52 protein-coding genes and 9 pseudogenes (1 of these 61 running past the window's edge) are annotated in these 57,671 nt (G+C 34.8%); 49 read left to right on the forward strand and 12 right to left on the reverse strand.

What is annotated here, in order from left to right:
* The 3 genes and pseudogenes from ACQKNR_RS18660 to ACQKNR_RS18670 all read right to left on the reverse strand — a co-directional run.
* Positions 1–194 (reverse strand): annotated as a pseudogene (locus ACQKNR_RS18660) (transposase); the annotation flags it as partial.
* Positions 195–202: 8 nt separating this feature from the next.
* The gene (locus tag ACQKNR_RS18665) at positions 203–499 is read right to left on the reverse strand and encodes a transposase (RefSeq protein WP_427319505.1); all 297 of its coding nucleotides are present in this window, start codon (positions 497–499) and stop codon (positions 203–205) included.
* Between the two features lie 95 nt (positions 500–594).
* Positions 595–1,500, reverse strand: a complete 906-nt coding sequence (locus tag ACQKNR_RS18670) for a DMT family transporter (protein WP_427319507.1) — start codon at positions 1,498–1,500, stop codon at positions 595–597.
* Between the two features lie 97 nt (positions 1,501–1,597).
* Here ACQKNR_RS18670 and ACQKNR_RS18675 point away from each other — a divergent pair, with 97 nt between their 5' ends.
* The 6 genes from ACQKNR_RS18675 to ACQKNR_RS18700 all read left to right on the forward strand — a co-directional run bounded on the left by ACQKNR_RS18675 (position 1,598) and on the right by ACQKNR_RS18700 (position 5,982).
* Positions 1,598–2,467 (forward strand): LysR family transcriptional regulator, encoded by an 870-nt coding sequence (locus ACQKNR_RS18675; protein WP_427319509.1) that lies wholly within the window; start codon positions 1,598–1,600, stop codon positions 2,465–2,467.
* Positions 2,468–2,588: 121 nt separating this feature from the next.
* Complete coding sequence (locus ACQKNR_RS18680; RefSeq protein ID WP_427319511.1) at positions 2,589–3,020, forward strand: Rrf2 family transcriptional regulator; 432 nt, start codon at positions 2,589–2,591, stop codon at positions 3,018–3,020.
* A gap of 71 nt (positions 3,021–3,091) precedes the next feature.
* A complete protein-coding gene (locus ACQKNR_RS18685) occupies positions 3,092–3,742 on the forward strand; it encodes a DsbA family oxidoreductase (RefSeq protein WP_427319513.1) in 651 nt (216 codons plus the stop codon).
* Between the two features lie 68 nt (positions 3,743–3,810).
* A complete protein-coding gene (locus ACQKNR_RS18690; protein WP_427319515.1) occupies positions 3,811–4,413 on the forward strand; it encodes a nitroreductase family protein in 603 nt (200 codons plus the stop codon).
* 122 nt (positions 4,414–4,535) lie between these two features.
* On the forward strand, positions 4,536–4,667 hold the full coding sequence (locus ACQKNR_RS18695; RefSeq protein ID WP_000997341.1) for a hypothetical protein: 132 nt from the start codon (positions 4,536–4,538) through the stop codon (positions 4,665–4,667).
* Between the two features lie 301 nt (positions 4,668–4,968).
* Positions 4,969–5,982 carry an AI-2E family transporter gene (locus ACQKNR_RS18700; RefSeq protein ID WP_427319517.1) on the forward strand — a complete coding sequence of 338 codons (1,014 nt, stop codon included), beginning with the start codon at positions 4,969–4,971 and terminating at the stop codon, positions 5,980–5,982.
* A 161-nt stretch (positions 5,983–6,143) separates the two neighbouring features.
* Here the strand turns inward: ACQKNR_RS18700 and ACQKNR_RS18705 are convergent, their stop codons facing one another.
* Positions 6,144–7,088, reverse strand: a complete 945-nt coding sequence (locus ACQKNR_RS18705) for an L-lactate dehydrogenase (RefSeq protein ID WP_427319519.1) — start codon at positions 7,086–7,088, stop codon at positions 6,144–6,146.
* A 200-nt stretch (positions 7,089–7,288) separates the two neighbouring features.
* Between ACQKNR_RS18705 and ACQKNR_RS18710 the strand changes: the two genes are divergently transcribed.
* The 7 genes from ACQKNR_RS18710 (at position 7,289) to ACQKNR_RS18740 (ending at position 14,696) form a co-directional block, all read left to right on the forward strand.
* Complete coding sequence (locus ACQKNR_RS18710; RefSeq protein ID WP_427319521.1) at positions 7,289–8,725, forward strand: flavin monoamine oxidase family protein; 1,437 nt, start codon at positions 7,289–7,291, stop codon at positions 8,723–8,725.
* Positions 8,726–8,835: 110 nt separating this feature from the next.
* Complete coding sequence (locus tag ACQKNR_RS18715) at positions 8,836–9,753, forward strand: CobW family GTP-binding protein (protein ID WP_427319901.1); 918 nt, start codon at positions 8,836–8,838, stop codon at positions 9,751–9,753.
* Between the two features lie 299 nt (positions 9,754–10,052).
* A complete protein-coding gene (locus ACQKNR_RS18720) occupies positions 10,053–11,270 on the forward strand; it encodes a substrate-binding domain-containing protein (protein WP_427319523.1) in 1,218 nt (405 codons plus the stop codon).
* Between the two features lie 88 nt (positions 11,271–11,358).
* Entirely contained in the window at positions 11,359–12,132 is a 774-nt protein-coding gene (locus tag ACQKNR_RS18725; RefSeq protein WP_427319525.1) for an ABC transporter ATP-binding protein, read from the forward strand.
* A complete protein-coding gene (locus ACQKNR_RS18730; protein WP_427319527.1) occupies positions 12,110–12,811 on the forward strand; it encodes an ABC transporter ATP-binding protein in 702 nt (233 codons plus the stop codon). The genes ACQKNR_RS18725 and ACQKNR_RS18730 overlap by 23 nt, the downstream gene beginning before the upstream one ends.
* A gap of 21 nt (positions 12,812–12,832) precedes the next feature.
* Positions 12,833–13,693: a branched-chain amino acid ABC transporter permease gene (locus ACQKNR_RS18735; protein WP_427319528.1), complete on the forward strand. Its 861-nt coding sequence runs from the start codon at positions 12,833–12,835 to the stop codon at positions 13,691–13,693.
* Positions 13,694–13,742: 49 nt separating this feature from the next.
* The gene (locus ACQKNR_RS18740) at positions 13,743–14,696 is read left to right on the forward strand and encodes a branched-chain amino acid ABC transporter permease (protein WP_427319903.1); all 954 of its coding nucleotides are present in this window, start codon (positions 13,743–13,745) and stop codon (positions 14,694–14,696) included.
* 123 nt (positions 14,697–14,819) lie between these two features.
* On the opposite strand, the gene ACQKNR_RS18745 is transcribed toward ACQKNR_RS18740, so the two are convergent.
* Positions 14,820–15,608, reverse strand: coding sequence for a LysR family transcriptional regulator (locus tag ACQKNR_RS18745; protein WP_427319530.1), 789 nt, complete (start codon positions 15,606–15,608; stop codon positions 14,820–14,822).
* A 120-nt stretch (positions 15,609–15,728) separates the two neighbouring features.
* Here ACQKNR_RS18745 and ACQKNR_RS18750 point away from each other — a divergent pair, with 120 nt between their 5' ends.
* The 14 genes and pseudogenes from ACQKNR_RS18750 (at position 15,729) to ACQKNR_RS18815 (ending at position 28,595) form a co-directional block, all read left to right on the forward strand.
* Entirely contained in the window at positions 15,729–16,277 is a 549-nt protein-coding gene (locus tag ACQKNR_RS18750; protein WP_427319532.1) for a DUF4865 family protein, read from the forward strand.
* A 43-nt stretch (positions 16,278–16,320) separates the two neighbouring features.
* Positions 16,321–16,740: a tautomerase family protein gene (locus ACQKNR_RS18755; RefSeq protein ID WP_427319534.1), complete on the forward strand. Its 420-nt coding sequence runs from the start codon at positions 16,321–16,323 to the stop codon at positions 16,738–16,740.
* The gene (locus ACQKNR_RS18760) at positions 16,730–17,053 is read left to right on the forward strand and encodes a carboxymuconolactone decarboxylase family protein (protein ID WP_427319536.1); all 324 of its coding nucleotides are present in this window, start codon (positions 16,730–16,732) and stop codon (positions 17,051–17,053) included. The genes ACQKNR_RS18755 and ACQKNR_RS18760 overlap by 11 nt, the downstream gene beginning before the upstream one ends.
* A 106-nt stretch (positions 17,054–17,159) precedes the next feature.
* Complete coding sequence (locus tag ACQKNR_RS18765; RefSeq protein ID WP_193411076.1) at positions 17,160–17,603, forward strand: MarR family transcriptional regulator; 444 nt, start codon at positions 17,160–17,162, stop codon at positions 17,601–17,603.
* Positions 17,604–17,655: 52 nt separating this feature from the next.
* Positions 17,656–18,597 (forward strand): ring-cleaving dioxygenase, encoded by a 942-nt coding sequence (locus ACQKNR_RS18770; protein WP_427319538.1) that lies wholly within the window; start codon positions 17,656–17,658, stop codon positions 18,595–18,597.
* Between the two features lie 14 nt (positions 18,598–18,611).
* Positions 18,612–19,667: an LLM class flavin-dependent oxidoreductase gene (locus ACQKNR_RS18775; RefSeq protein WP_427319540.1), complete on the forward strand. Its 1,056-nt coding sequence runs from the start codon at positions 18,612–18,614 to the stop codon at positions 19,665–19,667.
* Between the two features lie 606 nt (positions 19,668–20,273).
* Positions 20,274–21,677, forward strand: coding sequence for a cytochrome ubiquinol oxidase subunit I (gene cydA / locus ACQKNR_RS18780; protein WP_427319542.1), 1,404 nt, complete (start codon positions 20,274–20,276; stop codon positions 21,675–21,677).
* Positions 21,664–22,680, forward strand: a complete 1,017-nt coding sequence (cydB, locus tag ACQKNR_RS18785; protein WP_427319544.1) for a cytochrome d ubiquinol oxidase subunit II — start codon at positions 21,664–21,666, stop codon at positions 22,678–22,680. Before cydA ends, cydB begins: the two co-directional genes overlap by 14 nt.
* On the forward strand, positions 22,680–24,401 hold the full coding sequence (cydD, locus tag ACQKNR_RS18790) for a thiol reductant ABC exporter subunit CydD (RefSeq protein ID WP_427319546.1): 1,722 nt from the start codon (positions 22,680–22,682) through the stop codon (positions 24,399–24,401). Before cydB ends, cydD begins: the two co-directional genes overlap by 1 nt.
* Positions 24,398–26,122, forward strand: coding sequence for a thiol reductant ABC exporter subunit CydC (gene cydC / locus ACQKNR_RS18795; RefSeq protein ID WP_427319548.1), 1,725 nt, complete (start codon positions 24,398–24,400; stop codon positions 26,120–26,122). Before cydD ends, cydC begins: the two co-directional genes overlap by 4 nt.
* 308 nt (positions 26,123–26,430) lie before the next feature.
* Positions 26,431–27,227 (forward strand): annotated as a pseudogene (locus ACQKNR_RS18800) (class I SAM-dependent methyltransferase); the annotation flags it as partial.
* Between the two features lie 137 nt (positions 27,228–27,364).
* A pseudogene (locus tag ACQKNR_RS18805) lies at positions 27,365–27,581 on the forward strand (glycosyl transferase); the annotation flags it as partial.
* Between the two features lie 256 nt (positions 27,582–27,837).
* On the forward strand, positions 27,838–28,059 hold the full coding sequence (locus ACQKNR_RS18810; RefSeq protein ID WP_427319550.1) for a hypothetical protein: 222 nt from the start codon (positions 27,838–27,840) through the stop codon (positions 28,057–28,059).
* Positions 28,060–28,148: 89 nt separating this feature from the next.
* The gene (locus ACQKNR_RS18815) at positions 28,149–28,595 is read left to right on the forward strand and encodes a DUF6376 family protein (protein WP_427319552.1); all 447 of its coding nucleotides are present in this window, start codon (positions 28,149–28,151) and stop codon (positions 28,593–28,595) included.
* 88 nt (positions 28,596–28,683) lie between these two features.
* Here the strand turns inward: ACQKNR_RS18815 and ACQKNR_RS18820 are convergent, their stop codons facing one another.
* Positions 28,684–29,685: a S66 family peptidase gene (locus tag ACQKNR_RS18820; protein ID WP_427319554.1), complete on the reverse strand. Its 1,002-nt coding sequence runs from the start codon at positions 29,683–29,685 to the stop codon at positions 28,684–28,686.
* Positions 29,686–29,902: 217 nt separating this feature from the next.
* Here ACQKNR_RS18820 and ACQKNR_RS18825 point away from each other — a divergent pair, with 217 nt between their 5' ends.
* The gene (locus tag ACQKNR_RS18825; protein WP_427319556.1) at positions 29,903–30,856 is read left to right on the forward strand and encodes a D-alanyl-D-alanine carboxypeptidase family protein; all 954 of its coding nucleotides are present in this window, start codon (positions 29,903–29,905) and stop codon (positions 30,854–30,856) included.
* 145 nt (positions 30,857–31,001) lie between these two features.
* Here ACQKNR_RS18825 and ACQKNR_RS18830 read toward each other — a convergent pair whose 3' ends face one another.
* Positions 31,002–31,217, reverse strand: coding sequence for a hypothetical protein (locus tag ACQKNR_RS18830; RefSeq protein WP_427319905.1), 216 nt, complete (start codon positions 31,215–31,217; stop codon positions 31,002–31,004).
* 657 nt (positions 31,218–31,874) lie between these two features.
* On the opposite strand from ACQKNR_RS18830, the gene entFM reads away from it, so the two are divergent.
* Complete coding sequence (gene entFM, locus ACQKNR_RS18835) at positions 31,875–33,173, forward strand: enterotoxin EntFM (RefSeq protein WP_427319558.1); 1,299 nt, start codon at positions 31,875–31,877, stop codon at positions 33,171–33,173.
* Between the two features lie 104 nt (positions 33,174–33,277).
* On the opposite strand, the gene ACQKNR_RS18840 is transcribed toward entFM, so the two are convergent.
* Positions 33,278–34,042, reverse strand: a complete 765-nt coding sequence (locus ACQKNR_RS18840; RefSeq protein WP_427319560.1) for an alpha/beta fold hydrolase — start codon at positions 34,040–34,042, stop codon at positions 33,278–33,280.
* Between the two features lie 273 nt (positions 34,043–34,315).
* Between ACQKNR_RS18840 and ACQKNR_RS18845 the strand changes: the two genes are divergently transcribed.
* The 8 genes and pseudogenes from ACQKNR_RS18845 to ACQKNR_RS18880 all read left to right on the forward strand — a co-directional run bounded on the left by ACQKNR_RS18845 (position 34,316) and on the right by ACQKNR_RS18880 (position 41,584).
* Positions 34,316–36,076 carry an ABC transporter ATP-binding protein gene (locus ACQKNR_RS18845; protein WP_427319562.1) on the forward strand — a complete coding sequence of 587 codons (1,761 nt, stop codon included), beginning with the start codon at positions 34,316–34,318 and terminating at the stop codon, positions 36,074–36,076.
* 88 nt (positions 36,077–36,164) lie between these two features.
* Positions 36,165–36,842 carry an envelope stress response regulator transcription factor HitR gene (gene hitR / locus ACQKNR_RS18850; protein WP_427319564.1) on the forward strand — a complete coding sequence of 226 codons (678 nt, stop codon included), beginning with the start codon at positions 36,165–36,167 and terminating at the stop codon, positions 36,840–36,842.
* A complete protein-coding gene (gene hitS, locus ACQKNR_RS18855) occupies positions 36,839–37,912 on the forward strand; it encodes an envelope stress sensor histidine kinase HitS (protein ID WP_427319566.1) in 1,074 nt (357 codons plus the stop codon). Before hitR ends, hitS begins: the two co-directional genes overlap by 4 nt.
* Before the next feature lie 568 nt (positions 37,913–38,480).
* Positions 38,481–38,531, forward strand: a pseudogene (locus tag ACQKNR_RS18860) (YjcZ family sporulation protein); the annotation flags it as partial.
* 179 nt (positions 38,532–38,710) lie between these two features.
* Positions 38,711–38,800 (forward strand): annotated as a pseudogene (locus tag ACQKNR_RS18865) (GNAT family N-acetyltransferase); the annotation flags it as partial.
* A 136-nt stretch (positions 38,801–38,936) separates the two neighbouring features.
* Positions 38,937–39,002 (forward strand): annotated as a pseudogene (locus ACQKNR_RS18870) (hypothetical protein); the annotation flags it as partial.
* Between the two features lie 182 nt (positions 39,003–39,184).
* Complete coding sequence (locus tag ACQKNR_RS18875) at positions 39,185–40,381, forward strand: FAD-dependent monooxygenase (RefSeq protein WP_427319568.1); 1,197 nt, start codon at positions 39,185–39,187, stop codon at positions 40,379–40,381.
* Positions 40,382–40,966: 585 nt separating this feature from the next.
* Positions 40,967–41,584, forward strand: a complete 618-nt coding sequence (locus ACQKNR_RS18880; protein WP_427319569.1) for a DUF6241 domain-containing protein — start codon at positions 40,967–40,969, stop codon at positions 41,582–41,584.
* Positions 41,585–41,929: 345 nt separating this feature from the next.
* On the opposite strand, the gene plsY is transcribed toward ACQKNR_RS18880, so the two are convergent.
* Together plsY and ACQKNR_RS18890 are read right to left on the reverse strand one after the other, a co-directional pair.
* The gene (gene plsY / locus ACQKNR_RS18885) at positions 41,930–42,562 is read right to left on the reverse strand and encodes a glycerol-3-phosphate 1-O-acyltransferase PlsY (protein WP_427319571.1); all 633 of its coding nucleotides are present in this window, start codon (positions 42,560–42,562) and stop codon (positions 41,930–41,932) included.
* A gap of 143 nt (positions 42,563–42,705) precedes the next feature.
* A pseudogene (locus tag ACQKNR_RS18890) lies at positions 42,706–42,870 on the reverse strand (3-hydroxyacyl-ACP dehydratase FabZ); the annotation flags it as partial.
* A 147-nt stretch (positions 42,871–43,017) separates the two neighbouring features.
* Between ACQKNR_RS18890 and ACQKNR_RS18895 the strand changes: the two are divergent.
* The 9 genes and pseudogenes from ACQKNR_RS18895 to ACQKNR_RS18935 form a co-directional block, all read left to right on the forward strand.
* A pseudogene (locus tag ACQKNR_RS18895) lies at positions 43,018–43,575 on the forward strand (ketoacyl-ACP synthase III); the annotation flags it as partial.
* 11 nt (positions 43,576–43,586) lie between these two features.
* Positions 43,587–44,666, forward strand: a complete 1,080-nt coding sequence (locus ACQKNR_RS18900; RefSeq protein WP_427319573.1) for a sensor histidine kinase — start codon at positions 43,587–43,589, stop codon at positions 44,664–44,666.
* A gap of 76 nt (positions 44,667–44,742) precedes the next feature.
* Positions 44,743–45,240 carry a DM13 domain-containing protein gene (locus ACQKNR_RS18905; protein WP_427319575.1) on the forward strand — a complete coding sequence of 166 codons (498 nt, stop codon included), beginning with the start codon at positions 44,743–44,745 and terminating at the stop codon, positions 45,238–45,240.
* Between the two features lie 43 nt (positions 45,241–45,283).
* Positions 45,284–45,352, forward strand: coding sequence for a YjcZ family sporulation protein (locus ACQKNR_RS18910; RefSeq protein WP_427319907.1), 69 nt, complete (start codon positions 45,284–45,286; stop codon positions 45,350–45,352).
* 326 nt (positions 45,353–45,678) lie between these two features.
* Positions 45,679–47,202 (forward strand): histidine kinase, encoded by a 1,524-nt coding sequence (locus ACQKNR_RS18915; protein WP_427319577.1) that lies wholly within the window; start codon positions 45,679–45,681, stop codon positions 47,200–47,202.
* Positions 47,165–47,839 carry a response regulator gene (locus tag ACQKNR_RS18920; RefSeq protein ID WP_427319579.1) on the forward strand — a complete coding sequence of 225 codons (675 nt, stop codon included), beginning with the start codon at positions 47,165–47,167 and terminating at the stop codon, positions 47,837–47,839. The genes ACQKNR_RS18915 and ACQKNR_RS18920 overlap by 38 nt, the downstream gene beginning before the upstream one ends.
* Positions 47,840–48,057: 218 nt before the next feature.
* Positions 48,058–49,164, forward strand: a complete 1,107-nt coding sequence (locus ACQKNR_RS18925; protein ID WP_427319581.1) for a hypothetical protein — start codon at positions 48,058–48,060, stop codon at positions 49,162–49,164.
* 38 nt (positions 49,165–49,202) lie between these two features.
* On the forward strand, positions 49,203–50,309 hold the full coding sequence (locus ACQKNR_RS18930; protein WP_427319583.1) for a hypothetical protein: 1,107 nt from the start codon (positions 49,203–49,205) through the stop codon (positions 50,307–50,309).
* Between the two features lie 544 nt (positions 50,310–50,853).
* Complete coding sequence (locus tag ACQKNR_RS18935) at positions 50,854–51,678, forward strand: alpha/beta fold hydrolase (RefSeq protein WP_427319585.1); 825 nt, start codon at positions 50,854–50,856, stop codon at positions 51,676–51,678.
* A 211-nt stretch (positions 51,679–51,889) separates the two neighbouring features.
* Here ACQKNR_RS18935 and ACQKNR_RS18940 read toward each other — a convergent pair whose 3' ends face one another.
* Both ACQKNR_RS18940 and ACQKNR_RS18945 read right to left on the reverse strand, forming a co-directional pair.
* Positions 51,890–52,879: an alpha/beta hydrolase gene (locus tag ACQKNR_RS18940; RefSeq protein ID WP_427319909.1), complete on the reverse strand. Its 990-nt coding sequence runs from the start codon at positions 52,877–52,879 to the stop codon at positions 51,890–51,892.
* A gap of 480 nt (positions 52,880–53,359) precedes the next feature.
* Positions 53,360–53,667: pseudogene (locus tag ACQKNR_RS18945) on the reverse strand (multidrug resistance efflux transporter family protein); the annotation flags it as partial.
* A gap of 794 nt (positions 53,668–54,461) precedes the next feature.
* Between ACQKNR_RS18945 and sdaAB the strand changes: the two are divergent.
* From sdaAB to ACQKNR_RS18960, 3 genes are all read left to right on the forward strand, one after another.
* Positions 54,462–55,160 carry an L-serine ammonia-lyase, iron-sulfur-dependent subunit beta gene (gene sdaAB, locus ACQKNR_RS18950; protein ID WP_427319587.1) on the forward strand — a complete coding sequence of 233 codons (699 nt, stop codon included), beginning with the start codon at positions 54,462–54,464 and terminating at the stop codon, positions 55,158–55,160.
* Between the two features lie 22 nt (positions 55,161–55,182).
* Positions 55,183–56,073, forward strand: a complete 891-nt coding sequence (sdaAA, locus tag ACQKNR_RS18955; RefSeq protein ID WP_427319589.1) for an L-serine ammonia-lyase, iron-sulfur-dependent, subunit alpha — start codon at positions 55,183–55,185, stop codon at positions 56,071–56,073.
* A gap of 295 nt (positions 56,074–56,368) precedes the next feature.
* A protein-coding gene (locus ACQKNR_RS18960; protein WP_427319591.1) for an aromatic amino acid transport family protein crosses the window boundary here: on the forward strand, positions 56,369–57,671 show its 5' portion. Its footprint extends 17 nt past the window's final position; the window shows 1,303 of its 1,320 coding nt (coding positions 1–1,303); the start codon lies at positions 56,369–56,371; its stop codon lies off the right edge, out of view.

Raw genomic sequence — 57,671 nt, forward strand, 5'->3', positions numbered from 1 at the left:
TGACACTCCAATATCTTTTTCTTGATTTTAGTGTCCTCTAGTCGTTTTTCAGAAGGCACTAAGTGCCGCTTTATCCACTTGTAATACCCACTTCTAGTTACACCAGCAATGGCACATAATAGGGTAACCGTATACCCCTTTTCTAACATCTCAAGTATAACTTCAAACTTTCTCGTTTTGGATATAACTTGCATGCCTCCTTTTACATCCCTAAGAGCTTTTTTAACATTTCATTCTCGGCTTCTAATCGTCTAATCTTAGCTTCTGGATCTTCTGGTGCTGTTCTTGGTCTACCTAGACCTGGTCCTTTCGCTTTCCCACGTTTTTCTTCTAGCCCTTTGATGCCTTCAGCTTCAAAGTGTTTCACCCAACGACTTACAACTGAGTGATGAATACCTAATTCTTTCGCAACGGTTTTATAGCTCATGCCTTCTTTTAAGTATAAATCTATAGCTTTTTTCTTAAATTCTACATCGTAAGTGACTCTAATTTTTCCCATAGAAAAATCCCCTCCATAGTAAACAGGTTAATGTGCTTTCTTTTTCCTGTCTACTATAAGGGGATCATATCAAAGCAGTAGGCTCTTTCTCATATTTATTTCACTTCAACTTGCTGCCCTACAGCAAGTGTTTTCGGCTTTATATTTACAAAACAAATACTCACCACAATAAATAAAAGTCCAATGAATAAGCTCATTGTAATGGCCTCGTGTAAGAAAATTGAACTTACAATAATAGCGATAAGAGGGATAAGGAATGTATAAGCCCCAACTTTACTTGCTTCACCAGCTCCAACAAGTGTGAAGTAAGCAAGCCATCCCATTGCAATAACAAAGAACGAAATAAAGAGTAGCACACTAACAAATGGCATACTCCAAGCGATACTAGACCAGCTTTCAAACTCTGATCCAAATCCGACTAAGCAAAGACCTCCAATAATAAGCTGAAGTGTTACCATCCAAATAGCATTAACACGGTGGCCAGTTTTCTTAATAAATACTGTGCCAAGTGCCCAACCGATAGCGCATCCTAATGCGAGCAGGATTCCAATAATAGAAATATGTCCGGTTAAGCTGCTAGAACTAATAACCCCTACACCAATAAATCCGAGAACAAGCCCGAAAATTTTTAAACCGTACATTGATTCTTCAAGCCATATCCATGAGAAAATTCCGAGTAAAACAGGTTGTAGAAATACAATTGCGGAAAATAACCCAGCGGGCATATATTGAAGGCCGACAGTCTGTAACCCGTAAAATATAATGATGTTAAGTAAAGAAGAAATAACGTATAAATGCCAAGTTTCTTTTAAATTTAGCTCTTTGTATTTCGGTAATGCGAAAATAAGTAAAATGAATCCTCCAATTAAAGTTCTAACGCCTGCAAATAAAACGGGTGGTGTAAAATGCAGTGCGAATTTTGATAAAGGCCAGTTAATCCCCCACATAAGAACGAGAAAGGTGAGGATTATGGCCGTTTTAGTTCGAGAAAGCTGTGTCATTGTAATCCCTCCTTGTTGTAATTCATTTCACTATGATATGATATCGAGTGTAATAAATAAAATGAATCTTTTTTATGGGGAGTATAAGTAATTAGTTATGACTATTGCACAACTTCAAGTTTTAATTAAAACGGTGGAATTAAAAAGTTTTACGAAGGCTGCTCGAATGTTGAATATGACGCAGCCAGCTGTAAGTCATGCAATTTCAAGTATTGAGTCAGAATTAGGAGTTACTATTCTTATACGTGATAAACGAAAAGGGTTAATCGTTACGGATGTAGGAAATCGAATTCTTGTACATATTAGAGAGATCTTGAATGGTGTTGAGAAGATTGAGCAAGAAGTTGCGATGGAGAAGGGGCATGAAGTGGGGACGATTCGAATTGGGAGTTTTCCGAGTGCTTCAGCATATTTCTTACCTAAAATGATTAATATCTTTCGTGAAAAGTATCCGAATTTAGAATTAGTTCTTTGCGAAGGTACACTTAAAGAAGTAGAAGATTGGCTATTATCACGAGTAATTGATATCGGAATTGTTATTTTGCCTAATAAAGATATGGAGATTGTTCCATTAACGAAGGGGAAAATGGTTGTTATCTTAAGAGAGGATCATCCTCTTTGTAAGAAGGACTCTATTACAATTAGTGATTTAGAGAATGAACCGATCATATTATGTAAGGGCGGATACGAACCACCCATTATCGATATGTTTAAACAAGCAAACGTACCACTTCGGGCTGAGTATATAATTTCGACAGTTACTACAGCTTTAAATATGATTCAAGAAGGATTAGGACTCGCAATTTTGGCTGAGTTATCTTTGACGAGTTTACCAAAGAATATACAAACGAGAGAATTGGAACCACAAGTTTGGAGAGAAATCGCTTTAGCTGTTCCTTCATTAAAGGATTCTTCACTCGCTGTTCAGCTATTTATTGAAGAATTTCAAGAGTTATTTGCAGAATAAAAAGAGGTGTCTCATATATCATAATGGGGCACTTTTTTAATTTGCCTACAAAAAATCTATAAAAAGGATTGACTTATTTTTTAGTTGTAACTATAATGATTACATCGAGGTGGTGATCACGATGAAAATTAGTAGCCGCTTTTCTATAGCTGTTCATATTTTGTCTATTTTAAAAGACAACCCATCTTCACTTTGCACTTCAGATTATATGGCTGAGAGTGTAAATACAAATCCGGTAGTCATTCGTAAAATCATGTCGTACTTGAAACAGGCTGGATTTGTTTACGTAAATCGTGGACCGGGTGGCGCGGGATTATTAAAGGATTTACATGAAATCACATTGTTAGATGTGTATCATGCATTGAATGTAGTGGAAGAGGATAAATTATTTCATATGCACGAGCAACCAAATCCGGATTGTCCAATTGGAGCAAATATTCAAGCGGTATTAGAAGTTATTTTAATTCAAGCACAATCTGCGATGGAAGAAGTTTTGAGAAATATTACGATGGGACAGTTGTTTGAATCTTTACAAGAGAAAATGAATGCTTAAATAATATTTATATTTTTTTACCATTAATGTAACTGAAATGATTACAACTGTAAAGGTAAGGTGTAAAACTTATGACTGTAAAAATGAAAGTATACTCAGATTTTATATGTCCGTTTTGTTTTTTAGCAAAAGGTCCATTAGATGAGGTAGCGAAAGAGAAAGATGTAGAAGTTGAATGGATGCCATTTGAATTACGTCCAAGTCCATATTCTAAAATAGATCCTTGGAATGAACCAGATAAGTTAGGCTCATGGGATTCTTTCATTCTTCCTACTGCAAAAAAATTAGGAATTGAAATGCGTCTGCCGCGTGTTTCACCGCATCCATATACACATTTAGCTTTTGAAGGATGTCAATTTGCGAAAGAGCATGGACTTGGAAATGAATATCATCACCGCGTATTTACTGCGTTTTTCCAAGAAGAACAAAACATTGAAGATATTGATGTGTTAACAAAATTAGCGGTAGAAGTAGGGCTTCCTGAAGCGGAATTTAAAGATGCTTTAGTAACTCGTAAATATAAAGAAAAGCATCAGGAAGCAATTCAGCATGCATATGATGAAGCGAATATTATGGCAGTGCCAACTGTCATGATAGGTGATGAAGTCATTCAAGGGCTTGCTAGTAAAGAAACGCTGGAAAGAGTCATTGATAAAGAAATTGAAAAGGATAAAACAAATTCATTTGAAGGAATGCAATGTAATACGGATGGATATTGCTAATTCATCTTGCATGAAAGAATCAAATTGATTTGTTTAAATATAATAAAATTATTTTTGGAGGAATTAAAATGTCAGCAACTACAACAAACTTAAAAGAAGCAATTGTGAACCGTCGTTCCATTCGTAAAGTAACAAAAAATGATGCAATTACGAAAGAAAAAATTGAAGAAGTTTTAAAAACAGCTTTACATGCACCAACTTCTTTCAATATGCAAAGTGGCCGTATGGTCGTATTGATGGATGGAGAGCATGAAAAGTTTTGGGATATCGTAAAAGAAACTTTAAGAGCTCGCGTACCAGCAGAAAACTTTGAAGCGACTGTAGAAAGACTAAAAGGTTTCCATGCAGGTGTAGGAACAGTATTATTCTTTGAAGATCAAGCAACTGTAGAAAAAATGCAAGAAAATGCACCATTATATAAAGAACAGTTCCCGTTCTGGTCTCATCAAGGTAATGCGATGTTACAACATACTGTATGGATGCTATTATCTGCTGAAGGAATTGGAGCATCACTGCAACATTACAATCCAATCGTAGATGCTGAAGTGAAGGAGACTTGGAACATTCCAGCAGAGTGGAGCTTAGTAGGACAAATGCCATTTGGTGAACCAAACGAGCAACCAGGAGAAAGAACGTTCTTACCTACTGAAGATGTAGTGAAATTTTATTAAGAAAATATATAACGAGAAGGAAGCTGTGAATAGAAACAGCTTCCTTTTTTGTATTGGTGTTAATTTATGTGCATTTAGGGAAGAAATATAAGAAATAATCCGGTAAGAAGGGAAGTAGAAAAATGAATGATGAGAAAAAATATACAGTGGTAGGTACTGATGTTGAGGAAGTAAAACGTTTAAATAAAAATTCAGGATTAACGTATAATCAAGTGAAGGAATTATTAGCGAAGCAAATGCAAAAAAAGAAATGATTAGATTGAAATAATTAAGCTTTTCATTTAGCATTTTGTCTAGAGAGAGTTATGGAGAATATAACTCTCTTTTTCCATATAAAGAAGCTACAAATGAGCAACTTTTAGAGTGGAGGGAAGCAACATGAAAAAATGGAATGAATTAAAAAGAATCTAACAATATAAAAAGAAAAAAGGATTCTTCCCAATTAGTAAGAAAGATTGTCTATAGAAGTTCATAAAGTGTAATAGTATCACAATGAATAAGTACGTTTTGTAATATATTCAATTTTCATCCATTGAAGGGGGAGGTTAAATCTTAATGAATGAAGTGAAAAATTTCTTTCGAAGTAGAGGGTTTCAACGGTTGCTTGTTTTAATAATATTAGCACTTGTATTATATGGCTTGCAAAGCATGATAAATTTAATTTTAATTACGTTTATACTGACATTTTTAATGGACCGATTTCAATGTTTTATTTCAAAGAGGTTGAAAGTGAACCGGAAAGTTGTTATTGCTGGTTTATATTTAATATTAGTTACATTCATTGTTACAACTTTGTATAAATATTTACCTGTGCTAACAATACAAATTTCACAATTAATTTATCAATTTAAGTTGTTTTTTCAAAATCCACCTGATAATGAGATCATTAAATATGCACTTTCGACTATTAATGGAATGGAAGTATCAAAATATATAGAACAAGGTGTAGATGTCATATATCAATCGATAGCAAATATAGGGAAGGTAAGTTTACAAATACTATTGTCTCTTATTTTAAGTTTATTTTTCTTATTAGAAAAAGAGCGTATTATTACATTTACTTCTAAGTTTAAAGATAGTAAGCTAAAGATTTTTTATGAGGAGATTACATATTTTGGTGAAAGATTTGCAAGATCGTTCGGAAAAGTGATTGAAGCACAGTTTTTAATTGCGGTTGTAAATTGTATTCTCACTGTAATCGCATTTGTCATTTTAGGCTTTCCGCAGCTTCTTGTATTAGCTGTCATGGTTTTTTTACTCGGTTTGATTCCAGTTGCTGGTGTTATTATTTCCGTGTTTCCACTTTGCATTATTGCTTATAACGTAGGTGGGGTTATGTACGTTGTATACATACTTGTGTTCATTACAGTAATCCATGCTCTTGAAAGTTATTTTTTAAATCCGAAATTTATGTCCGCAAAAACAAATTTACCAATCTTTTTTACATTTATGATTCTTATCTTTTCAGAGCATTTCCTTGGAATATGGGGACTTATTATCGGGATACCAATCTTTATCTTTTTATTAGATGTACTTGATGTAAATAATGAGGAACAAATTAAAAAATAAGAAATGATAGAAAATAACCGATGTTTTCAAGGAACGAAAACATCGGTTATTTTTATCTCGAAAACCCCTATTTGGTAAAGGGTAATCATTAGAATGAAGGGATGAACAATCCAGATAAAAAAGAAAGCCGAAATAAATTGGATTGCTTTTTGAAAATACGATTAAAGAACCGGAGCCATCGTTTCTTTCAACACTTGAACAGAGTGATCGAATTTTAATTCTTCTTCTTCGCTTAATTCTACTTCTAAAATTTCACGAACACCGCCGCGATTTAAAACAGCAGGTACACCGATATAAACATCTTCTTGGCCGTATTGACCTTCTAAGTATGCTGAAACCGTTAATACACTATTTTCATCGTTTAAAATTGCTTTCGTAACACGTAGAAGTGACATACCGATACCATAATAAGTTGCACCTTTTCGTTCAATAATATGGTAAGCTGCATCACGAACGTTTATGAAAATTTTGTCTAAATCTTCTTGAGTATATGTGTTATCTTTGTCAAGAAGTGTTTGTAGTTTTTGAATACCTACTGATACGTGGCTCCAAACTGGAAGTTCAGTATCACCGTGTTCTCCAATAATATAAGCGTGAATGTTGTGTGGACCAATATTGAAGTACTCACCTAACATATAGCGGAAACGAGCAGAATCAAGTGTTGTACCAGAACCGATTACGCGTTCTTTTGGTAAACCAGATTCTTTCCAAGTTACGTAAGTTAAAATATCTACAGGGTTTGTTGCGATTAAGAAAATACCATCAAATCCGCTATCCATAATACTGCGAACAATTTGTTTAAAGATTTTAGCGTTTTTCTCAACTAAATCTAAACGTGTTTCGCCTGGTTTTTGTGGTAATCCAGCCGTAATGACAACAAGATCAGCATCTTTACAATCTTCGTAGCTGCCTTTCCATACTCTAGTTGGAGCTGGTGCAAATGGAACAGCATGACTTAAATCCATTGCCTCTCCTTCAGCTTTTGCCTCATTTACATCGACTAATACAAACTCTTCAGCTACAGCTTGGTTAATCATGCAGTAAGCATAACTACATCCAACTGCTCCGGTTCCTACTAATACAACACGGTTAATACCTTTTTTCATTTTAAAATTCCTCGCAATTTCATGGATTTTATTATGTAAGATAATACGTCTTACTTCTATAAATTCATATCTAGTTTATTACATTTTATAAAAGATATTCAAGTAATTGAAAATGTATCCGTTCAAAAACTTGAACGAAACATAGGAACCCGGCAAATCGAATATAATTCAGTAAAATCCTTTGTAAAAGGGGAAATGGTATGGGGAATCCATTATCAATAGAAAAAATGCTACATATAATTCATGCAGGTCTTACTAAAACGAATACCCCAAAACGAATTACGATTGCTGGCGCAGGTATATCTGGGTTAGTTGCAGGATCATTATTAAAAGAGGCTGGGCATGAAGTAACGATTATAGAAGCAAATAATAGAATAGGTGGCAGGGTATATACAATTCGCGAACCATTTAGTACGGGGTTATATTTTAATGCAGGGCCAATGCGTATTCCGGAGAACCATGATTTAACATTAGCGTATATTCGTAAATTAAAATTACCGTTAAATCTTTTTATTAATAAAACCTCTTCAGACATAATTTATACGAATAACATTAGAACGAGATTGAATGTGTTTGAAAATAATCCAAGTGTACTTGGATATCCGGTTTTAGATAAAGAAAAAGGGAAAACGGCAGAAGAATTAATGCTGGCCGTATTAGAACCAATACTTAATTATATTAAGAAAGATCCTAATAAAAATTGGATTACTGTGGAGAAAAAATATAGAACTTATTCGCTCGGTTCATTTTTAACCGAATACTATTCAGATGGAGCAATAGATATGATTGGAGTACTACTTGATATGGAAGCATACATGGGAATGTCTTTAATTGAAGTATTACGAGAAATGACCTTTTTCACCTCAACGACAAAATATTATGAGATAACAGGCGGGATGGATGCATTACCAAATTCATTTTTACCACAGCTAAAGGATAATATTTTCATGTCATATAAAGTAGATAAAATAATACAAGAAAATAACAAAGTGATGATGCAAGTAAACGATGAACAAACATTAGAGCAATATATGGTCACAGGTGATATTGCTATTGTTACCATTCCATTTTCAGCGTTGCGCTTTGTTGAAATCCAGCCTTATGATTTATTCTCTTATTTTAAAAGGCGGGCAATCCGTGAGTTAAATTATATTGCTTCAACTAAAATTGCGATAGAGTTTAAAAGTAGATTTTGGGAGAGAGTAGGGCAATGCGGTGGTAAATCTATTACAGATTTACCTATACGTTTTACGTTTTATCCGAGCTATGGCATTCATACACCAGGGGCATCTATCGTTTTAGCAAGTTATACGTGGGCGGATGAAGCTTTGACGTGGGATAGTTTATCTGATAGAGAACGTATTCGGTATGCATTAAACAATTTAGCACAAATATATGGAAATGTAGTCTATACTGAATTTGTTACAGGAGCATCTTTTAGTTGGAGTAAAAATCCATACTCTTGCGGTGCGTTTACTGCTTTTGAACCAGGTCAAGAGATAGAATTATTTCCATATATTGCGCCGCCAGCAGGAAATGTACACTTTGCAGGAGAACATACGACGTTGACACATGGCTGGATGCAAGGAGCGATTGAGTCTGGAATTAGAGTTGCTTATGAAGTAAATGAAAAGTGAATCTAGTAGTTATGTTTACAAATTGTTATTCTTTTAATAAAATGATAAATATAAATCGTAATAATTACGCTTTGAAGAAATTTGAAGTAAAGAAATGGATGGTCGGTCGTATGAGTAAAGTAGAAATTCATATATTAGGTGGTTTTTTAGGTAGCGGAAAATCAACGTTACTGCAAAATTTATTATTAGCGGAAAAGAAGAAGGATCGAAAAGTTGCAGTATTAATGAATGAGATTGGTGAATACTCAGTAGATACAGATATTATTGGAAAAGAAAATGTGTTAAGGGAACTTCTAAAAGGCTGTATTTGCTGTACGTTAAAAGAAGAGCTTGAAATACAATTACATTCACTATATCAACAAGAAAGACCAGATGTAATTTACATAGAAACAACAGGTGTCGCACATCCAATTGAAGTATTAGATGCATGTGTATCACCTATTTTAGCACCGTTCCTTGAAGTGAAATCTATAGTAGTCGTATTAGATGCAGTAAGATGGTTGAATCGAAGTATATTAAGTGCAAATGTGCAGCAGTTACTGCATGAGCAAATGAAATTTGGTAGTCACATTCTTATTAATAAATCAGATTTACTAACAGATTTGGATAAGAAAAAAGTAATTGAAGAAGTAAAAGAAATAAATAATCATGCGAAATTGTTTGAAACAAAGTATTGTAATATATCTTTAAATGATATAGAAGAAGCTGAATTTGTGAGTGATGGAGAACACGAGACACTTCATGTTAAACAACATTTACATATACAAACAATGACGTATCAATTTACGAAATCGATTGATCAAGACAAATTATATGAATGGCTTTCGAATTTACCAGATAGTATTTATCGTGTGAAAGGTTTTGTGAAATTCCATGGAGATAAATACCCTCACTTATTCCAATATTCGTTTGGAGTACCAACTTTATTGGAGCAAGACTTCGGTTTCCCGACAAACTTGGTAGTAATAGGGGAAGGGCTAGATAAAAAACAATTGGTTGAGGGGTTAGAGAAAGTCGAAAATAATTAATCAGTTTTTCTATTCATGTTTTTTATGTAAGCTGCAAATAATTGACTTAATGAATTAAGTTAATTATTTGCAGCTTTTTGCACGATGGTTAATGAAATGAAACAGTAATTTCATTTGAACAACGGAATATATATTGATTGTATGTCTGTTTCCATTTAATAGGAAGGTGATTATAGATTTATGCCGAATGTAGAGGGTATTACAAGAGTTTTCCGTTACCAATTTTAAAGTCATGATTACGGACAGGGGAAGTTGGCGTATTTGATTCTATCAGAAAGAAAAGCATGGGGAGGATCACGATGTCGATGAAAAAACGTAAATGGCTAAAAACGGTGGTTACTGGTTGTGTTTTAGGATCGTTATTAGTAACAGCGGCTTGTTCGGGAAAGAAGACAAGTACAGAAGAGGAAAAAACGATTAAGGTAGGGGTTCTTGCTTCATTAACAGGTCCACTAGAATCATATGGAAAACAAACAGTGAACGGGTTTGAATTAGGGTTAGATTATGCAACCGGTGGAACAGGGAAAGTAGAAGGGAAAAAGATTAAGTTTGTTGTAGAAGATACGGAAACGAAAGCAGATGTAGCGGTTAAGAAAGCTACGAAGTTATTAGAAGAAGAGAAAGTTGATTTCTTAGTCGGATCATCTAGTTCAAGTGATACGCTAGCAGTTTTACCACTAGCAGAGGAATATGAAAAAATTATGGTTGTAGAACCGGCAGTTGCTGATAGTATAACCGGGAAGAATTGGAATAAATATATTTTTAGAACTGGAAGGAACTCTTCGCAAGATGCGATTGCAGGAGCAGCAGCAATTGCAAAAAAAGATGTAAAGATTGCGACGTTTGCCCCAGATAATGCATTTGGACGCGAAGGAATTGCTGCATTTAAGGCTGGAGCGAAAAAGCTAGGTGCGAACATTGTAAACGAGCAATACGCGGATACGAATTCAACGGATTTTACTGCAAATATTCAAAATATCATTAGCTCAAAACCAGATTATTTATTTATCGTTTGGGCAGGGGCGAATTCACCTTGGAAACAGTTGAAAGATATGAATGTAGAAGCACAAGGTATTAAAGTTTCTACTGGTGCGCCAGATATACCAGCATTAAAAACGATGGATGCGTTAGTAGGAATGCAAGGTTTTTCTGTTTATTATCATACACTTCCTAAAAATAAGGTAAATGATTGGTTAGTGGAAGAACATAAAAAACGATTTAATGGTGCTGTCCCAGACCTGTTTACAGCAGGAGGAATGTCAGCGGCAATTTCTATTGTGGAAGCTTTAAAGAAAACAAAAGGTGATACAGATGTAAATACGCTTATTAAGAAAATGGAAGGAATGGAATTTGATACACCGAAAGGAAAGATGAAGTTTAGAGAGAAGGATCATCAAGCATTACAAACGCTATATTCTATTACGCTCAAAAAGCAAGATGGTGTTGAATATCCAGTACCAGTGTTGGAGCGAGAATTAACGATGAAAGAGACAGAACCACCAGTTCGGAATAAATAGACAGAATTTTCTGTTGTTTCGTATAAAGAGGGTATACCCTCTTTATACGTCTTTCTTTTACACTCATGGCCTTAAAGGGAGGGATTTCGTGACTCATTTGTTAGAGACGAAAAATCTTAGCGTATCTTTTGGGGAACATCATGTCATTAAGGATGTGAATTTAAAAGTACAAAAAGGAAAGCTCATTTCAATTATTGGACCAAATGGTGCTGGAAAGACAACATTATTTAACTTACTAAGTGGACAAATTTCTCCGACGAAAGGTGAAGTGTATTTTAAGGGACAAGAGATTACGAGATTATCGATTTCGGACCGAACACGTTTAGGAATCGGTCGTTCTTTTCAGTTAACAAATATATTTCCAGAGTTAACAGTACTTGAAAATGTCCGTTTAAGTGTTCAGTCATTCGTACAAGATTACTATAGTTTCTTTCCTAATTCTTCGCGTTTGAAACAGCAAATTGGAGAGGCACGACGGTATATAAAAACAGTATTACTTCATGAGAAAGAAAATGTTTTAGCGAAAGACTTAGCGCATGGGGAAAAAAGAAAGTTAGAGCTTGCGATGTTATTAGCTTTAAAAACGGATGTATTACTACTTGATGAGCCAACTGCGGGTATTTCGGTTGAGGAAGTACCAGCTATTTTGCAAGTGATTGAAAATATTAAGAAACATCCAGAGAGCACAATTGTACTTATCGAACACAAAATGGATATGGTACTCGATTTGTCAGATCATCTTATCGTTTTATTTCATGGTGAGTTATTGGCCGAAGGATTGCCAGAAGAAATGATGAAAGATGAGCGTGTACAAAGTGCTTATTTAGGAGGATTATATAGTGGCACTATTACAAGTGAATAATATAGAGACGTATTTAGATCAGTTTCATATTTTACAGGGGGTATCTCTCACTGTTGAGAAAGGGACGATTACTGTACTGTTTGGAAGAAACGGGGCAGGAAAGACTACGACATTGCGCTCGGTTATGGGGTTTCATCGGGTCTCAGATGGTGAAATTTATTATGATAATACAAAAGTAAATGGATTATCTACACATTTAATTTCAAGGAAAGGAATAGGGTATGTACCAGAAAACCAAGGTATTTTTCATGATTTGACAATAGAAGAGACATTCGCTCTTGCAAGGGGGAAGGGAGAAGAAGCGGAAGAAAAAATAGATTGGATGCTAGAACTATTTCCGGATCTAAAGCAGTTTTGGAATAAAAAAACTGGGCTCTTAAGTGGAGGACAAAAGCAAATGTTGGCTATTTCAAGAGCGTTTATTAATAGTGATGGATTATTACTAATAGATGAACCGAGCAAAGGGCTGTCCCCAATTATGGTAGAGAAATTAATGGTAGCTATTTTGAAGATGAAAGAGAAAACAACGGTGTTACTTGTCGAACAAAATTTTATGATGGCTAGTCAAATTGGTGACTACTTTTACATTATGGATAACGGGAGAATTGTTCATAACGGTTTTATGCATGAATTAAAAGAGGATAAGGAAATGTGTCATAAATATTTAGGAATCTCTTAACATGAATCCGGGGTGAGAAGGATGGATGTGTTAATCAATTTATTTGTAAATGGGATTTCAACAGGGATGCTCATTTTTTTGTTAGCATCAGGTCTTTCACTTATTTTCGGTCTAATGAGCGTTCTAAACTTTGCACATGGCGGTTTATTTGCATGGGGAGCATTTACAGGTGTGTGGCTATTCAATATGACAGGTAGTTATTTATTAGCGCTGATTGGAGCAGTCGCTATGGGAATGTTTCTCGGTTTCGTGTTAGAAAGGTTTCTTATTAGGCCAGTGTATGGAAACCATGTGAGGCAACTTCTTGTTACGCTTGGAGGGATGCTGGTTCTAAGTGAATGTATCAAAATATTTTGGGGACCTAATCCGATTGGGGCAAAGTTACCGTTATGGTTACAAGGTAGTTATACATTTGGAGGAGTTATATTAATAAAATACCGGTTGTTCGTTATTTTAGTTGGGATACTTATTTACATTGCTTTACTATTACTACTTAAAAAAACAAAGATAGGTCTTATGATCCGGGCTGGTGTAATGGATAAAGAGATGGTTCAAGCACTTGGTATTAACGTAAAAGCGATATTTTCGTTCGTCTTTTTATTAGGAGCAGGGATGGCAGCGTTGGGAGGGTTCTTATTAGCACCGTATTCAGGTGTTATTTTCGCGGAGATGGGTATGCAATATGCAATTTTAGCTTTCATAGTAGTAATAATTGGAGGACTTGGAAGCGTACAAGGTTCAGCTATTGCTTCTTTAATTGTCGGATTAGCTGGTGCTTTTACAGCGTATTTTATACCCGATTTATCACTTGCAATTAATATGTTAATGTTACTATTTTTCTTAATAGTGAAGCCGACTGGACTTGTTGGTGAAAAGGGGTGAAATGGTGAACAGCACATCGGACCGAATTAAAGTATACTTCGGAGTATGTATGCTCATTTGTTTAAGTGTATTTCCATTCGTAAATGATTCACGGAGCCTGTTAATTTTGTTCACTCAAATCTTCATCTTTGCTATTTTTGCAATGAGTTTTGATGTATTGCTTGGGTATACAGGAATTGTATCGTTCGGTCACTGTATGTTCTTTGGGATAGGAGCATATGGGGTAGCGCTTTTATTTGATCGGCAAGGAGTGTCAATAACGAACTTTTTAATAGGAATAGTAGCTGCAATTATTGTTTCAGCAATCGTTAGTTATATAATCGGTTTGCTTTCTTTACGGTTGAAAAGTCATTTTTATGCGATGTTAACACTTGCTATTTCACAGTTATTTTTCGTACTTGCTGAAAAATGGCGTGGGCTCACTCACGGAGGAGATGGGTTTACCTTTGGTGTACCAGATATATTCCGTGATCGTTTTACGTTTTATTATGTAACATTTATATGTCTAATCCTTATTTTTATTTTGCTACGCCTTTTCACAAAATCTTCTATTGGAAAAGTATTAAAGGCAATTTCACAAAATGAACAGCGCGTTGAGGCGCTTGGGTATAAAGTTCTTCATTATAAAATTATCGCAAGTGTAGTGGCAGGAGTAGTAGCAGCAATTAGCGGTGGTTTATTTGTTATCACATTACGTTTTGTAAATACGACTGTATTTTCAATTGAAATGACATTAAATGCATTATTGATGACAATGATTGGAGGAGTCGGAACATTAATTGGAGCCATTGCTGGAGCAGGAATTATTGAATCATTAAAGTATTATTTATCAGAACTAGCGACACAGTATCCACTTTTTGAAAGATGGACGATTATTCTAGGTTTATTGTATATTATCGTGCTACTAGTTTTTCCAAAAGGATTAGTTGGGACGGTTAAGAGGTTGAAGAGTTTTAAAAGGGGTAAGAAGGAGAAAAGCGCAGGAGTGGGGCAGAACGTGTGAAAATGGATTGTATACAATATGAAAATCCCTCTTTTAGATTAGTTAAGGAGGGATTTTTATATTTTACCGAACTTTGGTGCATGTAATCTGTAAAAATGTTATTTTACAAAGCGGTTCATTGGATTAATTAAATAATTCATATGGAATATCTTTTTGTACGTCTCGATTTGTAAAGAAATGAATAGATAGTTTCTCTATTAGTACATCCTCAATTGGTGTTAATTTATCATTTTTAACCGGTAAAAAAGCAATCCCATTTCCTTCGCAAATAAATTCTTCAATAAGTGAATAAGAGTCTAACTGTTGAAGTTGATTTTGCGACAGATTGTTTTCCTTTAGGAATTGTATTGTTCGAATTCTAAAGGGGCATTTTGTATCATTACTAACGAAAAAAATCTCTTTTGAATAATCAACAGTACATTTTTCTTTTGCTTTTAATAAGCCGATAGAGATTACGGCACAGAATACTTTTTTAAACTTGGAATCTAGATTATTATCATAAGTTATGACCAAATCAACCTTTTCTTTTTGTAGTAGTTTAGGCAAATGACCACTATTTTCAATGTATACTTGATAATTCCGGAAATTTTCTTTAATACGTACACTTAGATAACTGGCTAAAATAGATTGTGATGTTGCTATTCGGTATGAAGTACCACTCGTTTTAATTTCATCTGTAGCTTCCTCTAGTAGATTTAATATTTTATTTGTGTAATTTAATAAAATGTCACCAGAAGGTAATAGTGAAACCCCTTTGTTATCTCTATGTAGTAAAGGAGTTTCTAATTCTTGTTCTAATTTTTTGATTCGCTCAGTTACATTCGGTTGAACATATCCCAGCTCCTTAGCAGCTTTACTAATAGAACCTTCACTTGCGACAGTTTTGAATATGATAAGATCATTTATTTCCATTCATTTCAACCCCTTATACGATATCATTATAAATGATACCAAACATAATTTATACCTATTTTACGTTAGCCAGTCATCGATTTATCATTATGTATATAATATCGAAAGTGAGTGATAAACATGATTGGAATGCAATATAAGATCATTTTTCCAAAGGATTATGATATGGAGATTATTAGGAAAAGGGTAAAGGATAATGGGCATAAAACTGATGGCTTTCAAGAATTGAATTTTAAAGCTTATTTAATTACTGAGACAGGTAAAGAGGGAAATTTATATAACTGTTATGCTCCTTTATATATTTGGAATAGTCATGAAGGGATGAATAAATTTATATTTGAAGGTTATTATGATAATATTTTACAATCATTTGGATGGCAGCAAATTAATATTGGTGTCCCTTTAGTTGTTAATCTAAAGGATGATTTTAGAAAAAGTAGATATGCTGTTGAATATGCAGGGAGTATTTCTCAAAGTAAATCGCTGATTGGGACTCAATTAAAAACTATGAATGAAAATGTACAAAACATAGAAAAGTGTTTAGGAAATGTAATAGTTTATAATCCGGATAAATGGGGATATAGTCAATTCAGTTTTTATAATGAAAAGCCTGAAATAGATGTAATGAACAATGTTACTATTTATGAGGTTTTACACATTTCACGATGAAATCTTGTTGAATGCTAAATTAAGAAAAAAGGAATGAAAATGTATGCCTTTTGTGAACGTTTATTATCATGAAAATATATTAAATAAAGAAGAGTTGAAAAAGATAGGTGAATGTATCCATCTTTCATTAGTTGAATATTTTAACATCCCTGAAAATGATTATTTTCAAATGTTTTTACCTTATCAACGAAATCAATTTTTGTATAATCCATACTATTTGTTGGAAAGGGGAGAAAAGAGAAGCGAGAATATGATCCATGTTTCTATTACATGTGGACCTGGAAGAACAGTACAGCAGAAAAAAGGTTTGTATCAATCTATATCCTCGGAAATTTCCGGATGTTCTTGCATAAAAAGTTCGGACATTTTTATTACACTAAATGAGACGGCTGCTGAAAACTGGTCGTTTGGTCAAGGAATAGCACAAATGTTGAAAATGAAGGGAGAACAAGATGAAGAATGATCCAATTGAATTACATATTCAACAGAAAATGAGAGAAGTGGCACCTAGTTTGGTTCACTATAGTGAAGAAATATTGTTTGAAGAAGTGTGGCGAGATTCCACTTTATCATTAAGAGAAAGAAGTTTTTGTACAGTGTCGGCACTAATCAGTCTCGGTAATACAGAACAATTACCATTTCATTTGAAGCTAGCTAAACAAAATGGGATTATGGAAAATGAACTGGCTGCATTAATAACACATATGGCTTTTTACGTTGGTTGGCCAAAAGCTATGGCAGCTTTAAATGTAGTAATGAATGAAATGGAAAGTTAAGTTTAGGCTATACTCTGGTGAGACACTTTTTTTTACTTTTTCTCTTGCATTACTGTCACTTGCGTAGTAAAGTGATAGTAAGATTAACGCTAGGAAGTGATGAAACATGCGTGATAATACGATAGGATCATTAATATGGTTACGTTTAATACGATTTACGAACCAAAGTAATCAGATGTCAAATGAGTTTTTAAAGCGTTTTGATTTAACCACAGCTCAATTTGATGTGCTTTTGCAAATACGGACTTATCAGCCATTAACACAAATGGAGTTAGCAGAAAAGGTTACTGTTACACAAGGCGGTATTTCTCGAATGTTAACACGCCTTGAAAAAGAAGGATATATTATTCGAAAACAAGATTGGAAAACGAAAACAATTAGTCTTACAGAGCAAGGGGAAGCGGCCTTAGAAAGAGCATTGCCAGAGCAACTTGCATTCCAATCATCATTTTTTGATGACGTATTAAATGAAGAAGAGCAGAAAATACTATACGAGTTGATGACAAAAGTTCATAAGCATAGTGAAAAAAAAGAATTACCACATGAGTAATTTTTTTTACTTATTCAATTGACTAATCAAGTGATGAAGAGGAGGAAGTTTTATGTATACAATTCCAGGACACCACCATATTTCTGTGGTGACAAAAAATGCGAAAACGAATAATGATTTTTATCGAAATGTTTTAGGGCTACGACGAGTGAAAAAGACTGTAAATCAAGATAATCCTTTTATGTATCATTTATTTTATGGTGATTTAACAGGTAGTGCAGGAACTGAATTATCGTTTTTTGAAATGCCGAATGTTGGAAGAACAATTCGTGGTACGAATGCGATAACGCAAATAGGATTACTTGTACCGTCACTAGAGAGCCTTACTTACTGGAAAAAACGTTTTGAATCATTGGGGGTGACACATGGAGAACTTACAATATATGCCGGACGAGAGGCTCTGCATTTTGAAGATCCAGATGGTCTCCGCTTAGTGTTATTAAACAATAACGGAGAAGAAGTACCAGAATTTTGGGCTGCATGGGATGAATCTTCTGTAGAACAAGACAATCGGATTTTAGGTATGGGTACAGTTGAAATGACAGTAAGAAGCTTAAATAAATTATCAAAAACATTAACTGAATTGTTTGGTTATAAAGAAGTATCTCGCTCTGATAATACAGGACTATATCAATCTGTTTCAGGTCAGTCTTTCGGAGAAATTTTAGTAAAAGAGCAAGAGGGAGAAAGAGAGAGACCAGGAAAGGGAAGTATTCACCATTTAGCAATTCGTGTAAAAAATGATGAAGAACTAAACTATTGGAATGAAGCAGTGAAAGAAAGAGGTTTTCAGACAACTGGGATTATTGATCGTTTTTACTTTAAAAGTTTATATTTCCGTGAATCAAATGGAATTTTATTTGAGATTGCGACTGATGGACCAGGATTTACAGTAGACTCAGTAGTTGAAGAATTAGGAAAAGAACTAGATTTACCACCGTTTTTAGAAGAGCGGAGACAAGAGATAGAAGAGAAGCTAATACCACTTGATTAAAGGAGAGAGTAACTATGGAAAAATACCGCATGGATACAAGTAAAGGAATTGAGTTTGGATTATATTCAATTGGGGATCATATTTTAAATCCACACAATGGGAAAAAATCAAGTGCAGGGGAGCGAATTCATGAACTTATTGAAACGGCTAAGTTAGCTGATGAAGCTGGACTTGATGTATTTGCGGTTGGTGAAAGTCATCAAACGCATTTTACAACGCAAGCCCATACAGTTATTTTAGGGGCCGTTGCACAAGCTACGAAAAATATTAAAATTGCGAGTTCTGCAACGATATTAAGTACATCAGATCCAGTCCGAGTATATGAAGATTTTGCAACAATTGATTTAATTTCTAATGGCCGTGCTGAAATCGTAGCTGGTCGTGGTTCTCGTATTGGAGGATATAGTTTACTTGGTTATGATGTAAATGATTATGAAGAGCTATTTGAAGAGAAGATGGATCTTTTATTAAAGATTAATAAAGAAGAGAGTGTGACATGGAATGGGCAGTTCAGAGCACCACTGGAACACGCTTCGATTATTCCAAGAGCTAAAAATAATAACTTACCAATTTGGCGTGCTGTAGGTGGCCCGCCAGCAAGTGCGATTAAAGCAGGACACGCAGGTGTTCCGATGATGATAACAACACTTGGAGGACCAGCTATTAATTTTAAAGTTTCAGTAGATGCTTATCGTGAGGCGGCTACGCAAAGTGGATTTGATCCAGCGAGTTTACCGATTGCAACAACGAGTTTATTTTATACAGCAGACAATTCACAAGATGCGCTTAGTGAATATTATCCTCACATTAATGCTGGAATGATTGCATTACGCGGTAGCGGGTATCCGAAGCAGCAATTTACAAATGCATTAGATTATCGTGACGCCTTAATGATTGGCAGCCCGCAACAAATCATTGAAAAAATGCTTTACCAATATGAATTATTTGGACAGCAACGTTTTATGGCACAAATTGATTTTGGTGGTGTACCATTTGATAAAATTGAGAAAAATATTGAATTAATTGCTACTGAAATTTTACCAGTTGTTAGAAAACATACAGTAAAATAATTTGAAAAATACCGAGAATCTAGCTGATTCTCGGTATTTTTTTATGAATTTATTTAGTTTGAAAAAATGATAAAAAAATGAATTTTTAGTCTAGAAAGGGTCGAGTGGTTTTCTATTTTTGAATAACAATATAATGGGATTGAATTTTGAAAATATATTTTTCTCTTGACAAAATCCAAGCGATTTTTCTGGTTGGTTCTAAGGACATTTTTTTGGAGGGAAGTCAAGTGTATAAAGAGAAAAAACATACTTTTATAGATATAAAAGCAAGTTTCACATTCGGAAAATGCATTTTAATAATATAAAAAATGTAATTCAAAAAAATTCCAAAAGACATATTTCAGACAAAATGATGTCAATAATACGTCAAAAATCATCTGAATTTATTATGTAAGTATATTATACAATTCGATTAACGAATCAAAACACTACGGAAATAGTGAAAAGGTAAATAATAGCAGCGCAATAGTTTGAAAAACTGAAATTTCATATTTTTCAACAATACATACACGATGTTTTTGTCTTTTCGCATTTCTTAATAATTGATTTTTTTAAGATTGCTCAATTAATTTTAATTATAAAAACTATGAAGGAAGTGATTTTAGTATGGAAACGCTCGAATTGGCACGAATACAGTTCGCATCAACAACGATTTTCCATTACTTTTTTGTTCCGCTGTCTATTGGTTTAGCTTTTATTATTGCGATAATGCAAACTTTGTATGTGGTAAAAGGACAAGAAGTATATAAGAAGATGGCGAAGTTTTGGACGCAATTATTCCTTGTTAACTTTGCGGTAGGTGTAGTAACAGGTATTTTACAAGAGTTTCAGTTTGGTATGAACTGGTCAACATATTCACGTTTCGTAGGTGATGTATTTGGTCCATCACTTGCAATTGAAGGATTATTAGCATTTTTCATTGAGTCTACATTCCTAGGTTTATGGGTATTCGGTGAGGATAAATTACCGAAGCGAATCCACCTCTTATGTATTTGGCTCCTTTCAATTGGAACAATGTTATCAGCGTTTTGGATTTTAACTGCAAGTGCATTTATGCAATCACCTGTAGGGTATGAAATGGCAGCCGACGGTCGTGCGCAAATGAATGACTTCTTAGCAATTATTCAAAATCCACAATTATGGGTACAATTCCCGCATACAATTACGGCTGCAATTGCAACAGGTGCATTCTTTATTGCAGGTGTAAGTGCATGGAAAATCACAAAAGGTCAAGAAACGGTAGTATTTAAAAAATCTTTCCGAATTTCTATCATTGTTGGAACGATTACAACAGCGCTTGTATTATTCTTCGGTCATGCGCAAGCACAACAGTTAATTAAGACGCATCCAATGAAAATGGCGGCAGCTGAAGCGCTATGGAATACGAGTGAGGATCCAGCGCCATTTACAGTATTTGCGAAAATTGATACAGAGAAGAAAGAAAATTCGTTTGAAATTCAAATTCCTTATATGCTAAGTCTATTATCATTCGATAAATTTAGCGGTCAAGTAGAAGGTATGAATCAAATTCAAAAGCAATATGAAGAAAAGTATGGACCTGGGGATTATATTCCACCAGTACACACTATGTTTTGGAGTTTTAGAGCGATGGTAATGAGTGGAACATTCATGCTTCTTCTAGGAGCTTACGGATGGTTCTTATCAAGAAAAGATCGTTTAGCTGAAAAAACGTGGTATTTAAAATTAATGGTATATGCAATTTCACTACCGTTTATCGGTAATACGGTTGGATGGATTATGACTGAAATGGGTCGTCAACCTTGGGTAGTATTTGGTGTAATGAAAACTAAAGATGCTGTATCACCAAATGTAACGTTCGGTGAAGTATTATTCTCACTTATTTCATTCACATCAATGTATTTAATTATGGGTGGAATTTGTGTGTACTTATTCGTTCGTATCATTAAGGGGCATACGAATAAGAAAACGAAAAAGGATTATCAAAGCCATGATCCATTTGATAAGGAGGAAGAGTATGTTATCTCTTAATGAGTTGTGGTTTTTAGTTATAGCAATCTTATTTGTAGGATTCTTCGTACTGGAAGGTTTCGATTTCGGTGTAGGAATTGTTTCAAGGTTTTTAGGAAAGAATGATTTTGAAAAACGAGTTTACTTAAATACAATAGGACCGTTCTGGCACGCGAATGAAGTATGGCTTGTTTGTGCTGGTGGAGCTATGTTTGCGGCATTTCCGCACTGGTATGCAACTTTATTTAGTGGTTTTTATGTTCCGTTCGTATTTATGCTGCTTGCTTTAATTTTAAGAGGAGTTTCCTTTAAATTCCGTGCGAAAATAGATAACCATAAATGGAAGAGTACATGGGATTGGGGTATGTTTATTGGGAGTATGCTACCTCCTATTCTTTGGGGAGTTGCGATTGCAAACTTTATGGTAGGTGTACCTATTGATGAGAGTAAAAATGTTGTAGGTGGATTCTTGCAGTTACTTCATCCATTTGCGTTACTTGGAGGAGTAATGTTCCTTCTGCTATGTATTGTTCATGGACTACAATTCCTTACAATACGTACAACTGGTAAATTGAGAGAACGTGCACGAAATGCTGCAATAAAGATTGCACCATTTTCATTAATAACACTTCTTATTTTTGCTGGTATAGGGTTATGGAAAACCGATATTTTCACTGCTCATGGCACAGAATGGATCATGGTACCAATTGGAGCTTTTGTAGCACTATTAGTGTCTACTTTATTAAATAAAAGAAGAAGAGATGGTTGGGCTTTCTTTATGACGAGTTTAACAATCATTTTACTAAGTGCGAGTGTATTTATCGGTATGTTCCCACGTGTTATGATTAGCTCTTTAGGAGCAATGAATGATTTGACTATTTACAATGCAGCATCAGGAGCTTATGCATTAAAACTTATGACTTACTTTGCGATTGCTATTTTACCTTTCGTTATTGGAAGTCAAATATGGAGTTATTATGTATTTAGACAACCTGTTAAGTCAGACAACGATTTGGAGTACTAATGAAAAGAAAAAGAGGACTTCCGTCTTATCCCGGTAGCCGTATTTTATATGTAGTGTTAACGATTATTAGTATATTAGAAGCTTTTAGTATTATTGCGCAAACAGTGTTTTTAGCGCGAGCTATTACGTTTTTATTTAATGGAGAAACAGTGCAATCTGTGTTGAATGAAACTGTTTATTTTGGGATCATGTTTGCGGCACGTCACATGTTAGTTCGAGCATCACAAATTTTAGTTGAACGTTTCGCTGAAAAAACAGGGACGCAACTGAGGAAACAATTAATAGAGGCGTATTTCACGTTAGGTCCAAGGTATGTTCAAACTGTCGGAACAGGTCATCTGGTTACCCTATCGATTGAAGGAATTGAGAAATTTAAAACATATATTGAACTAACAATTCCTAAAATGATTAGAAGTAGTGTCGTACCAGGACTAATTGTTTTATATGTTTTTACACTGGACATTAAGTCTGGAATCATTTTAGTTGTAACGATTCCTATTGTGATCATATTTATGGTCCTTTTGGGATTGGCAGCGCAGAAAATGGCGGATAGCCAATATGAAACATATCGTGTACTTTCTAATCATTTTGTAGATACGTTAAAAGGGTTAGAAACATTAAAGTATTTAGGGAAAAGTAAACAGCACGAAGGAAAGATTGAAAAAGTAAGTAAAAGATATAGAGAAGCAACGATGCGTACTTTGCGAGTTGCTTTTCTTTCTTCTTTTGCATTAGATTTCTTTACGAGTTTATCTATCGCATTCGTAGCAGTTGGGTTAGGGATACGTTTAATAGATGGGACAATTATATTGTTGCCGGCCCTTACGATTTTAATTTTAGCTCCGGAATATTTTCTGCCAATTAAGCAAGTGGGAGCGAATTATCATGCTACATTAGATGGACAACTTGCCATGGAGCAAATAGAAGAGATTTTACAGAAACAAAAGGAAATGGAGATAAAAGAATCAAATGTAGAGATTGCATGGGATTCTTCTAGCGGCATAAAGTTACAAGATATAAAAGTAAATAACGATGAATCTGATAAGGATATATTAGAAGGAATTGACTTTACTTGGAAAGGTAACGGTGCTATTGGAATCATTGGTGAAAGTGGAGCTGGAAAGTCAACATTAATTGATGTGTTGGCAGGATTTTTAACTCCGTCTAATGGGAAACTGTTAGTAAACGGTGTAGAAATTGACGCATCTACTCGTGAAGATTGGCAAAAAAATATTGCTTATATTCCGCAGCAACCATATATTTTTCCACTTTCATTAAAAGATAATATTTGTTTCTACGAGACAAATACAACGGATGAAGAAATTAAGAAGGTTATTCATGATGTTGGTCTTAGTTCACTCGTTGCATCCCTTCCAAATGGGATGCATGAAAGAATTGGAGAGGGTGGACGTATGCTTAGTGGCGGACAAGAACAACGCGTTGCCATGGCGCGTGCACTTTTAAGTAAAAAGCCAATTATTTTATTAGATGAGCCTACGGCGCATCTTGATATTGAAACTGAATTTGAAATAAAGCAATCGATGTTACGTCTGTTTGAAGATAAGTTAGTATTTCTTGCAACACATCGCCTGCATTGGATGAAACAGATGGATCATATCCTTGTTTTAAATAAAGGGAAAATTGAAGAAAGTGGAACATATGAAGAGCTTTTAAAGAATGAGACATTCCATTTTCATAGGGAAGAGAGGGGAGAGAAATGAGTAACTGGATTAAGCCCTATATACAGCAAAATAAAGGTAGAATGACTTTAACTGTTTTCCTTGGGCTTCTTGGAGTTAGTTCAGGTGCGATGTTACTTTTCATTTCAGGTTATTTAATTTCTAAATCTGCTCTCAGACCAGAAAATGTAATGGCTGTATATGTTCCGATTGTTGCAACACGTGCGTTTAGTATAGGACAAGCGGTCTTTCATTATATAGAGCGTTTAGTTGGGCATGATGTCGTACTACGCATATTAGAAAAAATGAGAACGAAACTATATAGAATAGTAGAACCACAGGCGTTATTTTTCCGCTCGCGATTTCAAACGGGTGATGTGTTAGGCGTACTATCCGAAGATATAGAGCATTTGCAAAACCTATATTTACGTACAATATTCCCTAGTATATTAGCACTAGTTGTATATAGCATCTTCGTACTTGTTATCGGTGCATTTGATTTCATGTTTGCACTGATTGCCGGTTGTATGTTAGCTATTATCGTTTTTCTTCTTCCATTTGTATCATTACTTTTAATGAAGAGACATCATGTTGCTTTGAAGCAAGGAAGAAACCGTTTGTATCAACAACTGACAGATGCAGTCTTTGGATTATCTGATTGGCAGGCAAGTGGTCGAAAAGATGAATTTATTGGTGCATATATAGAGCAAAATGATCAATTGTTAAAAACGGAGAAGAGAGTGAAGCGCTGGTATCATATTCGAGACAGTCTCATTCATTTAGTAGTAGGTATTGTAGTTATTTCAATGATTATATGGACTGGGAATGAAGCGGCAAGCGAACAGATTGCACCTACAGTTATCGCGGCTTTCGTATTAATGACTTTATCCGTCACAAACGCGCTTATTCCTATTTCAGATGCCATCGATCGAATCCCATCGTATGTAGAATCTGCTCGTCGTCTTAATCAAGTAGAAAGTGATAGTGTTTCACATGATGAAAAGGAAATACATGGAGCTAAAGATTATGTTGCATTAAAACATATAGACATTGAATTAAATAATGTATCGTATAGTTATCCAGATAGTAATGAAATTGTATTAAAAGATGTATCGTTACAAATAAAAGCAGGAAAGAAAATTGCTATTTTAGGTAGAAGTGGGACCGGGAAATCTACTTTACTAAAATTGTTAACAGGGGCGTTATGTCCGGTAAAGGGCCAAGTTTTATTGAGTGGTGAACGAGCTCATACGAATCTTTTATCTAAATATATTTCTGTATTAAATCAAAAACCGCATTTGTTCGATACGACAATTGGAAATAATGTGCGAATTGGCAAACCGGAGGCGAATGATGAAGAGATATGGAAAGCTTTAGAGAAAGCACAATTAGCTTCGCATATTACTTCTCTTCCAGATGGATTACAAACAAAAATGCATGAAATGGGAAAGAGGTTTTCTGGTGGGGAAAGGCAAAGGGTTGCTTTTGCTAGAACGCTTATGCAAGAAGCTCCAATCATTGTACTTGATGAACCGACTATCGGGTTAGATCCAAAGACAGAGTTATCTTTAATAGAAACAATGTTTTCTGCAACGGAAGAAAAGACAGTTATTTGGATTACACACCACCTTGTCGGAATAGAACATGTAGATGAAGTTATATTCCTTGATCATGGTCAAATCGTCATGCAAGGAAGTCATGAGCAATTACTTAAAGAAAATGAGAGATATCGTATGCTTTATGAGTTAGATAAAGGAATATAATTTGATTAAGTACTTATTGTTAAAATAGCTGCACCTTATGGTGTAGCTATTTTTTGTTAAGAAATACATATTCTTTTTAAGGCATAGATCTATTTGATTCTCCATTATTTTATGATAGTAATGAAATGTTTGTATTATTTAATATGTATATTCAGGGGTAAAAAGTATTCTATTTTGTTACGGTTTGCATAAAAGTATAAAGGTTCCCTACAGATATAGTAATATAATTATAATTTCTGATGATAGTACGAACGATGAAGGTAATGCTATGATCCAACCGTATTTAAGTGAATATGAATGTATTACAGATGAAGAAAGGAAATGTAGTTTATATAGAGGAACCTCTTAGTTATTTTAGACAACATGGTGGGCAAAATCAAAAACAAATGCAATTTAGATTAATGACAATTGAAGAATGGATTGAATTAATAATAGATGCATATAATAGTGGATTTTTAAATTGTGAGAAAGATTATAAAGAGTGCTTAACTCATTTTTGGAAAATTCAGGGTTAATAATTAAGGATGCAGTAAGAAGTGGGGAATTAAATCAAATTTATAATGAAAAGATAGAGAAGGCGCTAAATAAGGCAGTTACTTGTATATTTGAGAAAGAAGTTTGCTAATGTCAATATTGCAATCAACAATTTGAAAAATTTTCTCCTTGGCCAGCACATTATGATTTTCCAAAATATAAATTTGAGATGTGGAATAAAGATACGGGGATTTGTCCAGTATGTGATTCGCTGGATCGTGAAAGGATATATCGTGTATATATTGAAACAGAAACCGATTTGTTAAGTAGAAATGATACTATGCTTCATATTGCACCTGAAGCGAAGTTAAGAGGATGGTTTAGCCAGTGTAAAAACGTTACTTAAGTATGTGGGGATATTGAACCAAAGGATCCATTAATGCAGGAAATAGATGTTACAAGAATTATATATGAAAATAATACATTTGATGTGATTTTATGTAGCCATGTATTAGAACATGTTCAAGATGATGAAAAAGCGATGTGAGAGTTATATAGGGTATTAAAGCCAAATGGATGGGGAATTATTCACGTGTCAATCGTAATGAATGTAGATTTTATCCCGCATTAACGGGCAGTAAAACTCCCACCTCAAAATTCGGTTGGAGCAAAGAAGTTAGGTGGGAGATCAACTGCCCGTAAAAGCCCGATTGGTTCAACTAATAATCAGTGGGGGATGGACAAAACCCCCACTGATTAAAGTTTCACTTTATTATAGAGAATGAATTAATTAATTGTAACGCCAGAATTAAGAAAATTAGCTTTTGGTCATGAAGATCATGTAAGAATTTATAATCAATCGGGATTTATTCAACGATTAATGAATGCGGGATTTAAGGTGGAATTGTGTAACGTAGCTGAAAAACAAGGAATGAGAATTGCTAGGAAATTTGGTTTATCTGAAACTGATATGCTCTATAGATAGTAAGTGATAGATGAAAATGGAGTATATTCTTTTTCGCGTACTTAAATGAATTGAGGGAACTTGAAATATCCCACATATATACGAATTATGGACCTTTAAATCAACGTTTTGAAGAAGCGTTAATTCTTAGCAAAATAAGAATTGACGCTTTTTGTTTTATGCATAGAGCAGAGTGTATCATATTTTTAGGTTTTAAATTTAGTTGACCAAGGCAATACTGAGCCATAGTGAATGTAAAGTTGGAGGGCGAGAGTATATGTTTGATGAGGATGGGATTGTTTTAATTATGGAACCTGCTGATGAAAGGAACATGAGGAGATTTATTTTTACAGTGCCAAAGTCAGTTTACGAAAAGAAGGGGCTTTCATTACACTACGGAACAGCTATAGGACAAGGATATATGGATATTATTGAAGATATTATTAGTGTACATATAGAAATAGATGTTGTAACGATAATAGGACATGTAAGAGTGTAGATAGTTATTTGAAAAAAGGTTAAAGGCAATTTAGCTAGAAGTTATGAAGTGAAGCAAACAGACAATTTTAAGGACGAAGGGAATCTAAAATGAAAATAAAATACATTTTATTAGCATTTATAGTTTCAATTGGTTTAATGGGGTGTTCAATAGTAGAGGAAGGAAAGAACTCTTTAAATTATGCTCAAAAAGCAACAGACTATGTGAATGAAATAAGTGCATTTGCAAATGAAGCGCCAGCATTAGTTGAAAAGGCTGTTAATGATGGGGAAGCCCGAAAAGAATTGGAAACGAAGCTAAATGAAATTAAACAAGATATACCAGCTTTTAATGAATTAACACCACCAGATGTGGCGAAGGATCTTCACCAACAAATTGTCGGATATAATGAAAAGTTAAATACATTAATTGATACGTCTATGAAGAAGATAGAAGAAGGAAAAATAGATGTAGAGCAATTTAAAAATTCTGAGCTTATGCAGACGATAGATCAAGTTCGAGATTTGAAAGATAAGGTGCAAAATTTAGGTCAATAATGAAAAGCTCCGTTTTTGATAAACGGAGCTTTTTAATGTTTTCTAACGGAAAAGTTCATTATATTTCTTCCTATTAATATAAGTATTATTAGATCTTCCACTTTTCTAAAATATGTATTGTTTTATTGGTTGCATCCATTTTCACTTGAATACCTATAGGCATAGTGATCATTGGATGAGTATGACAACAATCAAAATCAGCTAGAAAAGGAATTTTTTGATTATGTAGTACTTCTAATAGTATTTCGTAAGGTTTTCGATTTGTACCGCAATCATCAAATTGCTCATGTTTTCCAAGAATGATACCTGAAACTTTATCAAATACGCCGTTAATTTCAAGTAATGAAAAGCTTCTTTCAATAGTAGCTGCATCTTTTGAGCTATCTTCAATAAATAGAATATCTCCTTCTTGAATATGTGGCATATAAGGGCTACCCCAAATTCCTTGTATTGTATTTAAGTTTCCACCAATAATACGTCCAGTAGCTTGTCCATTTGTTACAGAAATCCAATTATTTGGTCTAAGCTCTTTTTCTTTCGTCTTCTCTTCCCAATTAATAAATTCATCTGACCAAAATAACGGTTGTTTTATGTGATAAGGAAGAGGTGGATCAGTCAGTAATACGTCTGCAAAATATTTGTATGTGTAATCTACAAAAGGCTCAAATTCCCCAAAGGAAGGAACGAGGGCAGGACCATAAAATGTAGGAATTCCTGTTTTTGCATAAATTCCTAGTAATAAAGCTGTTGCGTCTGAATAGCCAATCATTATTTTAGGGTTATTTTGAAAAGCATCATAATCAATATAAGGTAATAACGAATTTGAATTCATACCACCAATTGTGGACATAATGCAAGAAATATTAGGGTTTCTTATCAAGTTATTTAGTTCCTCAGCACGCTCTTGAATACTGCCAGAACGATAATAATCATATCGACTTGTAAGTGAACCTTCTAATATATGAAATCCTTTCTTTTGTAAGTATGATTTTGCACGATTAAATCTATTTGGAGAAGTATAGGTTACTGGTGAAGAAGGGGAGTATATCCCAATTGTATCTCCATGTTTTAATCTTTTTGGGAGTATCATTTGTAGGGATCCTTTCTAGATAGAAGTATTGTCTGTATTTATTGTTGAATATTCTTACTTTTTTGTGAACTCCCAGTATAACATATACGTAAAAAGAATTGTATGGAAATAATAATTACTGTAGATGAATAAATATGCTTTTTACCTTGACGATATACAGGAATTGTTGTTATGGTTAACTGTGAGTGTATAAAAGGTTTGCTAAAGGAGTTTTGAAATGAAGCGGTTAAAATGGGGAAGAGTAACAATCCTATTAGTCATTATTGCAGGGATATGTTGGTTCTTATTCCAAGGAACTCAAAAGAGTGCAACAAATGTAGAGGGACCACCTTTACAAGTGGCAGAGCTACCTAAAACAGGGTTAACTGAAAAAGTAGTCCCACAGAAGTACATACCACCAAAAATTGATGCAAAAGCAGCTATGATTATCGATGCGAGTGATGGAGATATTATTTATCAATATAATGAAAATGAAGCTTTTGCGCCAGCAAGTATGTCTAAGATGATGACAGTATATCTTTTATTAGAGAGTGTACATAATGGGAAAGTTCATTGGGAAGATTCAGTGAAAATGAGTGCGAAAGCTGCACAAACAGAGGGTGCGAGAGTCCCAGTACAAGTGAATGACACATTAACTGTAAAAGACTTATACCATGCATTAATGATTGAGTCGGCTAATAATTCGGCTGTGGCTTTAGCGGAGCATATGGCAAAGACAGAGAAAGATTTTGTTCAGCTTATGAATGAAAAAGCGAAGCAGTTAAAAATGTCGGATTATGCTAAGTTTGCCAATGCTTCAGGATTACAGGAACCTGATGGAAGTGAGACGAAGATGACAGCTGCTGATGTAGCAACATTGGCGTATCATCTTATAAAAGATTATCCAGAGATATTAGAAGTGACTCACTTACGTCAAAGTCAGCTAGCATTTAATAATATTAATGTTATAAGTACAAATGACATGTTAAACAAAAATAATAAAGCTTTATATATAGAAGGAATAGATGGGCTAAAAACAGGATTTACAGATAGTGCAGGATATTGTTTTACGGGTACTGCAAAACAAGGAGATACTCGAATTATTACAGTTGTCATGGGGACTTCAAGTAAAACAAAACGTTTTACAGAGACGAATAAGTTAATGTCTTATGCATTTGGATTAGTTAATTAAGTAAAGCAGTTTATTGTTACTTATTTTGGGTAAACCAGTAGTACTTGCTGGCGAAAAAGAGTTTCAACCATTAGAAACTCGTGTGAAAATTTATAAATCAAGTATAAATCATAAAAGGTGAACAGGCATACGACCTGTTCACCTTTTATAAGTTGTAAGGGTTATTTTGCTGGACATCTTTTATCTGACTTTTTAATTCGTTTTTACGTGTTTCAATAACTGATACTTTTTGTAATGTTATAAATGAGAATAGTTGAATAGAAGCGTAGTATAATTCTATATTTTTGTTTATGTGATCGTCTATTATGTTTTTCACAAATGAACCTCCTTGTTTTCTATTAGTAAGACTCTCATCTGAAATTCGACGTTAAGTGGAGAGCGACTGTCCGTAAAAGTCCCATTGTGCACATCTCTGTTGATGAGAGTTTCATATTATGTGATTATATAAATGATAACGGAAATATTTCGAAAATTCCATAGTTAGTCAAAAATAAATAGTCAATGAAGTATGTATTTTCTTTAAAGTAGAATGAGGTTTTGTGCGCTAAATCTTATAAATCGTCAAATTGTTTTAAAATCATAAATCGTATAGAAAATTAGTTTTTTAAAAATATTATACTATTGATAAATTAAGTAATTTTTGCCATGATAAGAGTACACTTCATGTAATCAATTTTATCAAGGAAACACATACTCTGTTTTGTATTAGGTTAATAGAATTTTTTATATTGGATAGAAAATGAGTATTCTATATTGAGATAACGAATAGAATGTCGAATTTTAATACAATACATAAGAAATTTGAAAAAATCGTTGCAAAAACACACTGTTTAATGGTAAAGTTCACATGAAGTTCACACGGAATTCACTTCATTCGTTTAAAATGAACGACGTGTGAAAAATAAAACTCTTGCTAAAAAATGGAACTGGATGAATATTTTACTTTGATAATATTGTAAAGTATTAAGTTTATAGTTTTTCTCAAGAGGATAGTAGGGAAAGGAAGTAAAGACAACTTATGAAAAAAGTAATCGCAGGTTTAGCAGCAGCGTCTGTAGCAGGCGTAGCAGTTCCTGGAATGGATTCTGCTCATGCACAAGTTTCAAATGATGCGCTAAAAGAAATTAATGGACAAACTCAAACTCAAACTCAAACTCAAACTCAAACGACTGTAACTGAAACAAAAAATGTAGAAACAACTTCTGAATTAAAATACACAGTAACAGCTGATGTATTAAATGTACGTTCAGGTGCTGGTACAGGACATGACGTTATTTCTAAAGTAAAAGAAGGTCAAGTACTACAAGTAATTGGACAAGAAAACGGTTGGTTCAAAGTTAATGTAAATGGTCAAACAGGTTATGTAAGTGGGGACTTCGTAACAAAAGGTGGCAATAAAGGAACTACTGTTCAACAAGGAACAGGTACTTATACAGTAAACGTTTCTTCACTAAACGTACGTACAGGCCCAAGCGCGTCTCATACTGTTTTAGGTTCTGTAAACAAAGGTAAAACAGTTCAAGTTGTAGGTGAAGTTCAAGATTGGTTTAAAATTAACTTCAATGGTGGAACTGGATACGTAAGTAAAGACTTCGTAACAAAAGGTGGTTCAGCTGTATCTAACGAAACACAGCAACCAACTACAAACAACAATACTACTACAGTTCAAACTGGTGGTTCATATGTTGTTAACACAGGTGCTTTAAAAGTACGTACAGGTCCAGCTACATATAACCCTGTAATTGGTGGGGTAACAAACGGTACAGTATTAAACGTTACTGGTGCTGAAAATGGTTGGTATAAAATTAACCATAACGGCCGCACTGGTTATGTAAGTGCAGACTTTGTGAAGTTTGTAAAAGGCGGAGTGAACAATGTAGGTACTGGTGGTAACCAAGGTACGAACCAAGGACAAAACCAAGTACAAAAACCAACAGCGCCAACAGGTGGAGATACATCTTCAATCGCTGGATTCGCTAGATCTTTAAATGGTTCAAAATATGTATTTGGTGGTCAAACTACTGCTGGTTTCGACTGCAGTGGATTCATTCACTACGTATTAAATCAAACTGGTCATTCAGGCGCTCGTCAAACAGTTGCTGGATACTGGAGTTCTAAAACAAAAACTAGCAATCCACAACCAGGTGATTTAGTATACTTCTCTGACACTTATAAATCAGGTCTTTCTCACATGGGTGTTTACTTAGGAAACGGTCAGTTCATTAGTGCAGAGAATGAAAGTGTTGGTGTAAGAATTAGTTCAATTAATAACTCTTACTGGGCTAAACACCTAACAGGTTACACAAAAGCATACTAAGAAAAAGTAGTTTATATACTACTTTTCGTATAGAGAAAAGGCTTTCCAGGGAAACTTGGGAAGCCTTTTTCATAGTTATATAAACTAGAAATATAGAGTAGTATTTATTTCAAATTTCCATGCAAAAATTTAGCATATAAATCATGGAAGTAGTTTGGACGAAACAAATTTGCTGCATGTCCAGCCAATGGAATTTCTTTATATAAAACATTTGGAAGAATAGACTTTAAATCAAAAAGACAAGATTTATAGAGATGATCATGTTCACCCATTACCCATAATATAGGGTGAGGAAGTCCTTTTAATTTTGATTTTAAGTCGAATTCTAAGCGATGACGTAATGATTGAGCAATTATAGACGAGTGTAATTGTAACCCAAAGCGATAATAAATATTTCGTGAAATAACAGCGAACGGATTTGCCTTTAATATTCCGCTTGGGAAAATTGTATTTGCATATTGAGAAAGCCAAGTGGAATATTCATCTCCTCGCTTTTCCCAAAACTTTTGAAACACGTTATATAAAAGGGAAGGATTATTATAATGTCCACCAATATGACAAATGCTTAATACTTTTTCAGGGTGCATTTGTGCAAAAATTGTAGAGATATAACAGCCGTAGCTTAGAGCGCAAATATGAGCCTCTTTAATTCCCTCTTTTTCATACAAGTTTAATAATTGATCTACGAGCCGCTGCAATGAAAATTCAATATCTTCTCCTTTATCTTCACCGTGACCTAATAAGTCATAAGTTATAATGTTGTAGGAAGCAGAAAATCGTTTATGCTCTTTTTTGAAGGCGCGGCGATTTCCAACTAATCCATGAATAAAAATGATTGTTTCCTTTTCGGAATGTTTATTTGTTTGCAAAAAGGATACTCCTTTCAATGCTGGAGATTTATATAGTATTTTAAATTGGCTAATTGATAAAATTCGTTATATATTTTCTATGCGTAGTCTATAATTCACATAGAATAATATAAGTACCAGGTAATAATATCAGATGTTTATATCTGTTGTAAAGATGAGTTTGTATGTATATTTTGTAAAAATAGAAAAAGTGTGTTTACATTCAGTTTACATTTGTATTGTATTCTAGTTTTAGAAAGAACAGTTTGGCTTAACACGAGGAGATGAACATGAGTGGAAGTTAGAAATGAAATGAAGAAAAAAGGGAATTGGAGGCAGTTTTTACGCCTTATTCAAGATACAAATCCTCCAAAAGGGATTCTTGTTTTTGCGTTATTAATGAGTTTGCTTTCTACGGGAGCGAGTTTATTTATTCCGATGTTAACAAAAGGGTTAGTGGATAATTTTTCGCTTTCGTCAATTAGTACAGGACAAATTGTTGGGCTAGTTGCCTTCTTTATTATGCAAACTATTGCTGCAGGATTGTCTATATATTTATTAAATTATATTGGACAGAAGATTGTTGCGGGACTAAGGGAACGCTTGTGGAAAAAGGTGCTTATTCTACCGGTATCTTATTACGATCAGAATAGAACAGGTGATACAATTAGTCGTATGACAAATGATACAGGTGTTGTGAAAACATTAATTTCTGAGCACTTGTCAAACTTATTAACTGGCGGTATTTCAATAATTGGATCATTAATTGTATTATTTGTTTTAGATTGGAAAATGACTGCTTTACTTTTAACGGTTATTCCACTATCTGTACTAATTTTAGTTCCGCTTGGACGAAAAATGTATAAGATTTCAAAAGCACTTCAAGATGAAACAGCCTCTTTTACAAGTGTGTTAACGCAAGTATTATCAGAAATTCGCTTAGTGAAATCTTCAAATACAGAAAAAAGAGAATATGAAACTGGTAATAAAGGTATCCAAAAGTTATTGCAATTTGGTTTGAAAGAAGGAAAAGTGCAAGCTTTAATTTCACCAGTTATGTCGTTTGTATTAATGGCATTACTTGTTATTATCGTAGGCTACGGTGGAATGCGAGTTTCTAGTGGTGCATTAACAACAGGTGAACTTGTAGCGTTTATTTTATATTTAGTTCAAATCATTATGCCGATGAGTCAATTGTCTATGTTCTTTACTCAGTTCCAAAAGGCGATTGGTGCAACTGAAAGAATTAATACGATTTTAGAGTATGAAGTAGAAGACCATGAAACTGGTGTGAAGGTTTCGAATGCTAAGCAGCCGATAGTAATTGAAAATGTACATTTTGAGTATAACGAAGATGAGAAAGTATTAAAAAATATTGATTTCACAATTGAATCTGGAAAAGTAACAGCGATTGTAGGTCCAAGCGGTAGCGGGAAAACGACGTTATTCTCATTATTAGAACGTTTTTACGAGCCGACTAGTGGTGCCATTAAATTAGGTGAAGAATCAATTACGAGCTATTCATTACAGTCATGGCGACGTCAAATTGGTTACGTTTCACAAGATAGTCCGTTAATTGATGGGACGATTCGTGATAATATTTGTTACGGTGTTGAAGGTGAAGTGACTGATGAAGAAATCGAAAGAGTAGCAGCGATGGCTTATGTTGATGCATTTATTCATGATTTACCAAACGGGTATACGACAGAAGTTGGAGAGCGTGGTGTGAAGCTTTCTGGAGGACAAAGACAACGAATAGCGATTGCTCGAGCGTTACTTCGAAATCCACAAATCCTTATGTTAGATGAAGCGACTTCAAGTCTGGATAGTAAATCAGAGTCTGTCGTTCAAAAGGCGTTAAATAACTTAATGAAAGGTAGAACAACTTTAGTTATTGCACATAGGCTTTCTACTGTTGTAGATGCAGATAAAATTGTCTTTATTGAAAAAGGGAATCTTACAGGAAGTGGCTCGCATGATGAATTATTACGTACACATGATATGTATCGTGAATTTGCAACGCAACAATTGAAAATTAAAGAAGGCGCATTATAAGATGAATAATCAGTGGGGATTGTACTCCACTGATTATTCATTTTTATAAATTATATAAAGGATGCTAAGTAGAAAGGAAATGGTTCCTTTGATACCAAAAATTTTAATAGTAGACGACGATCCGCACATTAGAGAACTCGTTTCTGTATTTTTAGAACGAGAAGGTTTTCAAACATATGAGGCAATTGATGGTCTAGATGCACTTCAGAAAATAGACGAAGTGAAAGTTGATATGGTTATTCTTGATATTATGATGCCAAATATGGATGGGTTTGATTTGTGTTTTGAATTAAGAAAATACTATGATATTCCGATTTTGATGCTAACTGCCAAAGGGGAAACATCTCAAAAAGTAAAAGGGTTTCACCTCGGAACAGATGATTATCTTGTAAAACCATTTGATCCTATAGAACTAGTAGTGAGAGTAAAGGCGTTATTGAAACGTTATCAAATTACAGTATCGCAATCGATTCAAGTTGGAAATGTATTATTAAATCGTAAAACATTTGAAGTTAACGTTGGAGAACAAACGGTTACGTTACCGCTAAAAGAATTCGAGTTACTCTTTACATTAGGTTCTAAAGCGGGGAGAACTTGTTCGAGAGAGCAGTTAATTGAAGATGTATGGGGATATGACTTTGAAGGGAATGAACGTACACTAGACGTTCATATTAATCGGTTACGTGAAAAGTTTCAAGAAGAGAAGTCGAAGTTTAATATTAAAACGATAAGAGGCCTAGGGTATCGCTTAGAGGTAAGTAAATGAGAAAAAGAGAACGAATGAGTAAGTTGAAGACGCTGAAAGTAATTGGAGCTATAATAGCGCTCTTTTCTTTTCTTACTATAATTTGGTCTACAGCATTTTATGTATCATCTAGTATATTGAATGCCCTTGCAATAAACGTATCGCCTTTTGTTACTTTTCTAATTAGTGATATAGTCAGTTTTATATTTATTGTTCTTATATGGATATTGATTGGAGTACTAATGAGACCGAAGCGAGAAGCAATGATTTGGACTATTATTGAACCGATACAAAAAATTGCAAAAGGAGACTTCTCCGTAAAAATACGAAATGAAGAAAAGTATGATGGTGAAATTGGTGTACTCGTTAAAAGTATAAATGATATGACAGATGAGCTTAATGCAATGGAGAAAATGAGACAAGAATTTGTATCGGATGTTTCTCACGAAATACAGTCACCGTTAACATCTATAAAAGGTTTTGCCAGAGCGCTACAAGATAATAGCCTTTCCGAGGAAAAAAGAAAGCATTATTTTACAATTATTGAAACTGAAACAACGAGATTATCTAAACTGAGCCAAAATTTACTGAAGTTAACCCTTTTAGAGTCGGAAGAGTACACACCAGAAAGAGTGACTTATCGATTAGATCAACAGTTAAAGCAAATTGTGTTAAATAGTGAACCACTCTGGGCTGAAAAAGAAATTGAGTTAGACCTTGATTTAGAGAAAGTGCATATTACTGCCGAACAAGAAAGTATGAGCCAAGTGTGGATTAATTTAATTCATAATAGTATTAAATTTACTCCAAGTGGTGGTACGATTACAATTCAGTTAAAAGAACATGAGGAATTCGTAGAGGTACGTATTCATGATACAGGGATTGGTATATCAGAAGAACAGAAGCAACATGTTTTTGAGCGTTTTTATAAAGCGGATTCTTCACGGAATCGTGTTCATGGAGGAAGCGGATTAGGATTGGCAATTGTAAAAAAAGTAGTAGATCTTCACCAGGGGGAAATAAAGGTTGAGAGTATGGAAAGAATGGGCACAGAATTTATTGTGCGTATTCCTAATCATGAAGAAAAATAGTGTTAGGGGGGAGCTCCCTCATGCCCATCAAGCAAGCTAAGATTATATAATTTTACGCTGGAAGTCAAAAGTTTTTTAAAATTTACGGATTAAGAATAATTTTAAGAGCTTTTTTATAACAAAAAAACAATAGCCCTCTTATATTTTAAATCAAAAAGACTGCCGTTTTTTCGTTTGGAAAGGGCTGATAAGAAAAGAATGCGTGTCAGCCCTTTCCAACACATAGAATAAGAGTAAGAACATTTAAAAAATACTGGATGTTTTTTGAATCGTTAAATAAATTATGCCATAATCCTAGAAAATAAAAATGGTGGTATAGATTTAATTTTTAAATTATTCTTATTATTGTTGCGGGTGGTGGAAACTAATATTGAAATTATTATATAAAATATTTAATGATAATTATTATAGGATTAAGCCTTATGAACAAGATGGAAAACTCTATGAAAAAATGGGGATAAAATGGTTTAAAAGGGTGTTACTTCGTAGAGCCATGAATAGAAGACATGAAATACTATTTAAGAACTATTTTTATGGGCTATAGTGGTAGTTGTGGCTTTGCTGGAGAGTTGTATTATTTATTTTATTAATCATAGTCGGGGGTGCTTGCTTCTGCTAAAAAACTATCGGAAAAGACGCTCATATATGAGTGTCTTTTCTTTTGTATAAAATGATTACTGACGATATTCAACTGTTTATAATGTTACGTTATATCAACCTGACGTGAATAAAATATACAGTATGCTTTTGCCTAATTAGACATATAAAATGGAAATAAAAATATATTGGAAGGGTGTTATGAAACTAGTAGGACAACAAATTTATATTCGACTTTACAAAAATTCTGACGCCAGCGAGTTAGTTAAATTACATATTAGAAATCGCGATTGAAAAAGTATATCTTGCACAAGGGGCAACAGGTTTAAGTAAATCAATTAATGGACTAGCAGCTATTGTAAAATAAGAATTTGAGTTAGACTCCGTATCTTCTTGTTTATTTGTTTTTTGAAATTAATCACATGATAAACTAAAAATTCTGGTTTGGAAACATAATGGCTTCTGGTTGCACTATCGCAAATTAGAAAGTTGAAGGTATAGCGTAATTAGGGATAGATTACTAAAAGGGAAATCGAAGTTAATTTAGGGTTATTTTACTCGATAATCAGGAGTAAAAATATTATGTAAAGAGAGCACTAATATGATCCTTGAAAATATAAGTACTTTAAAGGTTGAAAAGCTTAAGGATTTTAGGATAGGAGTGAATAAATACTTATGAAACAAACGATGCGTGTCCTTATTTCTGGAGCGAGCATTGCTGGACCGGCACTCGCTTACTGGCTTCATCGCTACGCCTTTAACGTGACAGTAATAGAACGTGCACCAACATTACGCACGGGTGGATTCGGAGTTGATATCCGTGGTGCAGCTATTACGGTGCTTAAGGAGATGGGGATACTTGATCAAGTTCGTGCAGCTGACACGAACTCCACTGGTGTTCACTTCGTAAACGACAAAGGTAAGATTGAAGGCCGAATAAGCGAAGTAAGTATGGGGAATCAACAGGGGGTAGACATCGAAATCATGCGTAGCGATCTTAGTAATATTTTATACGATTTAGCTAAAGATACAGTTGAATACATTTGGGACGATTCGATTACCTCTGTACATGAGACTGAAGCTGGTGTAGAAGTTCAATTTGTTCATTGCAAGCCACAGACTTTTGACTTGGTCATCGGTGCGGACGGGCTCCATTCTAATGTACGCACCTTAACTTTTGGTGATGAAGCACAATTTAAACGTACGCTTGGTTGTTATATCTCGATTTTCACCCTCGAGAATTATCTCAACCTCGATCGTTGCACGCTTATTTATTCGATTCCAGGAAAAACTGTGGGTATGTATAGCGCCCTTGATAATACTGAAGCAAAAGGTATGTTTTTGTTCCAATCAAAACCATTAAAGTACGACCGCTATGATGTAAAAGTGCAAAAAAGCATTGTAGAAAATGTCTTCTTAGGCCATTCAGGTTGGGAAACTTCGCATTTACTTAAAACTATGAAAGAAGCGACAGATTTTTATTTTGATGAGATTTGCCAGATTCACATGTCTAAATGGTCTAAAGGGCGGATTGCATTGGTAGGAGACGCTGCGTATGGCCCATCACCTCTTTCGGGTCAAGGTTCTAGTCTGGCGCTTGTCGGGGCTTATGTATTAGCTGGAGAACTCAATGCTGCACATGGTGATTATGCTCATGCTTTTGTTGCTTATGAACAAGAAATGAGAGATTTCGTTGAGAGAAATCAAAAAATAGGACTAATGGCTGCCAAGAGCATGGTTGAAAAATCAAAATTTAAAATCACCCTACGTAATTTAATGTTTCGCGTGCCCACTCTTATGACCGTGCAGTTTAAGTTAATTTCGAAAATGATAGCAAAAGCTGCCAACGGGATTGAACTGAAAGATTATTGATATGGATAGCTATGAGAGGCGTTTCAGTCTATTTTTAATTTATTTGCTAGAGTGTTGCTAACAACCAGTGACACGATTAAAAAAGCTGTCTATTATTCAGTAACTATATATTTCCTGTCAGGACAGCTAAGAGCAAACAGGCCCTAAAGCCTTGAAAAATATTTTTTGATATTCCACAATCAGACGCGATTGTGAAATAAAACTAAACGTTAAGTAACTTCAAAATATACAATAAAGACTGATTTTAGAGTTACTTGACGTTGACAAACAAAAACGTATACATTTTCACCGGGAGATGCCAATTTTCTCGTTTTGGGGAAGAATCAACTTAAGAGATTTTAATATACCTAAGTACTAAAACACGTTATTCTTTCTAAACAAGATAAATTAGAAAGGGGAGAAATTTCTCCAATATCCATTGGTAAATTATTTCCATCATTTTCATTGAGGGCTTCGGCTCTCTTTTTTTATTTTAATTCGACAAAATCCGATAATATACAAATAAACAGTTTGCTACTATGAGATGAGAAATCCTACATTTTAAAAAACTATTTAAAATAACTAATACAGATTAGAGGGGAAAAAATGAAACGAAAGTTACTTACGGCGTTAACATGCGGTACATTACTTATAAGTATGGCTGCTTGTAGCTCAAATGAGAAGACTGTAACTGAATCAAAACCTAAACTAGAAGAAAAGATTCAGGAAAAACCGAAAGCTCAAACCGTTCAAAAGCAACAAAAAGATAGTTATATAGTAAGTGAAGATGATTTATCTAAAGCAGCACAGTCGATTGGAGAAATCCAAAACGAGCAAACTATAAATGACATGATGATACATATGTCTCTCCAAAAACTCACATTCAATGGAAATAATCTTCATGTTCCTGGTACCCGTTTTGTAGGCCAATTTCAAATGACCAAAGAAAACATTCAATACCTAAAAAATAACTTAAATGTTATCAATAATGATGAAAGACAAAAATATGAATCTATTCTGAACAAATGGTATGATGGAGATTTCGAATCTGCAGTTGAAGACTATATAGAAATTACTTATTTACGTTCTGGAAAAAAGCAAGATGTGGAGGAATCTAAACTAGCTAAAAAAACTGATAGTGATGAAAAAGAATTTATTCTCCATTTCTTTGGTCAAGCAGGATTAGATATTCATAATAAAGAGTGGAAACATGGAGAGTTATAGAAATAAAACTGAATTTCACTCCACTAGGAAGTACAATGTTTTTACTCTACAATACGGTATTTCCTTTGGGGATAGTGTCACACATCCTTAAGTTGATGGATGTGGGGTGGTACCCCATCGCTATCAACCTAAGATTTTAAGGTACCCCCTAAACGAAAGTTATGTGTTTTTAAGCACCGAAGTTCATTTTTATCGTTTTTAGGGCAACCTGTTCTGTTAGGTTGATAGGCATGTGGCGGTACGCCATAAAGTGCACTTTTCTTGAGTGGATCTAAAAGTAAAGAATCGTTGCTGTACCCCTTAAACGGTTAGATAATCCTAATTTTTTCTATTTAGACGACATGCTCAACGCCGCAGAAAAATAAGTTTATTTTCTGTTCCTAAAAGCAGCCTTTTTATATTTTCCGTATGCCTGAAAATAACCATAAACGCCATTAGGAATGCAAATATATAAAAATACAAGGTATTCCCAAAAACAGGAATAAATGAAATGACCGCAACAAGCAATGTAGCACATATTGTACCTAAAGAGACATAACGGGTTAAAGCTACTATTATCACAAAAAAGCCAAGGCATAAAAGGGCCATAACCCAGTCAACCATAAACAGCACAGCCACTGCTGTAAGTGCTCCCTTGCCCCCTTTAAACCCAAAATATACCGGCCAGTTATGCCCTATAACCGCCCCTGCGCCTGCTGCTAAAAGGCTTACGCAATCTTTAGCCTCTCCTGAATAAAAGTAAACGCTAAGGAACAAGCCTATATAACAGGCAACCATCCCTTTCAATATATCTCCCGCAAGAACAAAGACCGCAGCAGATTTTCCAATTACTCTCAGAGTATTGGTAAGACCGGCGCTTTTGCTTCCATGGCTTCTTATGTCCTTGCCGTATATTCTCCCTACAATCACCGCTGTATTAAGGCTGCCTAAAAGGTAGCCCAAAGCTAAGGCCGCAAAAATCTTTAAAATATCAATCATCACTCTTCTCCCTTTAAATTATTCTAAATCTCTTTTATTTCTCCATTAATACAAGGTTTTAGCATTGTCCTTCTCCAGAAAATTTTTCAATAAACTTCTACTTTTTTTCATGCTCAAAGGGCATCTACAATAAGGATGCATTAAATGATTGAATAGTCAGAAAAACGACCGATAAAAAATCCTTCATTAGTCACAATATTTTTAATCAAAATTGCATGCTTTCCTTCTTCTACTTCAATGATCCTATCAATTAATAAAAGGGGATAACGATGGGGAATAATTTCTTTAATTTGTTGAATAATGAACATGAATTTCTCTCCTTTATACCATAGCTAGATATTTTAGTTAGTTTGATTTCCTAAAATTACATGTTCGAATATTGGCAATAATTAGGACCTAGTAATATTATTTGATTATATAACTAGATGTAAAAATAGTAAAGGGGGGATACATGTATGCAATCAAAAGCAAGAATTACAGCTATTGGTACCTATGTACCTGAAAAAAAGTTGACCAATGATGATTTAGAAAAAATAGTAGATACAAATGATGCATGGATTGTACAAAGAACTGGGATGAAGGAAAGAAGAATTGCTGGTGATAACGAATATACCTCTACTTTAGCTTTTAAAGCTATTGAAAACTTAGTAGAACGTTATCATAAAAGTCTTGTCGACGTTGATTGTGTTCTCGTTTCAACAACTACGCCAGACTACACTTTTCCAAGTGTAGTCTGCCAAATACAAGAGCATTTTAATATTCAACATACAGGCGCTGTTGATTTCAATGCGACTTGTGCTGGTTTTACATATGGATTACATCTGGCGAATGGTTTAATTACATCTGGTCTTCATCGCAAGATTTTAATTGTAACGGCAGAAACCTTATCTAAGATTACAGACTATACAGATCGAACTACATGTATCTTGTTTGGAGATGGAGCCGCAGCTGTTTTAGTAGAGAAAGATGAAGAAGTGTCTAGCTTTATAGCTACCCATATTGGGACAAATGGAGGAAATGAAACATGAGATTACGTATTCAATTGTTACTCATGAATCTATTAAGTACCAGTATTATGGTAATTGCTATTTGGTATAGTGAGACGAAAATGTTACTTGAACCGGAACAAACGCGGTTATTAACAGTAATTGCATTTGGGGCATTCATTATTTCAACGTTTATTTATTGGTTAATGACACGTCCTATCATGAGATCTATACAAAATTTAATAAAATTGACGAAACAATTTAGTGATAGACACTTTGAAACGATGTATATAATTGGACAAGAACCACGGGAGTTTAAAGAATTAGCAACAGCCTTTCAACAGATGGCAAAAAAGTTAGAAGAAGGGTTTACTAGGTTAGAGGAAGAGGAAAAATCCCGTAAGAAGTTAATTACCAATATCTCACACGACTTACGAACACCTATGGCTAGCATGCAATTGATGATAGAAGCATTACAAGATAACCTGATTGAAGATCCTGAAATGAAAAAGCAATACTTAGCGACGGTATTAAAAGAAATAGAAAGATTAAGTGGATTAATTAACGACTTATTTGATCTTTCAAAGTTAGAGTTTGAGCAAGTAGATTTTCACCCAAGTTTCACACATTTAGATAAAGTTCTATTAGATGTATTAGAGTCACATTCTGTCTTGTTAGGAGACAAACAAATCCATGTGCAATTGGATGTTCCTGATACATTACCTCGACTTTTGATTATGTCTTGTAAAATAGAAAGGGTCATAGGTAATTTATTACATAATGCAATTCGATATTCTCCTATCTCTGGAACAATTGAATTGACTGTAGAAGAAAATAAACAAACTCAACAGGTCCAATTCACTTTGCGGGATGAAGGAATCGGACTCTCTCCAAATGATCAATTACGCGTATTTGAACGTTTTTTTAGAACAGATCGATCAAGAAGTTCGCAATCTGGAGGATCCGGACTTGGATTAGCTATTGCAAAATCATTGATTGAAATGCACAAAGGGGAAATTGGTGTGAGGAATCGCGCAGATGGTAAGCAGGGAAGTGAATTTTGGTTTACTCTTCCCATCACATCAGAAAAAAATAAGGACGCTGAAAGACTTTTGTAACATTTACGTTATAAAAATGAAAGACCTTCTTGTTAACATTCTACTACACAGTATGTTACAGGAGGTTTTTTACTTTATGAAAAGAAAATATGTATGGTTTATAGGTGGTTTGATAATTGTATTGGGGATTTTATGGTCATTGTTCCGACCAGAGAAATTATTTATTGATAAGCACGTGAATGAAGCATTGCCACAAACAGAGATACAATCAACTGAAGCAAAGCAACAAAGTGATCGAGTAATAAGTGAAGGGCAGTTTCAAAACGGTGTCCATGAAACAACTGGAACGGCAAAAATTCATCAATTAGCGGATGGAAAACGTGTTTTACGACTTTCTGATTTTGCAACATCTAATGGGCCAGATGTACGAGTTGTATTAGTTCCTACAAATCGTTTGAAAAATAATGAAGACGTGAAAAACTATCAGTATATTGAATTAGGAAAATTAAAGGGAAATAAAGGAGACCAAAACTACGAAATTCCTGAAGGTATAGATGTAAGTGCATATGGTTCGGTTTCTGTTTGGTGTAAAAGATTTAATGAAAACTTTGGTGTGGTTTATTTTAATAATTAAATATAAACTTGAAATTTTCCTCTTACTCAAAGGAGAGATTCATATGGGATATGGTGGTAGTTGCGGCGGAGGTGGCGGATTCGCCATACTAGTTGTGCTCTTTATCTTATGAATCATAGTTGGAGCTAGCTGCAGCGGATTTAGTTGCTAAGAAGGGGGGCACTCATAAGAGTGTCTTTTTTATATTTCTCAATTTTTGTATATTTTGGAGTTACTGGACGTTTATGGAGAGATTATATTCATGCACAAATAATTTTAAGAGTATGCCAGGAAATCTTTGATTTATCAAGAAAAATTAAATTTAAAATGCATTATATACAGAAGCCACTTGAGGGGAGGAATGTCAAATTACAAAACGTATCATATAGTAAAGGGGAGATTTTAGTAAAAGTTGAATGATACGATGGTCACTACATTTTTAAGTAGGAAGGAAAGAACATGAAATTTCTATCTCGTTTTGGCCGACATTTCCACCGTTTACAGTGGAAACTGACTTTATTTTATGTATTAACAACCATTGGTGTACTATTGACACTTGAAGTGATGGGATTTCTTATATCACTTAGTCTAGTGAAATATAATGCGGACCGAATGTTTGAACAACAGATAAGTGTACAAGCTCAAAATATATCTTCTAACTTTAACGGACCATTTATTAATCAAAGTCAACTGAAGAAAGCATTAGATGATTGGCCCAGTGAAGTAGGAACTGAATTCGATGGATTTTCTGCGGTCATTGATTCTAATCGGAATTTACTTGCAAGTGCTGGAGAGGATGTGCCGCAGTTTATTGATTATAAAGCAGAATTTCCTGCGAAAGTTTCTCGGCATATATATACAGTGTTGTCACTGAAACCATCTGAAGTGCGTAAATTTAAAACATATAGTTACTATAAGAATGAGATTTTATATATTGTTGCTCCATTAGCAAATGAGAAGGATGTTCGTGGGGTATTAGTGGTTAAAGCAGAAAACATACATTTTTCTCTCAGTGATTTTTGGGAGGCTACTTTTCAGTTTTTTGGATTTAGTATGTTGGCTTTCTTTATTGGTGCAGCAATTGTTGGTATTACTTTTGGAATTATTACGTCTCGAAGTCTCGTTCGTCGTATCCGAAAAATATTAAATTCTACAGATCAATGGAGTCATGGAGACTTCACAACATTTGTACAAGATCCTTCAAAGGATGAATTGGGGCAGTTGGCACGTAAGCTGAATCAGATGGCGAAACAACTACGTACTTTGTTTAAAGTCCGTCAAGATTTAGCAACACTAGAGGAACGCAATCGATTAGCTCGTGAGCTACATGATAGTATTAAGCAGCAACTATTTGCTACATCAATCTGGCTGAACACTAGCAAATCCCTTATCGGAAAAGACGAAGACAAAGCTAAAGAGCATTTGTTAAAAGCAGAGAATGTGTTACAGCAAACCCAGCACGAGTTAAGTGCATTGATTCAGGAATTACGTCCTGTTGCACTTGAGGGGAAGGATTTAGCATATGCATTAAAGGATTATGCGGCGAGGTGGCAAGAACAAACTAGTATCATAGTTAATTTGGAGATAAGTGGACAGCGACAAGTATCCTCCATTATTGAGGAGACGTTCTTTCGCATCACACAGGAGGCACTGAATAATGTTGCACGCCACAGTCAGGCAAATATGGTAATGATTCATCTAGATTGTGAAGAAGTTGTAACTCTTTCTATTCATGATAATGGTTGCGGGTTTGATATTCAAAGACTGGATCGACAAGGAATAGGTTTGTCATCTATGCGTGAACGGATTTATACGTTAAAGGGGTATATTGATATCCAAAGTGAGATGGAGAAAGGTGTGAAAATTACTGTTCAGTGTAAGCAACCAGACATTCAAGAAGGTAACAAGCCGAATGTCAATTGCAATTCAGAAGAGGTGATAAATAATGGGGAAGGAAGATCTGATTTCGATTTTAATTGTTGATGATCATGCCATTGTAAGACAAGGATTGAATGCTCTATTCACAATTCAACCTGATTTTCATGTAGTTGGAGAAGCAGAAGATGGTGAAAAGGCTACGGCTCTAGCTACTGAACTTGTGCCAGATATCGTACTAATGGATTTAGTGATGCCAGGTATCAATGGTGTAGAGGCCATTCGAAGAGTTAAGCAAGTTAGTCCTCGTTCTCAAGTGATTGTGTTGACTTCGTATCATGAGGATGAATACATTTTTCCAGCATTACGTGCAGGTGCAATATCATATGTACTTAAAGACATTGAGCCTAATAAATTGGTTGAAACTGTAAGGAGAGGCGTACAAGGTGAATCTATTATGCATCCACGGGTTGCTGCACGGGTTGTTAATGAGATTCGTGCTACGAAACAGACATCTCCCAATCCGTTTTCTGAGCTAAGTGAACGAGAATTAGAAGTATTAAGGTTGATTGCTAGAGGGCTTACGAATGCTGAAATTGCTGAAGGTCTTTTCATTAGTGAAAAGACAGTTAAAGGCCATGTTAGTAACATTCTAAGTAAGCTGCATATGCTTGATCGTACGAAAGCTGCTGTTTTTGCTTGGGAACATGGGTTTATGCGTCCGAATCAGGAAAAAAATTATTAATCTAGATTAGAAGGTTTTTATACCAATTCCATTATGCGGAATTGGTATTTTTATTTTTTAATATTTCCAGGTTGTTACCTTACAAATGTGATTATGGAATTTCTTCACTAAACGGACCTCTAGAACTGTTTATAAACAGTTCTAGAGGTCCGTTTCAAATTAGCTTTCTTATCATAATATGAACTTATTCATCAATATACACTGGGGAGTTGAAGAATATGGTTTTTAAGTTAAATCATATACGACGGTCGAAAGATCACTATTCACAAGGTACATTGAAAGGCAGGGCGGAAAAGCGGAGTTTTTTGCTATCAAATTGGTATCGGTGGATTGCCTATATAACTGCAATTTGGTCCATTTCTTACGGATTTCTGGGAGCGTATTGGGCTTTAGGAGGCGCAGGATTCCCTTTTGGTGAAAATGATTCCAGAGGGTTTATGATGGGATCATTTTTAGCAAACATACAATCAGATGTGGGAGGAGTAACAATCGCCTGCATCGGGTGGCTTGGATCAATCGTTGCATTGGCTACAATCCGAATATGGAGAGAAATAATTCCACGTGCAATCCTGCTCATTTTCGCATGGATAATGTGCATCACCTTAGTGTTTGTGATTCCCGATGTCCGGGTATTACAGAATTTCGCTTATTCATTCATGTTACATTTTCAACTCATCGATTGGCCTGTCATAAATCAACTTCTATGTATGGGAGGAGGATTTTTATGGGGAGCCACAGCATTGGCTTATCAGCGGCGGAGCCGAGGAGCATGTGTGATTTGTGGGCGAAAAAAAGAGACTCAAGATATATCAATTGCCGGAAATAAATTTGGGAAATATGCGACCTATATTGCTATCGTTTTGGCACTTCCTTATGCGATTGTTCGTTTAACGTGGGCAGCAGGGATTCCATTGGGGATGAGTAATACAGCAGCAATGACAATTAGTAGCCAGTCACTTACAGAACGTATGATAGAGGCTGTTCTTGGTGGATTACCTATATGCGGTGCTATTCTGACATTGGGACTTATCCAAGAATGGGGAGAAAAGTTTCCTCATTGGTTCTATTATTTGGGTGGAAAGCGTGTTCCTATTTGGTTCGCGGTGATACCAGCAACATGTGCATCTGTTCTTCTCATTCTTGCAGGATTAAAAATAAGTCCGATTATCATTTCAAAAATATTGGACGGTTCCATCAATACGGGAAATTGGGGAGAATTAGGGCCTTCACTATTTTGGCTTCCATGGGGAATAGCATTAGGGCTAGCGACTATTTCTTACTACCAAAGGAGGCGAGGGCAGTGTAAATATTGTAAAAGGTTCTAGCTTGATCACTTTCTAAAAAAAGGAGTTGTTCTTTCGCGATGTCAAATACTGAGAAGAAAAGCGAAAACGGAATTCATATTTTTAGATGGTTATCATTATGGCCCAAATGGATTGGTTATACGGCGGTTGTTTGGTCGCTGATGTATTTGATATTAGGTCAGTATTGGGCGTTGGGAGGAAAGGGGTTTCCATTTGGAATAGGGGATCCACAATCTGAATATTCAATGCTAGCTGGTTTGAGGCCTGAGACTGGTGCACCTATAATGGTTGGCTTTGGATTAATGGGGGTCATTGTAGCTGTCATGATGATTTGTGGCTGGGGCAAGGGCCTTTTACGAATAGTATTACTCATGTTTATGTATATGTTAGTAGCGATTCTATTATTTGCAGTTATTGACTACCGTGTTTTGGCGTCTGCAGCATATGGATTTATCTTTTTGATTGGAGCGCCATTTGATTTTCCGCATGGAGTTAAATTTTTTGAACAGATGATGTATTGGACGATTATAAATCAGTATATTAGTATGCTAGGAGCTTTTCTATGGAGTGCGACTGCCTTAGTCTATCAGCGTCAAACACGAAATGCTTGTTCGTATTGTGGCCGAAATAGTAATCAATCAAAATGGACATCACAATCCTCAGCAGCATCTTGGGGGAAAAGGTGTACTTACATTGCCATAATAATTCCTATCTGTTATTCCATAACAAGATGGTGTTGGGCGATAGGCATTCCACTGGGAACTACCAAAGAATTACTTGATTCTTTTGAGCGTGATTCACCTGGAATTTGGTTAATGGGCGCGTCCTTGGCTACCGTAGCTCTTGGAGGAGCAATTCTTACGCTGGGACTTATTCAGCCTTGGGGAGAAATTTTCCCGCGTTGGTTTCCGTGTATTGCTGGTAGGCGTGTACCTCTTTCATTAGCGATTATTCCTGCTTCACTGGTTTCTATAATGGTTACTTCAGCCGGTTTGATGTACATCCGGGGGTTTATTAATAAAGGGGGTCTAGATCATAGGGGATGGGCATTGGAAGGTCCAGAGTTATTATGGCCAATTTGGGGAGTGGCTCTGTTTGGTGCTACAATTGCTTACTATTATCGGAGGCGTGGTATGTGTAAATATTGCAAACAGGTTATAAAGTGAAAATTTATTTAGTGCGGAAGCGTACTGCCCGCGAATAGCAGGATAAATAATGTGTTACAGGAAAACAAAACTCTTTTATAACTTAATTTTGAAGGAACAGATACTCTTTTCCTTTTATCGGCTCGTGAAGAAGTATGAAAATCAGAATTTATAATTTAAAAGTCAGCTTAAAGTAATTGCAATAAGCAATTTGAATAGTAATCTTAAGTAAAAAAAGAGAGAAGAACTCACCAATGTTCTTCTCTCTTTTTATATGTAATTAGGGTTTCCATAACTGTAGATATGGATGGTGTAAATTAGTGGATGAATAATTTACTCTTAAAATTATAACAGAAAAAATAAAGATTATTATATGTAATATTGCATAAGAAAGGTTGATTTTTAAACAACAATAATTTATGTCAATAAAAAGGAGCTACTGGCGAAATAATGAGGAGCACCTTTTCATATGGCGAGTTTGTTTCTTAGTTATTCTTTGTATTTTATACCATTCCCCCAATCGTGTAAGGTTAAGGGAGATGACAGAAGAGAGGAAGATTTACAAATGAACGTATTAAAAAATGGAACATTGCAAGTGCCTGGAGCAAACATCTATTATGAGGTACGAGGTACAGGTCCGCTCCTTCTTTTAATCCATGGTGGAGGTGGTGATGCTGACAAGTTTCATAATCTCGCTAACCATCTTGCTGACCGTTATACTGTTGTTACTTACGATCGACGTGGCCATTCGCGTAGCAATCTTGCTAATCGAACTGAGGATTATCAAGTAGAGACACATAGTGATGACGCTCACCGCCTACTAGCTAAACTGACCGATGAACCAGCGTACGTATTCGGAAGTAGCTCTGGTGCTGTCATCGGACTCGATTTATGCATACGACATCCGGGACAGATTCGGATTATTATCCCACACGAACCGGTTTTATTGCAGCTTTTATATGACAATGAGCTTGTACAGGCAAAACAATTCTTGGAATATCTTAAGGAGAATCATCGAAATGAGGTTGTAAAGTTACTATCAATTTCAGAAGTGGATACTAACAATTGTGGCCACTCGAAGAATGAGAAAACAGAGCGTCTTTTAAGTAATTCAACGTACTTTGTTGAGCATGAAATTCCGGGGATAATAAATTATTCGCTAGCCATAGATGCATTGAAGGCTCGATTAAAATCTTCACTCATGCAAGTGCTTCCAGCTGGCGGAAGTGCATCACGAGAATTTTTTGCTTACCGATGTTCGGTCGTACTAACAGAACTATTGGGAACAAAGTTTGTGGAATTTCCTGGGCATCATGGGGCCTACAATTCAGAACTTCATCAAGAGTTTGCTGAAAAACTACACAATATTTTGAAGGCTGAAAATGCTTAACATGAATGTCTTAAATAATATCATTTGGTGTGGGAGTTCCCTTCTTGGAGTAAACATCACGGCAAAGAGATTACCGCTGGACTAAACTTAAGAGACGAAGCTATTCGTCTCCTAAACATAGGAAATATGGGGAGAGTCTAATGAAATAGAGTTCAATAAGATTCTATACTTGGTATCTCTCACTTTCAGGTATATCATCGGGTAATTGTGGTTAGTTCAATCGATTCCGAATAAAATTGATAGTATCAGTTGCGATTTTTTTACGTTTAAGAACAATCCCAGCATGTCCACATGTATAAATATATCGCGTAGGTCTTTCCCAGGATTCCCACAAATAGTCCGTATCCTCAGAAGGCACATATAGATCGTGCTTACCTGAAATTAATAAAATATTTTCTTTTTTTACTTTTGGTAATGCTTGACTCGGTTCAGTGATTTTCCAATAATCTATTAAATCATCATAAGTTACACCATGGTGTTCCAAGTCTTCTTTAATAAACTTACCTGGATTTGTCTTCCAAATTGAATAAGAAAGTCGATTAGCGTAGAAAATAGATGCTAATACATCAATTTCTGGTTCGACTAGAGCTGTTAGGTTAGTAATAAACCCACCTAAACTGATTCCTATTAGAATTAGGGGACCATTTTTATTTGCTTTAATCCATTTAATCAAAGTTCGTAAATCAGCTACCGCTTGTCTAGTTGCTTGTACAGTTCTCTCAATATTGGCACTTACCATGAACTCTCCACTGAAAAGGGAGTGTTCGGGTTCTCTTTCAAAATGATAGGGTAGAGTGAAATAATACATATTCCACCTCAAGTTGGTCATATGGTCATGAAATATTTTTTTTACACGTTCGTTAGAATCCATTCGCCAACCATGAACAAGGATGACATGAGGTGTATCTTCATTTTTATGTAAGAATACTTCACCAGTTACAGAGTCGTTGCGTGAATCACCAGATTGAATCGAGCTTTTATATTTAAATTGTCCAACCATGTATTCCTTTTCCTGTTGTGAATGCTTAATGTTAAAACGAATATCAGATGGTTTTACTTGATAAAAGGAATCTATGTCCTTTACATCTAGTGAGCTGTTAGAAAGAGAAGCATACTGAAACGCTACACTCCTTTTTTTATGCAAATCATACAGGGCGTATCGATCAATGAGTTTTGAAAAAATCAAATTAGCCTCCTCCAAAATATATTTGGTTTCAAACATGGGAAACATTCATGTTTTATTTATGCTATAAATTAATTACAAAATATTAAAAGGATTATTCATCATGAATAATCTAAATGAATTTCTAGAAGAAAATCAAATTATAAACCCATAAATAATTTATACTCATGTTCATCAAGCTAGTAAAAAAAATACCCAAAAATAGTAAAATTGACATCCCCAGAGTAAAAATGTACAAAATTATTGTTTTGGGGGCAGCATAAAACCTTAACTGGATAGCGATGGGGTAGCAATAACAAAATGCGAGCTTCGTGCGCTAAGAAAAATTTTATAAACAAAAGCTAATGCCCCTATATATTTAAGATATCGGGCTCTTGTTTATATTGCTTTTTTTAATCAATTTTTGACATGAAACTTATAATAATACATTTTAAAAAAAGTAATTAAACTACCTATACTAAATTGAACAGGTTTCATATATACGTTTAAAAATATCATTTAGGAACTAACATTTTGGTTAGGCACCAATTTACCCTTATGTGAAACATAACTATGTGCTATCATTTCTAACATATTATAAACACACCACACCAAGTTAATATAGAAGGAAATGAAGAATGTAATAAAACTAATTCGCCAATAACAGCAAACAGAACCTCCATAGATTGTGTTGCTTCCACATTAGCTAGCTTTTGCATATCTCATCTAACCATATCGATTGCTTTGAAAAATAAAATAGTTGCAATTACACCCGAATAAATAGCAACTAAAATAGATTGCATAGTTTGCTCTTTACTGGGCACTCCCTTTTATAATTCACCGTGCTATGCATATTATGGGATAGTTGGTAATAGAAGAGTTAACATCCTTTTTTAATATATATTATACTTAAAATTTAATATGTTTTATCATAATCTTACGTTAAAGTAGTGGATATTACCAAAGTATTACTTTATGTTAAGATTTATAAAAAGAAGTTCCTTTTTTCTGAAAATGTATATTAATGCGAAATCAATCATAAACATCCGAAAGTGATTTTATATTTCATTAATGTATTCCTTTCCATCTACATTAATCCTTTATTGCAACAGCTTTCACATCTAAAATAAGATGTTTCAATAAAGGAAAGTATAAGTATCTTTATAATGATTTTCCAATATAATCAATGTGTTAATAAAAGGAACTCTGTGTTATTTTTGCTTTTCTACTAACTAATACAGCTTCAAACAATGGACACAATTGTTACATGCCAAGTGTAATTTATTATCCATTCAAGATTCTGTTTATTCAATCTTTCTAAAAATATAAAAACATTAAACTCATAAATATACAAGTTATAATGAAGGCGTCTAGAGATAATCTATTACCTCTAGAGAAAATATCAAACCTAGTTCGGGTGCAAAAATTCTAAAGACCTTGCAAGAAACCTTCTAAAGTTGGACATACTGATACGATTACTCTAAGAAAGTTGTGTGATCAGAAGGGAGATTTATTTAACATGAAAACGAAAGCGCTATCAACTAGATTTTATTTTGAATTGGTCATTCTAATAACCTAGATTCAACTGCAATTAAAAATAATAAATTATGGGGGTGCTTATATGAACATGAATGTAGCATCTATTAAAGAAAAAAAGGTTGTTAAATACAAAAGTTGTTTTGATGTGATTGGGCCGGTAATGATAGGTCCTTCAAGTTCACATACTGCAGGTGCTTTGGCTATTGGAACAGTTGCCAATAAATTATTTCAAGGTCTTCCAAAAAAAGTCGTGGTAAGGTATTATGAATCATTTGCTGAAACCCATAAAGGACACGGAACTGATTTTGCAATTATTGCTGGGATATTAGGATTTGCTGCCGATGACAGCAAAGTGCCAGATGCTATTAAAATAGCAGAATCTAAAGGAATTGACATTACCTTTATTGAAAAAGCTGGTGATAGTCCTGCTGGTCATCCAAATACGGCAGATGTATATTTAGAGGATGAAAGCCGAAGTATTAGAACGATGGGTATTTCGGTCGGTGGTGGATTAATTGAAGTCAAACATGTTGAAATTGACGGATTTAGCTTAGATCTGCAGGGGCCATTGCCAGTTATTATTGCGATTTCCGAAAGAGCTGACTTTGAATTTGTCTTACGCAGGATCTTTAAACAATATGATGTGGAAATCAACAACTTTCATAGTTTGGAAGAAAACAGGAAATATTTATATGGATTCGCTTTGGATTCGCTATTGCCAAGTAATGTTCAGAAGGAATTAGGAAATTTAAGCAATATAGCTAATCTCATTATTCTTTAGTTACATTGAGGAGTGAAAAAATATGTTTATGACCATAAAAGAAATTGTGGATGCAGCTAATAAAAGCCAAAAACCAATTTATGAATTAGCGATCGAACAGGAAATCGAACAAACTAAAACTTCTTATGAAGAAGTTTGGAGTAAAATGGAAAGAAATTTATCGACTATGGAAAATGCCATAAATAAAAGTATCGAGGGGGACGGGGTATTTTCTCCGACTGGTTTAACCGGAGGTGATGCTGTTAAAATTAAAAACTATCGAGAAAATAGGAAAACTCTTTCTGGAGATTTGATGGTGTTAGGGATTCAAAGTGCTATCGGTGTTAATGAAGTAAATGCAGCATTAGGGGCTATTTGTGCAACTCCAACAGCAGGTGCGAGTGGGACGATCCCGGGAGTCCTATTTAGTATTAAAGATACGTTGCAGTTAAGTCATGAAGATATGATTCATTTTCTATTCACTTCAGCGTTATTTGGGACGATAGTCGCAAACAACGCTTGTATTTCAGGAGCGTACGGAGGATGTCAAGCTGAAGTAGGCAGTGCTTCAGCAATGGCGGCTGCAGCAGCGGTAGAAGCTGCCGGTGGAACGCCACAGCAATCTTCTGAAGGTTTTTCAACCGCATTACAAAATCTACTCGGTTTAGTTTGTGATCCGGTCGCTGGTTTGGTAGAAATTCCTTGTGTAAAGAGAAACGCCATTGGAACGGCAAATGCTTTAGCAGCAGCAGACATCGCATTAGCCGGCGTAAACAATATCATCAATGCTGATGAAGTTATTGAAGCGATGTATAGAGTTGGAAGACAGATGCCTCGCGAATTAAGAGAGACGGGTTTAGGCGGAATTGCGACTACACCTACAGGGATTGCCATTAAAAATAAAATCTTTGGAGAGAAACAATCAAATCAATAAATAGTTATCGGAAATATTGTGAAATAGTTAACAATTCTATTCTCTATTGTTCTACTAAGGATGTCTGTATATTGAGCGCCATTATCACTAAAATATACTACTTTATAATTAAAATATTTTGTAAGCGATAACAAATCCATCAGGTTGATAATTAGCGAATTTTTTGATTTTGATCAACTTAGAAGAATGACACACGATGTGGCGCATTTTGTAAGCAATTCATTTTTCAAGAACGGTCTATATTCCTAAGCCTTAAAAAGAGAAGTAAGAATAGGACACAAGGAGGAATTATTATATGAATGGGAATACTGCAAAAAACATAGAATTTCAAGCTGAAAATAATGCAGTCAAAAATGAGAAATATCCAGACCCTAAAAAGTGGCATAAGCAGGATACTACCTGGGCATTGAGCCTATTTGGAACAGCAATTGGAGCAGGCGTACTCTTCTTACCTATTAATGCAGGTTCAGGTGGTTTATTATCATTACTGTTAATTACCATACTTGCATATCCTGTTATGTATTACTCACATAGGGCGCTTGCTAAAATGATATACGCTTCTAATTCTGCTGATGAGGGGATTACAGGCACAATAAGAGAGTATTTCGGAAACCAGGCAAGTATCATTTTTAACATAGTATATTTCGTCTCAATTTATACGATCGTGCTGATGTATTCGGTTGCGCTTACAAATACTGCAAGTAGTTTTATCGTGCATCAATTGCACATGCAGGAGCCTCCAAGGGCCATTTTATCGCTTGTATTAGTACTCGGTCTTATCGCTATACTAAATTTTGGTCAAGATATCACTGTAAAGATCATGAGTATGCTAGTATATCCTTTCATAGCTTCTCTACTTTTTATCGCAATATCTTTGATTCCGCAGTGGAATACGTCCATGCTTAGTTTTTCAAGTGTTTCTACTGCTTCAACAGGAACAGGATATCTCGGAACGATATGGATGATACTACCAATCATAGTATTCTCGTTTAATCATTCTCCTATGATTTCGTCATTCGTTATGAAACAGAGAGCTACCTATGGAATAGAAGCTACTGATGCCAAGTGTGCTCAAATACAAAAAGTTTGTTATATCATGACATTCGCTGTTGTTATGTTCTTTGTTTGGAGCAGTACCTTGAGTTTGACTCCAAATGATCTTATGATGGCAAAAGAACAGAACTTGTCAATCCTATCCTACCTTGCTAATGAGCTTAATTCGCCTCTAATCACGATTGCAGCTCCTATCATTGCTTTTACGGCCATAACAAAGTCCTTCCTTGGTCATTATATAGGAGCATATGAGGTAATGCGTGACATGATTATCAAGTCCAGTAAAACACGCGGGAAAGATATAGGAGAAAAAACAGTTAAGACAATGATCCTTACTTTTGTCGTATTAACATGCTGGTATGTTGCTTATGCAAATCCAAGTATTCTTGGGCTCATTGATGCCCTTAGCGGTCCGTTAGTTGCTGCAATCTTATGTCTATTACCAATGTATGCGATCCATAAAGTACCAGTACTAGCTAAATACAAAGGGAAAGCGAGCAATGTATTTGTCATTATTATAGGTATCCTTACTGTCCTAGCAAGTA

It is taken from the genome of Bacillus sp. NPDC094077 (assembly GCF_050279465.1).
Classification (GTDB): domain Bacteria; phylum Bacillota; class Bacilli; order Bacillales; family Bacillaceae_G; genus Bacillus_A.

Bases quoted from the DNA above. Each gene is read 5' to 3' on its own strand.
- cydC (WP_427319548.1), top strand. From the start codon at position 24,398: ATGAGTAACTGGATTAAGCCCTATATACAGCAAAATAAAGGTAGAATG.
- ACQKNR_RS18900 (WP_427319573.1), top strand. From the start codon at position 43,587: ATGAGATTACGTATTCAATTGTTACTCATGAATCTATTAAGTACCAGT.
- ACQKNR_RS18775 (WP_427319540.1), top strand. From the start codon at position 18,612: ATGGAAAAATACCGCATGGATACAAGTAAAGGAATTGAGTTTGGATTA.
- ACQKNR_RS18825 (WP_427319556.1), top strand. From the start codon at position 29,903: ATGAAGCGGTTAAAATGGGGAAGAGTAACAATCCTATTAGTCATTATT.
- ACQKNR_RS18765 (WP_193411076.1), top strand. From the start codon at position 17,160: ATGCGTGATAATACGATAGGATCATTAATATGGTTACGTTTAATACGA.
- ACQKNR_RS18735 (WP_427319528.1), top strand. From the start codon at position 12,833: ATGGATGTGTTAATCAATTTATTTGTAAATGGGATTTCAACAGGGATG.
- cydB (WP_427319544.1), top strand. From the start codon at position 21,664: ATGTTATCTCTTAATGAGTTGTGGTTTTTAGTTATAGCAATCTTATTT.
- hitS (WP_427319566.1), top strand. From the start codon at position 36,839: ATGAGAAAAAGAGAACGAATGAGTAAGTTGAAGACGCTGAAAGTAATT.
- ACQKNR_RS18710 (WP_427319521.1), top strand. From the start codon at position 7,289: ATGGGGAATCCATTATCAATAGAAAAAATGCTACATATAATTCATGCA.
- ACQKNR_RS18770 (WP_427319538.1), top strand. From the start codon at position 17,656: ATGTATACAATTCCAGGACACCACCATATTTCTGTGGTGACAAAAAAT.
- ACQKNR_RS18675 (WP_427319509.1), top strand. From the start codon at position 1,598: ATGACTATTGCACAACTTCAAGTTTTAATTAAAACGGTGGAATTAAAA.
- sdaAB (WP_427319587.1), top strand. From the start codon at position 54,462: ATGAACATGAATGTAGCATCTATTAAAGAAAAAAAGGTTGTTAAATAC.
- cydA (WP_427319542.1), top strand. From the start codon at position 20,274: ATGGAAACGCTCGAATTGGCACGAATACAGTTCGCATCAACAACGATT.
- sdaAA (WP_427319589.1), top strand. From the start codon at position 55,183: ATGTTTATGACCATAAAAGAAATTGTGGATGCAGCTAATAAAAGCCAA.
- ACQKNR_RS18935 (WP_427319585.1), top strand. From the start codon at position 50,854: ATGAACGTATTAAAAAATGGAACATTGCAAGTGCCTGGAGCAAACATC.
- ACQKNR_RS18915 (WP_427319577.1), top strand. From the start codon at position 45,679: ATGAAATTTCTATCTCGTTTTGGCCGACATTTCCACCGTTTACAGTGG.
- ACQKNR_RS18760 (WP_427319536.1), top strand. From the start codon at position 16,730: ATGAAGAATGATCCAATTGAATTACATATTCAACAGAAAATGAGAGAA.
- ACQKNR_RS18810 (WP_427319550.1), top strand. From the start codon at position 27,838: ATGTTTGATGAGGATGGGATTGTTTTAATTATGGAACCTGCTGATGAA.
- ACQKNR_RS18880 (WP_427319569.1), top strand. From the start codon at position 40,967: ATGAAACGAAAGTTACTTACGGCGTTAACATGCGGTACATTACTTATA.
- ACQKNR_RS18680 (WP_427319511.1), top strand. From the start codon at position 2,589: ATGAAAATTAGTAGCCGCTTTTCTATAGCTGTTCATATTTTGTCTATT.
- entFM (WP_427319558.1), top strand. From the start codon at position 31,875: ATGAAAAAAGTAATCGCAGGTTTAGCAGCAGCGTCTGTAGCAGGCGTA.
- ACQKNR_RS18715 (WP_427319901.1), top strand. From the start codon at position 8,836: ATGAGTAAAGTAGAAATTCATATATTAGGTGGTTTTTTAGGTAGCGGA.
- ACQKNR_RS18665 (WP_427319505.1), bottom strand. From the start codon at position 499: ATGGGAAAAATTAGAGTCACTTACGATGTAGAATTTAAGAAAAAAGCT.
- ACQKNR_RS18745 (WP_427319530.1), bottom strand. From the start codon at position 15,608: ATGGAAATAAATGATCTTATCATATTCAAAACTGTCGCAAGTGAAGGT.
- ACQKNR_RS18750 (WP_427319532.1), top strand. From the start codon at position 15,729: ATGATTGGAATGCAATATAAGATCATTTTTCCAAAGGATTATGATATG.
- ACQKNR_RS18925 (WP_427319581.1), top strand. From the start codon at position 48,058: ATGGTTTTTAAGTTAAATCATATACGACGGTCGAAAGATCACTATTCA.
- ACQKNR_RS18705 (WP_427319519.1), bottom strand. From the start codon at position 7,088: ATGAAAAAAGGTATTAACCGTGTTGTATTAGTAGGAACCGGAGCAGTT.
- ACQKNR_RS18905 (WP_427319575.1), top strand. From the start codon at position 44,743: ATGAAAAGAAAATATGTATGGTTTATAGGTGGTTTGATAATTGTATTG.
- ACQKNR_RS18740 (WP_427319903.1), top strand. From the start codon at position 13,743: ATGCTCATTTGTTTAAGTGTATTTCCATTCGTAAATGATTCACGGAGC.
- ACQKNR_RS18820 (WP_427319554.1), bottom strand. From the start codon at position 29,685: ATGATACTCCCAAAAAGATTAAAACATGGAGATACAATTGGGATATAC.
- ACQKNR_RS18670 (WP_427319507.1), bottom strand. From the start codon at position 1,500: ATGACACAGCTTTCTCGAACTAAAACGGCCATAATCCTCACCTTTCTC.
- ACQKNR_RS18695 (WP_000997341.1), top strand. From the start codon at position 4,536: ATGAATGATGAGAAAAAATATACAGTGGTAGGTACTGATGTTGAGGAA.
- cydD (WP_427319546.1), top strand. From the start codon at position 22,680: ATGAAAAGAAAAAGAGGACTTCCGTCTTATCCCGGTAGCCGTATTTTA.
- ACQKNR_RS18690 (WP_427319515.1), top strand. From the start codon at position 3,811: ATGTCAGCAACTACAACAAACTTAAAAGAAGCAATTGTGAACCGTCGT.
- ACQKNR_RS18700 (WP_427319517.1), top strand. From the start codon at position 4,969: ATGAATGAAGTGAAAAATTTCTTTCGAAGTAGAGGGTTTCAACGGTTG.
- ACQKNR_RS18930 (WP_427319583.1), top strand. From the start codon at position 49,203: ATGTCAAATACTGAGAAGAAAAGCGAAAACGGAATTCATATTTTTAGA.
- plsY (WP_427319571.1), bottom strand. From the start codon at position 42,562: ATGATTGATATTTTAAAGATTTTTGCGGCCTTAGCTTTGGGCTACCTT.
- ACQKNR_RS18685 (WP_427319513.1), top strand. From the start codon at position 3,092: ATGACTGTAAAAATGAAAGTATACTCAGATTTTATATGTCCGTTTTGT.
- ACQKNR_RS18755 (WP_427319534.1), top strand. From the start codon at position 16,321: ATGCCTTTTGTGAACGTTTATTATCATGAAAATATATTAAATAAAGAA.
- ACQKNR_RS18720 (WP_427319523.1), top strand. From the start codon at position 10,053: ATGTCGATGAAAAAACGTAAATGGCTAAAAACGGTGGTTACTGGTTGT.
- ACQKNR_RS18920 (WP_427319579.1), top strand. From the start codon at position 47,165: ATGGGGAAGGAAGATCTGATTTCGATTTTAATTGTTGATGATCATGCC.
- ACQKNR_RS18875 (WP_427319568.1), top strand. From the start codon at position 39,185: ATGAAACAAACGATGCGTGTCCTTATTTCTGGAGCGAGCATTGCTGGA.
- ACQKNR_RS18815 (WP_427319552.1), top strand. From the start codon at position 28,149: ATGAAAATAAAATACATTTTATTAGCATTTATAGTTTCAATTGGTTTA.